The sequence below is a fragment of the Pseudomonas sp. GW821-FHT09C08 genome (assembly GCF_059418125.1).
The window spans coordinates 56,399-111,364 of record NZ_JBWKPG010000003.1; the positions used below are offsets into that span (position 1 = coordinate 56,399).

At 61.8% G+C, this 54,966-nt stretch carries 55 protein-coding genes (2 of these 55 only partly in view); 23 read left to right on the top strand and 32 right to left on the bottom strand.

Annotated elements, in window-relative coordinates:
• The 4 genes from AC07OJ_RS11290 to coxB form a co-directional block, all read right to left on the bottom strand.
• Nucleotides 1–190, bottom strand: the 5' portion of a protein-coding gene (locus AC07OJ_RS11290; protein WP_065902785.1) for a cytochrome c oxidase subunit 3. 698 nt of this gene lie to the left of the window's left edge; only the first 190 of its 888 coding nucleotides appear in the window; the start codon lies at nucleotides 188–190; its stop codon lies beyond the left edge, outside the window.
• A 35-nt stretch (nucleotides 191–225) separates the two neighbouring features.
• Complete coding sequence (locus AC07OJ_RS11295; protein WP_120447327.1) at nucleotides 226–777, bottom strand: cytochrome c oxidase assembly protein; 552 nt, start codon at nucleotides 775–777, stop codon at nucleotides 226–228.
• Nucleotides 778–921: 144 nt separating this feature from the next.
• Nucleotides 922–2,511, bottom strand: a complete 1,590-nt coding sequence (gene ctaD / locus AC07OJ_RS11300) for a cytochrome c oxidase subunit I (RefSeq protein WP_065902781.1) — start codon at nucleotides 2,509–2,511, stop codon at nucleotides 922–924.
• Between the two features lie 58 nt (nucleotides 2,512–2,569).
• Complete coding sequence (gene coxB / locus AC07OJ_RS11305; RefSeq protein ID WP_106805541.1) at nucleotides 2,570–3,697, bottom strand: cytochrome c oxidase subunit II; 1,128 nt, start codon at nucleotides 3,695–3,697, stop codon at nucleotides 2,570–2,572.
• Between the two features lie 367 nt (nucleotides 3,698–4,064).
• Between coxB and AC07OJ_RS11310 the strand changes: the two genes are divergently transcribed.
• Nucleotides 4,065–4,712, top strand: coding sequence for a hypothetical protein (locus tag AC07OJ_RS11310; protein ID WP_065902777.1), 648 nt, complete (start codon nucleotides 4,065–4,067; stop codon nucleotides 4,710–4,712).
• A gap of 130 nt (nucleotides 4,713–4,842) precedes the next feature.
• On the opposite strand, the gene AC07OJ_RS11315 is transcribed toward AC07OJ_RS11310, so the two are convergent.
• The 6 genes from AC07OJ_RS11315 to AC07OJ_RS11340 form a co-directional block, all read right to left on the bottom strand.
• A complete protein-coding gene (locus AC07OJ_RS11315; RefSeq protein WP_065902775.1) occupies nucleotides 4,843–6,390 on the bottom strand; it encodes a SulP family inorganic anion transporter in 1,548 nt (515 codons plus the stop codon).
• A gap of 85 nt (nucleotides 6,391–6,475) precedes the next feature.
• A complete protein-coding gene (locus AC07OJ_RS11320; RefSeq protein WP_065902773.1) occupies nucleotides 6,476–7,207 on the bottom strand; it encodes a carbonic anhydrase in 732 nt (243 codons plus the stop codon).
• Between the two features lie 227 nt (nucleotides 7,208–7,434).
• A complete protein-coding gene (locus AC07OJ_RS11325; protein ID WP_495094551.1) occupies nucleotides 7,435–8,493 on the bottom strand; it encodes a PA0069 family radical SAM protein in 1,059 nt (352 codons plus the stop codon).
• Between the two features lie 81 nt (nucleotides 8,494–8,574).
• Entirely contained in the window at nucleotides 8,575–9,873 is a 1,299-nt protein-coding gene (locus AC07OJ_RS11330; RefSeq protein ID WP_201146253.1) for a cytochrome c, read from the bottom strand.
• Nucleotides 9,874–9,885: 12 nt separating this feature from the next.
• Nucleotides 9,886–11,670 carry a GMC family oxidoreductase gene (locus tag AC07OJ_RS11335; protein ID WP_495094552.1) on the bottom strand — a complete coding sequence of 595 codons (1,785 nt, stop codon included), beginning with the start codon at nucleotides 11,668–11,670 and terminating at the stop codon, nucleotides 9,886–9,888.
• Nucleotides 11,671–11,672: 2 nt separating this feature from the next.
• On the bottom strand, nucleotides 11,673–12,425 hold the full coding sequence (locus tag AC07OJ_RS11340; protein ID WP_213551925.1) for a gluconate 2-dehydrogenase subunit 3 family protein: 753 nt from the start codon (nucleotides 12,423–12,425) through the stop codon (nucleotides 11,673–11,675).
• A gap of 272 nt (nucleotides 12,426–12,697) precedes the next feature.
• Here AC07OJ_RS11340 and AC07OJ_RS11345 point away from each other — a divergent pair, with 272 nt between their 5' ends.
• On the top strand, nucleotides 12,698–13,360 hold the full coding sequence (locus tag AC07OJ_RS11345) for a dual specificity protein phosphatase family protein (protein ID WP_495094553.1): 663 nt from the start codon (nucleotides 12,698–12,700) through the stop codon (nucleotides 13,358–13,360).
• 88 nt (nucleotides 13,361–13,448) lie between these two features.
• Here the strand turns inward: AC07OJ_RS11345 and AC07OJ_RS11350 are convergent, their stop codons facing one another.
• On the bottom strand, nucleotides 13,449–13,721 hold the full coding sequence (locus AC07OJ_RS11350) for a YheV family putative zinc ribbon protein (protein ID WP_065902760.1): 273 nt from the start codon (nucleotides 13,719–13,721) through the stop codon (nucleotides 13,449–13,451).
• Nucleotides 13,718–15,769 (bottom strand): oligopeptidase A, encoded by a 2,052-nt coding sequence (prlC, locus tag AC07OJ_RS11355; protein WP_495094554.1) that lies wholly within the window; start codon nucleotides 15,767–15,769, stop codon nucleotides 13,718–13,720. Before prlC ends, AC07OJ_RS11350 begins: the two co-directional genes overlap by 4 nt.
• Before the next feature lie 102 nt (nucleotides 15,770–15,871).
• Between prlC and AC07OJ_RS11360 the strand changes: the two genes are divergently transcribed.
• A complete protein-coding gene (locus tag AC07OJ_RS11360; protein ID WP_065902756.1) occupies nucleotides 15,872–16,414 on the top strand; it encodes a gamma carbonic anhydrase family protein in 543 nt (180 codons plus the stop codon).
• A complete protein-coding gene (locus tag AC07OJ_RS11365) occupies nucleotides 16,411–17,070 on the top strand; it encodes an HAD family hydrolase (protein ID WP_106805549.1) in 660 nt (219 codons plus the stop codon). Before AC07OJ_RS11360 ends, AC07OJ_RS11365 begins: the two co-directional genes overlap by 4 nt.
• 448 nt (nucleotides 17,071–17,518) lie before the next feature.
• On the opposite strand, the gene AC07OJ_RS11370 is transcribed toward AC07OJ_RS11365, so the two are convergent.
• Nucleotides 17,519–18,628 (bottom strand): aminopeptidase, encoded by a 1,110-nt coding sequence (locus AC07OJ_RS11370; protein WP_495094555.1) that lies wholly within the window; start codon nucleotides 18,626–18,628, stop codon nucleotides 17,519–17,521.
• A gap of 142 nt (nucleotides 18,629–18,770) precedes the next feature.
• On the opposite strand from AC07OJ_RS11370, the gene AC07OJ_RS11375 reads away from it, so the two are divergent.
• Nucleotides 18,771–19,193 (top strand): PA0061/PA0062 family lipoprotein, encoded by a 423-nt coding sequence (locus AC07OJ_RS11375; protein WP_065902750.1) that lies wholly within the window; start codon nucleotides 18,771–18,773, stop codon nucleotides 19,191–19,193.
• Here the strand turns inward: AC07OJ_RS11375 and AC07OJ_RS11380 are convergent, their stop codons facing one another.
• Nucleotides 19,194–19,433, bottom strand: coding sequence for a DUF1161 domain-containing protein (locus AC07OJ_RS11380; RefSeq protein WP_495094556.1), 240 nt, complete (start codon nucleotides 19,431–19,433; stop codon nucleotides 19,194–19,196). It abuts the gene before it with no gap.
• Between the two features lie 163 nt (nucleotides 19,434–19,596).
• A complete protein-coding gene (locus AC07OJ_RS11385) occupies nucleotides 19,597–20,028 on the bottom strand; it encodes an OsmC family protein (protein ID WP_010207768.1) in 432 nt (143 codons plus the stop codon).
• Between the two features lie 215 nt (nucleotides 20,029–20,243).
• On the opposite strand from AC07OJ_RS11385, the gene AC07OJ_RS11390 reads away from it, so the two are divergent.
• Complete coding sequence (locus tag AC07OJ_RS11390) at nucleotides 20,244–21,245, top strand: LLM class flavin-dependent oxidoreductase (protein WP_213551916.1); 1,002 nt, start codon at nucleotides 20,244–20,246, stop codon at nucleotides 21,243–21,245.
• A 151-nt stretch (nucleotides 21,246–21,396) separates the two neighbouring features.
• Here the strand turns inward: AC07OJ_RS11390 and AC07OJ_RS11395 are convergent, their stop codons facing one another.
• Together AC07OJ_RS11395 and AC07OJ_RS11400 are read right to left on the bottom strand one after the other, a co-directional pair.
• Nucleotides 21,397–21,624, bottom strand: a complete 228-nt coding sequence (locus AC07OJ_RS11395) for a DUF1161 domain-containing protein (protein WP_025854355.1) — start codon at nucleotides 21,622–21,624, stop codon at nucleotides 21,397–21,399.
• A 114-nt stretch (nucleotides 21,625–21,738) separates the two neighbouring features.
• Nucleotides 21,739–21,954 carry a dodecin gene (locus AC07OJ_RS11400; protein WP_003187305.1) on the bottom strand — a complete coding sequence of 72 codons (216 nt, stop codon included), beginning with the start codon at nucleotides 21,952–21,954 and terminating at the stop codon, nucleotides 21,739–21,741.
• Nucleotides 21,955–22,108: 154 nt separating this feature from the next.
• Between AC07OJ_RS11400 and AC07OJ_RS11405 the strand changes: the two genes are divergently transcribed.
• Nucleotides 22,109–22,435, top strand: coding sequence for an ElaB/YgaM/YqjD family protein (locus AC07OJ_RS11405; protein ID WP_003233664.1), 327 nt, complete (start codon nucleotides 22,109–22,111; stop codon nucleotides 22,433–22,435).
• On the opposite strand, the gene AC07OJ_RS11410 is transcribed toward AC07OJ_RS11405, so the two are convergent.
• Nucleotides 22,432–23,328, bottom strand: coding sequence for a LysR family transcriptional regulator (locus AC07OJ_RS11410; protein WP_495094557.1), 897 nt, complete (start codon nucleotides 23,326–23,328; stop codon nucleotides 22,432–22,434). The genes AC07OJ_RS11405 and AC07OJ_RS11410 overlap by 4 nt on opposite strands.
• A 110-nt stretch (nucleotides 23,329–23,438) precedes the next feature.
• Here AC07OJ_RS11410 and trpB point away from each other — a divergent pair, with 110 nt between their 5' ends.
• From trpB to AC07OJ_RS11425, 3 genes are all read left to right on the top strand, one after another.
• Complete coding sequence (trpB, locus tag AC07OJ_RS11415; RefSeq protein ID WP_495094558.1) at nucleotides 23,439–24,680, top strand: tryptophan synthase subunit beta; 1,242 nt, start codon at nucleotides 23,439–23,441, stop codon at nucleotides 24,678–24,680.
• Nucleotides 24,681–25,490: a tryptophan synthase subunit alpha gene (gene trpA / locus AC07OJ_RS11420; RefSeq protein WP_495094559.1), complete on the top strand. Its 810-nt coding sequence runs from the start codon at nucleotides 24,681–24,683 to the stop codon at nucleotides 25,488–25,490.
• 139 nt (nucleotides 25,491–25,629) lie between these two features.
• On the top strand, nucleotides 25,630–26,070 hold the full coding sequence (locus AC07OJ_RS11425) for an anti-virulence regulator CigR family protein (RefSeq protein WP_065902741.1): 441 nt from the start codon (nucleotides 25,630–25,632) through the stop codon (nucleotides 26,068–26,070).
• Between the two features lie 417 nt (nucleotides 26,071–26,487).
• Here AC07OJ_RS11425 and AC07OJ_RS11430 read toward each other — a convergent pair whose 3' ends face one another.
• From AC07OJ_RS11430 to AC07OJ_RS11455, 6 genes are all read right to left on the bottom strand, one after another.
• Nucleotides 26,488–27,798 carry an MFS transporter gene (locus AC07OJ_RS11430; RefSeq protein ID WP_065902739.1) on the bottom strand — a complete coding sequence of 437 codons (1,311 nt, stop codon included), beginning with the start codon at nucleotides 27,796–27,798 and terminating at the stop codon, nucleotides 26,488–26,490.
• A gap of 159 nt (nucleotides 27,799–27,957) precedes the next feature.
• Nucleotides 27,958–29,106, bottom strand: coding sequence for a galactonate dehydratase (gene dgoD, locus AC07OJ_RS11435; RefSeq protein ID WP_003170741.1), 1,149 nt, complete (start codon nucleotides 29,104–29,106; stop codon nucleotides 27,958–27,960).
• 48 nt (nucleotides 29,107–29,154) lie between these two features.
• Nucleotides 29,155–29,775 carry a 2-dehydro-3-deoxy-6-phosphogalactonate aldolase gene (locus AC07OJ_RS11440; RefSeq protein ID WP_120447315.1) on the bottom strand — a complete coding sequence of 207 codons (621 nt, stop codon included), beginning with the start codon at nucleotides 29,773–29,775 and terminating at the stop codon, nucleotides 29,155–29,157.
• A gap of 1 nt (nucleotide 29,776) precedes the next feature.
• Nucleotides 29,777–30,742: a 2-dehydro-3-deoxygalactonokinase gene (locus AC07OJ_RS11445; protein WP_282395601.1), complete on the bottom strand. Its 966-nt coding sequence runs from the start codon at nucleotides 30,740–30,742 to the stop codon at nucleotides 29,777–29,779.
• Nucleotides 30,743–30,918: 176 nt separating this feature from the next.
• The gene (locus AC07OJ_RS11450; protein WP_065902730.1) at nucleotides 30,919–31,245 is read right to left on the bottom strand and encodes a DOPA 4,5-dioxygenase family protein; all 327 of its coding nucleotides are present in this window, start codon (nucleotides 31,243–31,245) and stop codon (nucleotides 30,919–30,921) included.
• A gap of 31 nt (nucleotides 31,246–31,276) precedes the next feature.
• A complete protein-coding gene (locus AC07OJ_RS11455) occupies nucleotides 31,277–32,227 on the bottom strand; it encodes a choline sulfate utilization transcriptional regulator (RefSeq protein WP_120447313.1) in 951 nt (316 codons plus the stop codon).
• A 103-nt stretch (nucleotides 32,228–32,330) separates the two neighbouring features.
• Here AC07OJ_RS11455 and betC point away from each other — a divergent pair, with 103 nt between their 5' ends.
• The 3 genes from betC (at nucleotide 32,331) to AC07OJ_RS11470 (ending at nucleotide 36,478) form a co-directional block, all read left to right on the top strand.
• The gene (betC, locus tag AC07OJ_RS11460) at nucleotides 32,331–33,845 is read left to right on the top strand and encodes a choline-sulfatase (protein WP_495094560.1); all 1,515 of its coding nucleotides are present in this window, start codon (nucleotides 32,331–32,333) and stop codon (nucleotides 33,843–33,845) included.
• A gap of 16 nt (nucleotides 33,846–33,861) precedes the next feature.
• Nucleotides 33,862–34,776: a choline ABC transporter substrate-binding protein gene (gene choX, locus AC07OJ_RS11465; protein WP_495094561.1), complete on the top strand. Its 915-nt coding sequence runs from the start codon at nucleotides 33,862–33,864 to the stop codon at nucleotides 34,774–34,776.
• Between the two features lie 133 nt (nucleotides 34,777–34,909).
• Nucleotides 34,910–36,478, top strand: a complete 1,569-nt coding sequence (locus AC07OJ_RS11470; RefSeq protein WP_065902726.1) for a SulP family inorganic anion transporter — start codon at nucleotides 34,910–34,912, stop codon at nucleotides 36,476–36,478.
• A 125-nt stretch (nucleotides 36,479–36,603) separates the two neighbouring features.
• Here AC07OJ_RS11470 and aroE read toward each other — a convergent pair whose 3' ends face one another.
• Both aroE and hemF read right to left on the bottom strand, forming a co-directional pair.
• Nucleotides 36,604–37,422, bottom strand: coding sequence for a shikimate dehydrogenase (aroE, locus tag AC07OJ_RS11475; protein ID WP_106805561.1), 819 nt, complete (start codon nucleotides 37,420–37,422; stop codon nucleotides 36,604–36,606).
• Nucleotides 37,422–38,354, bottom strand: coding sequence for an oxygen-dependent coproporphyrinogen oxidase (hemF, locus tag AC07OJ_RS11480; RefSeq protein ID WP_495094562.1), 933 nt, complete (start codon nucleotides 38,352–38,354; stop codon nucleotides 37,422–37,424). Before hemF ends, aroE begins: the two co-directional genes overlap by 1 nt.
• 160 nt (nucleotides 38,355–38,514) lie before the next feature.
• Here hemF and AC07OJ_RS11485 point away from each other — a divergent pair, with 160 nt between their 5' ends.
• The gene (locus AC07OJ_RS11485; RefSeq protein WP_065902722.1) at nucleotides 38,515–39,492 is read left to right on the top strand and encodes an NADPH:quinone reductase; all 978 of its coding nucleotides are present in this window, start codon (nucleotides 38,515–38,517) and stop codon (nucleotides 39,490–39,492) included.
• Between the two features lie 67 nt (nucleotides 39,493–39,559).
• Here AC07OJ_RS11485 and tsaC read toward each other — a convergent pair whose 3' ends face one another.
• The 3 genes from tsaC to AC07OJ_RS11500 all read right to left on the bottom strand — a co-directional run bounded on the left by tsaC (nucleotide 39,560) and on the right by AC07OJ_RS11500 (nucleotide 42,106).
• Nucleotides 39,560–40,117, bottom strand: a complete 558-nt coding sequence (tsaC, locus tag AC07OJ_RS11490; protein ID WP_065902720.1) for an L-threonylcarbamoyladenylate synthase type 1 TsaC — start codon at nucleotides 40,115–40,117, stop codon at nucleotides 39,560–39,562.
• Between the two features lie 54 nt (nucleotides 40,118–40,171).
• Nucleotides 40,172–41,266 carry a DNA-processing protein DprA gene (dprA, locus tag AC07OJ_RS11495; RefSeq protein WP_065902719.1) on the bottom strand — a complete coding sequence of 365 codons (1,095 nt, stop codon included), beginning with the start codon at nucleotides 41,264–41,266 and terminating at the stop codon, nucleotides 40,172–40,174.
• A 63-nt stretch (nucleotides 41,267–41,329) separates the two neighbouring features.
• Entirely contained in the window at nucleotides 41,330–42,106 is a 777-nt protein-coding gene (locus tag AC07OJ_RS11500; RefSeq protein ID WP_201146230.1) for a peptidoglycan-binding protein, read from the bottom strand.
• A gap of 135 nt (nucleotides 42,107–42,241) precedes the next feature.
• On the opposite strand from AC07OJ_RS11500, the gene def reads away from it, so the two are divergent.
• The 5 genes from def (at nucleotide 42,242) to AC07OJ_RS11525 (ending at nucleotide 46,922) form a co-directional block, all read left to right on the top strand.
• Entirely contained in the window at nucleotides 42,242–42,748 is a 507-nt protein-coding gene (def, locus tag AC07OJ_RS11505) for a peptide deformylase (RefSeq protein WP_053127413.1), read from the top strand.
• A gap of 69 nt (nucleotides 42,749–42,817) precedes the next feature.
• Nucleotides 42,818–43,771, top strand: coding sequence for a methionyl-tRNA formyltransferase (gene fmt, locus AC07OJ_RS11510; protein ID WP_495094563.1), 954 nt, complete (start codon nucleotides 42,818–42,820; stop codon nucleotides 43,769–43,771).
• Nucleotides 43,768–45,078 carry a 16S rRNA (cytosine(967)-C(5))-methyltransferase RsmB gene (gene rsmB / locus AC07OJ_RS11515; RefSeq protein WP_201146228.1) on the top strand — a complete coding sequence of 437 codons (1,311 nt, stop codon included), beginning with the start codon at nucleotides 43,768–43,770 and terminating at the stop codon, nucleotides 45,076–45,078. Before fmt ends, rsmB begins: the two co-directional genes overlap by 4 nt.
• Before the next feature lie 22 nt (nucleotides 45,079–45,100).
• Nucleotides 45,101–46,474 carry a Trk system potassium transporter TrkA gene (gene trkA / locus AC07OJ_RS11520; RefSeq protein WP_065902713.1) on the top strand — a complete coding sequence of 458 codons (1,374 nt, stop codon included), beginning with the start codon at nucleotides 45,101–45,103 and terminating at the stop codon, nucleotides 46,472–46,474.
• 136 nt (nucleotides 46,475–46,610) lie between these two features.
• Nucleotides 46,611–46,922 carry a tetratricopeptide repeat protein gene (locus tag AC07OJ_RS11525; protein WP_495094564.1) on the top strand — a complete coding sequence of 104 codons (312 nt, stop codon included), beginning with the start codon at nucleotides 46,611–46,613 and terminating at the stop codon, nucleotides 46,920–46,922.
• 129 nt (nucleotides 46,923–47,051) lie between these two features.
• Here AC07OJ_RS11525 and AC07OJ_RS11530 read toward each other — a convergent pair whose 3' ends face one another.
• Both AC07OJ_RS11530 and AC07OJ_RS11535 read right to left on the bottom strand, forming a co-directional pair.
• On the bottom strand, nucleotides 47,052–47,939 hold the full coding sequence (locus AC07OJ_RS11530; protein ID WP_065902711.1) for a lysophospholipid acyltransferase: 888 nt from the start codon (nucleotides 47,937–47,939) through the stop codon (nucleotides 47,052–47,054).
• Between the two features lie 40 nt (nucleotides 47,940–47,979).
• A complete protein-coding gene (locus tag AC07OJ_RS11535) occupies nucleotides 47,980–48,537 on the bottom strand; it encodes a DNA-3-methyladenine glycosylase I (RefSeq protein WP_065902709.1) in 558 nt (185 codons plus the stop codon).
• 81 nt (nucleotides 48,538–48,618) lie between these two features.
• On the opposite strand from AC07OJ_RS11535, the gene glyQ reads away from it, so the two are divergent.
• The 4 genes from glyQ (at nucleotide 48,619) to AC07OJ_RS11555 (ending at nucleotide 53,015) form a co-directional block, all read left to right on the top strand.
• Nucleotides 48,619–49,572: a glycine--tRNA ligase subunit alpha gene (gene glyQ, locus AC07OJ_RS11540; RefSeq protein WP_003187265.1), complete on the top strand. Its 954-nt coding sequence runs from the start codon at nucleotides 48,619–48,621 to the stop codon at nucleotides 49,570–49,572.
• Nucleotides 49,569–51,623 (top strand): glycine--tRNA ligase subunit beta, encoded by a 2,055-nt coding sequence (gene glyS, locus AC07OJ_RS11545; RefSeq protein WP_065902707.1) that lies wholly within the window; start codon nucleotides 49,569–49,571, stop codon nucleotides 51,621–51,623. The genes glyQ and glyS overlap by 4 nt, the downstream gene beginning before the upstream one ends.
• Complete coding sequence (gene gmhB / locus AC07OJ_RS11550) at nucleotides 51,623–52,162, top strand: D-glycero-beta-D-manno-heptose 1,7-bisphosphate 7-phosphatase (protein ID WP_174245652.1); 540 nt, start codon at nucleotides 51,623–51,625, stop codon at nucleotides 52,160–52,162. Before glyS ends, gmhB begins: the two co-directional genes overlap by 1 nt.
• Nucleotides 52,163–52,244: 82 nt before the next feature.
• Nucleotides 52,245–53,015 (top strand): lysophospholipid acyltransferase family protein, encoded by a 771-nt coding sequence (locus AC07OJ_RS11555; protein ID WP_495094565.1) that lies wholly within the window; start codon nucleotides 52,245–52,247, stop codon nucleotides 53,013–53,015.
• A 182-nt stretch (nucleotides 53,016–53,197) separates the two neighbouring features.
• Here the strand turns inward: AC07OJ_RS11555 and AC07OJ_RS11560 are convergent, their stop codons facing one another.
• Nucleotides 53,198–54,966, bottom strand: the 3' portion of a protein-coding gene (locus AC07OJ_RS11560) for a CHASE2 domain-containing protein (RefSeq protein ID WP_495094566.1). 511 nt of this gene lie beyond the right edge of the window; the window shows 1,769 of its 2,280 coding nt (coding positions 512–2,280); its start codon lies beyond the right edge, outside the window; it ends in the stop codon at nucleotides 53,198–53,200.

The following is a 54,966-nucleotide window of genomic DNA, read 5'->3' on the forward strand; positions in this document are numbered from 1 at the left end:
AGCCGAACAACATGTAGGCCAGCAGCAGGCCACCGACAAAGAAGATCCACGGGCCGTGGGACTCCGGGCGCGCCGCCTTCAGGTCGTTGAACCACACAGCCAGGCCGTACACCGTGATGAGCATGCCCAGGGTAGCAATTATTGGCCATTTGCTTTGCGCTGGTACGTAGTACGTATCATGAGTCGACATGTATTCGCTCTCCTGATTGAGCGGGCAAACAGTAGCTAGCCGCCGCTATGGACAGCCACCGGCGGTTGGCGCGCAGTGATATCAAACAGCGTGTACGCCAGGGTCAAATGCTTCACATCCTTGGGCATGTCGCGGTCGACAATGAAACGCACCGGCATTTCGATGCGCTGGCCTGGCTGCAGCACTTGCTGGGTGAAGCAAAAGCATTCGGTCTTGTGGAAGTACATCGCCGCTTCGGCCGGGGAAATGCTCGGTACAGCCTGGGCGGTCATGGCTTTGTCGGTAGGGTTGTAGGCCACGAACAGCATTTCGGTGACGGCACCCGGATTGACCACCACCTCATCGGCCTTGGAATGAAATTCCCAGACCATGTCGATGGCATTGGTCGACAGGAACTGCACCCGCACCTGCCGCGTGGCGTCGACGACCTGCTCGCCCTCGTACTGCCCGGCGGTCTTGCCGTTGATACCGAATGCCTTGCACATCACGTCGTAGATCGGCACCAGCGCAAAGCCGAAGCCGAACATCGCCACCACCAAGATCAGCAGGCGGGTGACCAGGCGCTTGGTGGGGATCGACTCAAGCATGACGATCACCCGCTCTTGGCTTTTCTGTAGGGGCTGACTTGCCTGCGATAGCGATGTACCAGTCGCCCAATCCATCAACTGTCAGGCCCTCATCGCAGGCAAGCCAGCTCCCACAGGAGACCCTGGCAGCCTGCGCCAAGCTGTTCACTTGACCTCCGGCGGAGTAGTAAAGGTGTGGTAGGGCGCTGGCGAGGGGATGCTCCACTCCAGGCCTTCCGCGCCATCCCAGGGCTTGGCCGGCGCGGGCGGGCCACCACGGATGCACTTGATCACGATGAACAGGAAGAAGATCTGCGTCGCGCCAAACATGAAGGCGCCGATCGAGGAGACCATGTTGAAGTCGGCGAACTGCAGGTTGTAGTCCGGCACACGGCGCGGCATGCCAGCCAGCCCGACGAAGTGCATCGGGAAAAACGCCATGTTCATGCCGATGAAGGACAGCCAGAAGTGCAGCTTGCCGAGGGTTTCGTCGTACATGTGGCCGGTCCATTTCGGCAGCCAGTAGTAGGCCGAGGCGAAGATGCCGAAGATCGCACCGGGCACCAGCACGTAATGGAAGTGCGCCACCACGAAATAGGTGTCGTGGTATTGGAAGTCCGCCGGGGCAATCGCCAGCATCAGCCCGGAAAAGCCGCCGATGGTGAACAGGATCACGAAGGCCACGGCAAACAGCATCGGCGTCTCGAAGGTCAGCGAGCCTTGCCACATGGTGCTGACCCAGTTGAATACCTTCACCCCCGTCGGCACCGCAATCAGCAGCGTGGCGTACATGAAGAACAACTCGCCCACCAGCGGAATGCCGACCACGAACATGTGGTGCGCCCACACGATGAACGACAGGAACGCGATGCTCGCCGTGGCGTACACCATCGACGTATAGCCGAACAGCGGCTTGCGCGAGAACGTCGGGATGATCGAACTGACGGCACCAAAGGCCGGCAGGATCATGATGTACACCTCGGGGTGGCCGAAGAACCAGAACACATGCTGGAACAGCACGGGGTCGCCACCGCCGGCGGCACTGAAGAAGCTGGTGCCGAAGTGGATGTCCATCAGCATCATGGTCACGCAACCGGCCAGCACCGGCATCACCGCGATCAGCAGGAACGCAGTGATCAGCCACGTCCAGACGAACAACGGCATCTTCATCAGGGTCATGCCGGGGGCGCGCAGGTTGAGGATGGTGGCGACCACGTTGATCGCGCCCATGATCGAACTGATACCCATCAAGTGAATCGCGAAGATGAAGAAGGTCACGCTTTCCGGCGCGTAGGTGGTGGAGAGGGGCGCGTAGAAGGTCCAGCCGAAGTTCGGCCCGCCACCCGGAGTGAACAGGGTCGACACGAGCAACAGGAACGCCGCCGGCAACAGCCAGAAACTGAAGTTGTTCATGCGCGGCAGGGCCATGTCCGGCGCGCCGATCATCAGCGGAATCATCCAGTTGGCCAGGCCGACGAACGCTGGCATCACCGCGCCGAACACCATGATCAGGCCGTGCATGGTGGTCATCTGGTTGAAGAACGCCGGCTCGACGATCTGCAGGCCGGGCTGGAACAACTCGGCGCGGATCACCATGGCGAACGAACCGCCGAGCAGGAACATGGTGAAGGCGAACCACAGGTACATCGTGCCGATGTCCTTGTGGTTGGTCGTCAGCACCCAGCGCATCAAACCCTTGGCGGGGCCGTGGGCATGGTCACTGGCGTGGCCATGGTCATCGATCACAGTGCTCATGGCCGTTCTCCTGCAAGCGAGTGGGCGGGGCGGTTCGGGGCATACGCAATGAAGGAGGTCATTTGCTTTCCGCCTGCTTGATGGCCAGCACGTCTTTAGGCGTGACCATGTCGCCTTTGTTGTTGCCCCAGGCATTGCGCTCGTAGGTCACCACCGCGGCGATATCCACTTCCGAGAGCTGCTTGCCGAACGCCGCCATGGCGGTGCCGGGCTTGCCGAAGTAAACGCGGTGCAGGTGATCTTCCTTGGGCCCGGTGGCAATCGGCGAGCCCTTGAGCGCCGGGAACATCGGTGGCAGGCCCTGGCCTTCGGCCTGGTGACAGGCCACGCAGGTGGTGTGGTAGACCTTGTCGCCGCGCGCCACCAGCTCTTCCAGCGTCCACTCCTTGGAAGTCAGTTCCTTGAGCTTGGCCGCCTCTTCCTTGCGCTCGCCGAGCCAGGTGTCGTAGTCCGCCTTGGACTTGACCTCGACCACGATGGGCATGAAGCCGTGATCCTTGCCGCACAACTCGGCGCACTGGCCGCGGTAGATGCCGGGCTTCTCGATACGGGTCCAGGCCTCGTTGACGAAACCGGGGATGGCGTCACGCTTGACCGCAAAGGCCGGCACCCACCAGGAGTGGATCACGTCGGCGGCGGTCACCAGGAAACGCACCTTGGCGCCCACCGGCAGCACCAGTGGCTGGTCGACCTCCAACAGGTAATGCTCGCCCTTGACCGCCTGGTTATGGATCTGCTCGGCGGGCGTGGCCAGGTTGCTGAAGAACTCCACGTCCTGGCCCAGGTATTTGTAATGCCACTTCCACTGATAGCCGGTGACCTGGATATCGATGTCCGATTCACTGCTGTCGTAGATATTGATCAGGGTCTTGGTCGCCGGAATGGCCATCGCGATCAGAATCAGCAAGGGCACCACGGTCCAGAGAATTTCCACGGTGGTGCTCTCGTGGAATTTGGCCGCGACCTGGCCCGTGGACCGGCGGTGAACGATCATCGACCAGAACATCGCGCCAAACACAACAATGCCGATCACCACACAGATCCAGAAAATGGTCATGTGCAGGTCAAACACAGCGTGACTGACTTCAGTCGCCCCTGGCGCCATATTCGTTGTCCAGGCGGCGTGCGCCTGGCCGAATACCGACCACAACAGGAGGCCCATCCAAACGTGTGGATGTCGCATCATTGCGGGTTCCCCTTATCGTTCTTGTTATCCCGCCGGTTTGCACCTGCGTCGAAGGGAGCGGCTTCCATACTGCTTACAACCGCTTAGCCTTGCCTGCTCATGCAGTCTGGCGTCATCAGCTAATCGCGTACAAATCCGAGTATAGACAGGCTCTGCAACCCCGCAATGTGTAGGGGCAAATGAGCAAAAATGACTGGTCGAAGCCAATAAAACCGGGGGCGGAATCGTTTATCCGACGAACGATGGCAATTCGATATAACGCACGCGCATAACCATGAAATAATTATGACAAATGCGTCTTAGGCGCTCGTATAAACGAGCTACCTTATCCTCTCCCTTTTCCTACGCCTGTTTCACTGGAGCTTTCATGAACACCGCCGCATTGCGCGAGCAGATTTCCCGTGCCCATCAACACGAAGCCAGCACTGGCCAGCTTGCCCAGCAACTGGAAAAACAATTGCCGCACCTGCATTCGGCCATTTCCCTGGCTGACGGTGATCGCAAGATTGTCATGACCCGCTTTGTCACCGCCTACATTGAGCTGGTCCCGGACCTGCTGGAAGCCGCCAACGACGTGGCCCGCGAAGCCGGTATCGAAAGCCAGATCAAGCCGGTGCTGAAAATCGCCGAGCATTTCTTCCTGCAACCGCCGGCGATCCTGGCCGGTCACGAAGGCCTGGACGGCTTGCTCGACGAGGCCTACCTGGCCCATCGCCTGGTGGAAGAAGTCAACGATCTGTATATCAAGCATTTCGGCCAGCCGTTGATTCCGGCCGACACCACCGTAGCCAACCTGATTGCCCACCAGCTGATCGGCGAAGAATTCGCCAACCAGCTGGATGAGGCCGTGCACCTGGCGGTAGATGAAATGCTCAACGAGGAGAGCTTTGCGCTGGAGTCAGTCGAGGCCTATCGCGAAACCCTCAAGAGCCCCAACACAGAAGCTGCATGGAAGCGCTGGCCGTGCCTGTCGCGCCAGTTGGGGGTTGAGTTGGCGCTGGAGCAGCCGGCGTAACGCTTTAGCCTGACGCAGAACAAATGTGGCAGCGGGCTTGCTTGCGAATGCGGCGTGCCAGTCACTGAATATTTGACTGATCCGCCGCCTTCGCGAGCAAGCCCGCTGCCACTTTTTTGATCCGGTTTCGTCAGCCAGCAGAAGGCGCCGAACCGATTCCCACCGTCGTACGCACCCGGCCTTCCAGCCTGCGCTTCAACCCACGAGCCTCGATCACCAGCGTCGAGCCCTTGGCGGCATTCGCCCGGCCCCATTCTTCCAGCAGCTCCAGACAGGAATGGTCGATGTAACTCAAGTTACTCAGCGGCACATGCACCGTGGTTCCCGCAGGTACCGTCGACAGCACCTGGGTCAGCATCGGCACTTTCAGGAAGGTCGCCGCACCGGTCAAGCGCAACTCCATTTCACCTGCCTGAGGCAGGTCGACCAGGCTGACTTTCAAGCGCGACGCCTTCAAGGCCAGCTTCACCAGTGTCAGCCCGAAACCCACCAGTACGCCGGTCAGCAGGTCGGTAAAGATGATCGCCAGCGCCGTCGCCGCATAGGTGAACATCGGCATCCGCCCATAGCGTCCCAACGCCCGGAACGCCTTGACGTCGACCAGCTTGATGCCGGTGTACACCAGCACACCCGCAAGGCTCGCCACCGGAATGCTTTGCAGCACACTCGAGAGCAACAGCACGAACGCAAGCAGCCACAGCCCGTGGAACATCGCCGACAAGCGCGTGGTGGCGCCCGCCTGTACGTTGGCCGAACTGCGCACGATCACACCGGTCATCGGCAGGGCGCCGACCAGGCCACATAGCATGTTGCCTACACCTTGAGCGGACAATTCCTTGTCAAAATCAGAACGCTGCCCACTGTGCATGCGGTCGACCGCCGCCGCAGACAGCAAGGTTTCGGCGCTGGCGATAAACGCCACGGCGAACGCGGCGATCAACAGTTGTGGATCGGCCAGGTTCAGCAGGTCGCTGGGACGCAACCAGTCGATGGCATCGGCGAGGTTTTCCGGGACCTCCACGCGCTTGACCTGTAACGCCAGCAACAAGCTGGCACCCGTTGCCAGGCCTACGCCCAACAGCGCGCCTGGTACAAAGCGCAGGGTTTGCGGGCGGAACTTGTCCCACAGGTACATCACCAGCATCGTCGAAAGCCCCAGCAAACCGGCCTGCCAACCCAGGCCGCCGCCAACAGTCGGAATGGCCTCGACCAGCGCAGCCGGGAAGCCGGCCAGGTTATCCAGTCCCGATGGCTTGGGGGCACCGTCGAGCATCACATGCACCTGCGACAGCACAATCAGCACCCCGATCCCCGCAAGCATCCCGTACACCACCGCCGGCGCCGTGACACGAAACCAGCAGCCCAGGCGCAAACGTCCAGCCACTAATTGCAGGAAGCCAGCCAGTAACAGGATCGGCCCGAGCATCAGCATGCCGTGCTGGCGCACCAGTTCGAACACCAATACCGCCAGGCCCGCCGCCGGGCCGCTGACCTGCAGCGGCGAACCTGCCAGCCAACCCACCACCAGGCCACCGATGATCCCGGTGATCAGGCCCTTGGCCGGCGGCATGCCCGAAGCAATCGCAATGCCCATGCACAACGGCAGGGCGACCAGAAACACAACCACGGACGCAAGCAGCTCCCGTGGCAGTACAGCTTTCAATTGAGCAGCACGCATGATGACTCTCCCGAGGCATTCGCCGGGCGCGGCAAAGCCTGGCTGCGTCCATGGCAGCCACCGCTTTACCCGGCAGGGAAGTGTGTTAGAAGCGCGCTTTAGGCGTCGCGGAAGGAATCGGGCCTTCGCCGCCCAATGGTCGGAACGTCGATTGATCCGCGTCGTAAGCCCGGATTTCGCTGGTCTCGATGTTGTAGATCCAACCGTGGATGAACAGGTGACCATTGGCCATGCGCGATGCCACGGAAGGGTGGGTGCGCAAATGCTGCAACTGGGCGATGACGTTTTCTTCGGTCAGCACCTTCATGCTCTCGCCTTCATTGGCGCAGTCGCAGTTGTCGTGGACCATGGTCTTGGCGACCTCGGCATGCCGCAGCCAGGCCTTGACCGTGGGCATCTTCTCGAGGCTCTCAGGGTTGAGTACCGCGCGCATGGCGCCGCAATCGGAGTGCCCGCACACAATGATGTGCTGCACGCCCAGGGCGAGCACGGCGTACTCGATGGCGGTGGAAACACCCCCGTTCATCTGACCATAGGGCGGCACTACGTTGCCGACGTTACGCGTCACGAACAGGTCGCCAGGCGAGCTCTGGGTAATCAGCTCCGGCACGATGCGCGAGTCGGCGCAGGTAATGAACATCGCCCGTGGGCTCTGGGCCGTGGCGAGTTTCTTGAAGAGTTCTTCCTGCTGGGGGAAGACGTCGTGATGGAAATGCAAAAAGCCGTCGACGATGTGCTTTAGCGCTGCATCGGCGGATTCCGCCACCTGAGGGGCAGAAGCCGACGCAGCCAACGGCTGTTTATCCTTGTCACTCATGATTCATCCTCTTGATTAATGCAGGGGGAGCTTGCAGGCAAGTTCGACGCCGGGCCATTGGAATAGTTGTAAACATCCAGAAACCCGGCTGGCGACTCATCAGTCACTCGCTGAACAAGGTAACCGCCGAAACTTAACTCAAACTGAATGAACCGCTCTAGACCGCGGGTTTCAGTGATGTCAAAACGCGACTATTTCTACTGGAAAGCAGGATACGCCCCTACAGTTTACAACAATGCCATCTGCCTGCCCGGTGGGCAAAACGCGGTGCAATCCAGATTAAACCCTTCCCGTCGGTTAAGCCCCAGACGCTTGATCGCCTTGCTGAAACGCTGGGCGAGCAAATCGGCAAACGGCCCCTCGCCGCGCATGCGCACGCCAAAACGGCTGTCATACACCTCGCCGCCGCGCACCTGGCGCACCAGGCTCATCACATGGGCCGCGCGCTGCGGGTAATGCGCCGCCAGCCACTCCTCAAATAACGGCGCCACCTCCAGCGGCAGGCGCAACATCATGTAGGCCGCACTCTGGGCCCCCGCGGCGTGGGCTTCGGTGAGCAGGCTTTCCAACTCGCTGTCGTTGATCATCGGGATCATCGGCGAGCACAGCACACCCACCGGGATGCCGGCGTCGCGCATCACCCGAATCGCTCGCAACCGCGCCTTGGGCGCCGCCGTACGCGGCTCCAGGATGCGCTTGAGCTCGTCGTCCAGGCTGGTGAGGCTGATCATCACGGCAACCAGGCGCTGCCGGGCCAGCTCGGTGAGCAGGTCGAGATCCCGCAGGATCAACGAACCCTTGGTGATGATGGTCACCGGGTGCCGATAACGCAGCAACACTTCGAGGGTTTGCCGGGTGATCCTGTACTCGCGCTCGATGGGCTGGTACGGGTCGGTATTGGAGCCCAGGTTGATCGGCGCACACACGTAGCCGGGCTTCGACAGCTGCTGTTCCAGCACGTCGGCGGCATTGGTCTTGGCGATCAGTCTGGTTTCGAAATCCAGCCCTGGCGACATATCCCAGTAAGCATGGCTGGGCCGCGCATAGCAGTAGATACAACCATGCTCGCAACCCCGATACGGGTTGATGGAGCGATCGAACGGCAGGTCCGGCGAGTTGTTGCGGGTGATGATGCTCTTGGCCGTTTCGATGCGCACTTCAGTGCCCTGGGTCGGCGGCACTTCCTGGAACCAGCCGTCGTCCTCGACCACGCTGACGGTCGGCGCAAAGCGGTTGTGCAGGTTGGTGGCCGTGCCCCGACCCCGGGGCGGCAGCGGAGTAGACATGAAAGCGCCTCGATACTGTTTTTATATACAGTATCGAGGCGCGAGGTTCCTGACCAGTGCCGTCTGGCGGTCAGGGCAGGATCAGTGCTTTTGCGTCACTTGGCCCAGGTCATCGCCCGAGGTCGTGCGCATATCACTCTTGCGCAAGTCCGCCACGTCGCTGGCCTTGACCGGCGCGCCCTTGTTGCCCCAGCTGCCGCGAACGAAACTGACCACATCCGCCACTTCCTGGTCCGACAAACGCCAGGCGAAGGCCGGCATGGTGAAGGTCGACGGTGCCGTGTGCGTCGCCGGCAAGGTGCCACCGTTCAACACGATGTTGATCAAGGACGTGGCATCCGCCGTCTGCACCACCGGGTTGCCGGCCAGCGCCGGGAAAACCCGCGTGTAGCCATGGCCGTCGGTCCGGTGGCAGGCCGCGCAGTTGTCGATATACACCGACGCGCCCGGCTTGCTGTCATCACCCTTCCACAAGGCCTCGGCCACCTGCTTGTCGTAGGCGTGCGGCTGATCCTTGGGGTCCACCGCCGGCAGGCTCTTGAGGTAGCGAGCGATAGCGGTCAGGTCGTCCTGCGACATGTATTGCATGCTGTGCACGACCACGTCGCTCATGCCGCCAAACACCGCGCTGCGATCACTGCGACCGGTCTTGAGAAATTGCACCAGTTGCTCCTCGCTCCAACTGCCGAGGCCGTCCTTGTGGTCGCCGCGCAGGCTCTTGGCGATCCAGCCTTCCAGCGGCGCGCTGCCGGACAGGAATGCATTGCCGTCAGTCGCACTCAGGGCTTTTTCCTGCATGGTCAGCGCCCGTGGCGTATGGCACGCGCCGCAGTGGCCGAGGCCTTCAACCAAGTAGGCACCGCGGCTGATCACCGGGTCGGCACCCGCCGCTGCCTGGTAGTCCGCCACCTCGGGGGCGAACATCCAGCGCCACGCCGCCAACGGCCAGCGCATGCTCAGGGGCCACGGAATATCGCTGTCCTTGTTCTCCTGCGCGACCGGCTCGACGCCCTTCATGAAGTACGCATACAACGCCTGCATATCGCTTTCGCTGACGCGCGCATAGGACGGATATGGCATTGCCGGGTAAAGCGTACTACCGCTCTTGGCGACGCCATGGCGCACGGCCTTGTCGAAGTCCTCAAAGCTGTAGTCACCCAGGCCGGTCTTGTCCGGGGTGATGTTGGTGGAATAGATCACCCCGATCGGGGTCTCCATCGGCAGGCCGCCAGCGAATGGCTTGCCGCCTTTGGCGGTATGGCAGGCCACGCAGTCACCGGCGCGGGCCAGGTATTCGCCCTGCTTGACCAGGTCGGTTTCAGCGGCGCTGATCGAACAACTGCTGAACAGCGCCAGGGAGGCGATAACGAGTGCTTTCATGGTCATCGCTCCTTATGCCTGAACCAGTGGGCCGGGGTTTTTCAGGTACTGCTCGCGGATCGCCCGTGCCGACCAATAGGTCAGGGCAGCGACCAGGCCGGTAGGGTTGTAGCCCAACCCTTGTGGGAAGGCGGACGCGCCTGGGACAAACACGTTGTGTACATCCCAGGACTGCAGGTAGCGGTTCAACGCACTGGTCTTCGGATCGGTGCCCATGATCGCGCCACCATTGAGGTGGGTGGTCTGGTAAGAGGCAGTGTTGAAGTGCTCACCGACCTTTTTGCCGAGCACGGCAATCGCCTTGGGGTTCATTGCCTGAGCGACCTTGCCCATCTTTTCCATCATGAAGCGGTTCATCTTGATGTCGTTTTCCTGCCAGTCGAACGTCATCCGCAGCAATGGCAAGCCGTAGGCATCGCGGTACACCGGGTCCAGATCCAGGTAGTTGCCCCGGTAGGATTGATGCGCGCCGTGGGAGTCCATCGACACCTGGTGGGTGTAGTAATCGGCGGTAGCGCGTTTCCAGGCACTGCCCCAGGCCGGGGTGCCCGGCGGGTTGGACGTACCGGCAATCGGCCGGCTGCCAGCCTGGTTGACCCACATCGGCGAGCCGCCCACAAAGCCGTGGGGCCCGTGGTCGAAGTTATCGGCGTTGAAGTCATCGATGGCCACGCCATTGCCGCCCGCGCCGATGAAGTTGTTGGTGTGGGTGTCCTTGTCGAAGAACGCCTTGATCGTGCCCATGTTCTGGTAGGCAAAGTTCCTGCCCACCACGCCCTCGTTGGTAATCGGGTCGTAAGGCTTGCCGATACCCGAAAGCAACATGAGGCGCACATTGTTGAACTGGAAGGAGCCGATGATCACCAGGTCCGCCGGTTGCTCGCATTCGCGACCCTGGCCGTCGATGTAGCTCACGCCCGTGGCCTTGCTCTTGGTGCTGTCGAGATTGACCTTGAGCACGTGGGAATTGGGCCGCAGCTCAAAGTTCGGCACCTGGCGCAGCGCCGGCAGGATGTTCACGTTCGGCGAGGCCTTGGAATACATGTAGCAGACATAGCCGCTGCAGAAACCGCAGAAGTTGCACGGGCCCATCTGCGCGCCGTAGGGGTTGGTGTACGGCCCCGAGGTATTGGCCGACGGCAGGTTGTAGGGTTTGTAGCCGACTTCGGCCGCCGCTTTCTGAAACAGCTGTGCGGAGACGGTGTTTTTCTGCGCTTCCAACGGGAACGGGTTGGAGCGATCCGGCGCATACGGGTTGCCGCCACGGCCTTCGCCTACGAGCTGACCTTTCACGGTCCAGGCCTGGCCTGAGGTGCCGAAGACTTTCTCCGCATAGTCGAAAAACGGCTCCAGCTCTTCGTAACTGACGCCGAAGTCCTGGATAGTCATGTCCTTGGGAATGAAGTTCTTGCCGTAGCGCTCTTCATAGTGACTGCGCATGCGCAACTCGATCGGGTCGACGCGAAAGTGCACCCCCGACCAGTGCAGGCCCGCGCCGCCCACGCCGTTGCCGGGCAAGAACGCGCCCAATTGGCGGTTGGGCAGGGCGACATCATTCACGCTATGGCGAATGGTCACGGTCTCCTTGGAGATGTCCTGGAAGAGTTTTTTACGCACGCTGTAGGTCAATTCGTCGATGACCTGCGGATAGTTGCCGTCCGGGTAAGTGTCCTGCATCGGGCCGCGCTCCAGCGCTACCACGTTGAGGCCGGCTTCCGTCAGCTCCTTGGCCATGATCGCGCCGGTCCAGCCGAAACCCACGATCACTGCATCCACTTTCTTCATGATGGTCGCCACGTTTATGCCCTCTCGCCGCGGATGGAAACAGCCGGGAAGGGGTATTGCTCGTTGCGTTCCACCCAATCCATGAAATCGGCGCGGGCGCCGGGGAAGCCGATCATGGTCCAGCCGACCATGCCTTTGTTGCCGCCGTGAATCGGGTCGCAGAAGAACCCTTCCTTGGTGTTTTGCAGCAGCAAATTGAAAAACATCTTCGCCGGCACTGTGTCGAAATGCGCGCTGACTTCACTGCCACCGGCTTCCAGGCGCCGCAACATATCGTCCTGGGTAGCGCTGTCTTGCGCAGCAAAAGCCTTACCGTTGAACGCCTTCGACCAGGCATCCGTGGCAGCAATGCCCAGGCGATAAATCTCCTTGGGCACCAACTTGCTCTGCCAGCCCATCTCGGGCGCGGCATCGGCATTGAATGGACCTTGCATGAACCACAGTGCGCCGCTGGCGTAGGGCGTGTTCATCTGGCGGTCGATGTACTCCGGCGCGCCGGCTTCCAGCGCACCGGGCCCTTGGGCGTCGGCAGGGATCAGGCGAGCGACGGCAGCGTTGAGAAACGCCCACTCTTCGGCGCTGAAATAGCTCGGTTCATAGGCCTTGTCGCTGGCCGCAGGCTTAGCCGGCGCAGCCTGGGCAGGCTCGGGCGTGGCCATCAGCATCGAACCGCCAAGGCCGGTACTGGCAACCGTGACCACCGGGATCAAGGTCAAGGATTTGCGCAGAAAGTCACGCCGGGGGTTGTCTTGATCTTGATCAGACATGGGTGCACCTCATCATGTGGTCACGGGTTTTATCAGCCGCTTCTGGGAGCAGCGTGAAGGCTTGCCAGGAAATGGGATCCAAAGGGATAGAACATATTGGCAATCAATAGTTACAAATGATAGCAGGCTAAGGATTTGAAGAATCGATTCAGCGAGAAAAACAGCCGATCCGGCGCCTCAATCACGATTCTTTGACGAGCCCCTCACGCGCCGTTGACCGCCGACAAACGACGCTAAGGCTCATCAATCAACGCCTGCTCGGTCACTCACCCATGTTCAAGATTCGATTGCTGCCAGCGCTCGGCCTGGCCTGTGTGGCGCTGCTCGCCCTCGCCCAAGCCCAAGCCCAAGCCGACGAGACTACGTCGCTGCGCTCCCCGGAGTGGGCCCAACCCGTGGGCAATCAATTCAACCTGCACCAGATGACGCCCACGCTCTATCGCAGTGCGCTGCCGGACAGCAGTGCGTTGCCGGTCTTGAAAAACCTGAAGATCGGTACGGTGATCAACTTTCTGCCGGAATCCGATTCGGCCTGGCTGAAGAACGCTGATATCAAGCAGGTGCAACTGACCTACCGCACCAACCATGTCGATGACGCCGACGTTCTCACTGCGCTGAGGGCCATTCAGGCTGCCGAGGCCAACGGCCCGGTGCTGATGCATTGCAAGCATGGCTCAGACCGCACCGGCCTGATGGCGGCGATGTATCGCGTGGTGATCCAGGGATGGAGCAAGGAAGACGCGCTGAACGAGATGACCTTAGGGGGGTTCGGCGGCAGCAGTGGCTTCAAGGACGGTGTTCGCTACATGATCCAGGCGGATGTCGACAAGTTGCGCACGGCCTTGGCGAATGGTGATTGCAGCACCAGTGCGTTTGCACTGTGCTCGATGAAGGATTGGATTTCGACAACGAACAAGACTGAAGAGCAACTGTAGGAGCCTGCCTGCGAAGCAAGTACGCGGTGTTTCAGTCACACCGCGTTGGGGCTATCGCAGGCTAGCCAGCGCCGCCAGGAAGGAGGCTTCAGTCTTTTTTCAGCTTGGGATTGGGAAAGAACTGCACCGCCTGCACCTTTGGATCCGGCGCTTTCAACGCCGAGGTGTTGACCCGCGTACCCAACTCCTTGGGCACCGACAACCCTTGGTCATTCAGCGTATCGGTATACCCGCAGGCCACACACTCGCGGTGCGGCACGTTGTCTTCAGTCCACATCTTGAGCTTGTCCGGCTCGCTGCACGCCGGGCAGACCGCCCCGGCGATAAATTGCTTTTTGGTAATCACAGGCCCTTCACTCATGCTGCCGCGTCCTCACTCAGGCCGCTGTGGCGCAAGAGTGCGTCAATCGACGGCGCCCGTCCGCGGAAGTCGACGAACAGCACCATCGGCGCCTGCGAGCCGCCACGGGCGAGGATCGCCTCGCGGAATGCGCGGCCGGTCTCGGCATTGAGCACGCCGTCTTCCTCGAACTTGGAGAAGGCATCCGCCGACAGTACTTCGGCCCATTTATAGCTGTAGTAACCCGCCGCATAACCGCCGGCGAAGATGTGCGCAAAGCTGTTCGGGAAGCGGTTGTAGGCGGGCGGACGCATCACCGAGACCTCGTCACGCACGCCTTCGAGCACTTGCGCCACGCTGCGGCCATCGCCGTGAGTGGCATGCAGTTCGAAGTCGAACAGCGAGAACTCCAGCTGGCGCACCATCATCAGGCCCGACTGGAAGTTTTTTGCCGCGAGCATTTTTTCCAGCAGGTCCTGGGGCAGCGGCTCGCCGGTTTCATAGTGGCCGGAGATCAGTGCGAGGCCTTCCGGCTCCCAGCACCAGTTCTCCATGAATTGGCTCGGCAATTCCACCGCATCCCAAGCCACGCCGTTGATACCGGACACGCCGGCATGTTCGACGCGGGTCAGCAGGTGGTGCAGGCCGTGGCCGAATTCGTGGAACAGGGTGGTCACTTCATCGTGGGTCAACAGGGCAGGCTTGCCGCTGTCGGCCGGGGTGAAATTGCACACCAGGTTGGCGACCGGGCTTTGCAGCACGCCGTCGAGGGTGCGACGACGATCGCGCGCACCGTCCATCCAGGCACCGCCACGCTTGTTGGCGCGGGCGTACAGGTCGAAGAAGAAGCGGCCGACATGCTGGCCGTTTTCCTTGATTTCAAACAGGCGGACATCCGGGTGCCAGGTGTCGAAGCCTTTTTGCTCGGCAATCTCGATGCCGTACAGACGCTGCACGATGGCAAACAGGCCGCCGAGTACTTTGTCGATCGGGAAATAGGCGCGCAGGGCTTCTTGCGACACGCTGTAGCGCTGCTCGCGAAGTTTTTCGCCGTAGAAACCGCTGTCCCAGCTTTGCAGGTCGGCGCAGCCTTGTTCGGCGGCGTAGGCCCGCAGTTGCTGCAGATCCTGGGCGGCAAACGGCTTGCTGCGCTTGGCCAGGTCACGCAGGAAGGTCAACACCTGGTCGCTGGACTCAGCCATTTTGGTCGCCAGGCTCAGCTCGGAGAACGAGGCGTAGCCGAGCAGCTTGGCCAGTTCCTGACGCAGGTCGAGGATCTGTTCCATCACCGGGCCGTTATCATTATGACCGGCGTTCGGGCCTTGGTCCGACGCACGGGTGCAGTACGCCGCGTAGACTTCTTCACGCAGGGCGCGCTCCTGGGCGTAGGTCATCACCGCGTAGTAGCTCGGGAACTCCAGGGTGATCAGCCAGCCATCCAGGCCTTTGGCCTGGGCGGCGGCAGCCATCTGCGCCTTGGCCGAATCGGTCAGGCCGGCGAGGGTGGCTTCATCGGTAACGTGTTTGGTCCAGGCCTGGGTGGCGTCCAGCAGCTGATTGGAAAACTTGCTGCCCAACTCGGACAGCTTGCTCTGCACTTCGGCGTAGCGCTTTTGCTGCTCAGGCGGCAGATCGATACCCGACAGGCGGAAGTCGCGCAGGGAATGTTCCAGGATGGTTTTTTGCGCCACGTCGAAACCGGCAGCCTCCGGGCTGTTGGCCAGGGCTTCGAAGGCCTGGAACAGTTCGCGGTTCTGGCCCATCTCGGTGGAATAGGCGCTCAACGCCGGCAGGCAAGCCTCGTAGGCTTCGCGCAGCTCGGCGCTGTTGCACACGGCGTTGAGGTGGCTGACCGGGCTCCAGGCGGCGCCCAGGCGGTCGTTCAGTTCGTCCATGGCCAGCACCAGGCCTGCCCATGTCGGATTTTTACCCTGGCTTTGCAGGATGCCTTCGATGGCGACACGGTTGTCGGCGAGGATCTGTTCGATGGCCGGCTGCACGTGCTCGGCACGGATCGCAGAGAACGGCGGCAGGTCGTAAGACTGCAGAAGAGGGTTGTTCGCGCTCACGGTTGGCACCTTGGCTGAAGAAACATGTAAGAACAAAGATGGGGCCATCTTAATTACAATCAACGCCCACCGCAGCTATCAGCACATAAGAGAGAGGCTATCGTGACCCTTCGCACCTATCAGAACCACACGCCAACCCTGGGCGCCGGGGCTTTTGTCGATATTTCGGCGGTGGTGATCGGCGATGTCGAAATCGGCACCGACAGCTCGGTCTGGCCGCTGACCGTGATTCGCGGCGACATGCACCGCATCCGTATCGGCGCGCGCACCAGCGTGCAGGATGGCTGCGTGCTGCACATTACCCACGCCGGGCCCTTCAATCCTGACGGCTTCCCGCTGCTGATCGGCGATGACGTGACCGTCGCCCACAAAGTCATGCTGCATGGTTGCAGCGTCGGCAACCGGGTGTTGATCGGCATGGGCAGCATCGTGATGGACGGCGCCGTGGTGGAGGACGACGTGATCATCGGCGCCGGCAGCCTGGTGCCGCCTGGCAAGAAACTCGACAGCGGCTTTTTGTACGTGGGTAGCCCGGTTAAACAAATCCGCGCGCTGACTGACAAGGAGCGTGCCTTTTTCACCTACAGCGCCGCGAACTACGTGAAGCTCAAAGACCTGCACCTGGCGGAAGGATTCGATCAATGACCCTCAACTACTCAACCGTCCTGTTCGACCTGGATGGCACCCTCACCGATCCGCGCGAGGGCATCACCCGTTCGATCCAGTACGCCCTCGGCAAGCTGGGGATCGATGAGCCGGACCTGACCAAGCTCGAACACTTCATCGGCCCGCCGCTGTTGCAGGCGTTCATGCAGTTTTATGGCTTCGACGAGGCCAAGGCGTGGGAGGCGGTGAATTTCTACCGTGAGCGCTTCAAGGTCACCGGCCTGTATGAAAACCGCGTGTTCGACGGCGTGATGCCACTGCTGGAAGACTTGGGCAACCAGGGTCGCCAGCTCTATGTAGCAACGTCCAAGCCTTGGGTGTTTGCCCGCGAGATCGCTCGGCATTTCGACTTCGCCAAGCACTTCAAGGTGATCTACGGCAGCGAGCTGGATGGGACGCGGACCAACAAGGTTGAGCTGATTGCGCACTTGATCAGCGAGGAAGGCCTTGATCCTTCGACCACCCTGATGATTGGCGACCGCAAGCATGACCTGATCGGCGCCCGCAGCAATGGCCTGGATTCGGCGGCGGTCGGCTATGGATTTGGCAGTTTTGCAGAGTTGAATGCCGAGGCGCCGACCTGGCATTTCGAAACGCTGGCCGAGATGCACCAGGCATTTTTGCCGCGCGCTTGAGACCGCCTTCGCAGGCAAGCCAGCTCCCACATTTGATCTTCTTACACCCGAGGCCCCGAGTCATACCAGGAGCCCCCTGTGGGAGCGGGCTTGCTCGCGAATGCGGGCTGGCAGTTGATGCCGTGCATGCCTGACCCACCGCCTTCGCAGGCAGGCCAGCTCCCACATTGGGTCTTCTTACACCCGAGGCCCCGAGTCATACCCGGAGCCCCCTGTGGGAGCGGGCTTGCTCGCGAAGGCGGGCTGGCAGTTGATGCATTCGAAGCTGACCCACCGCCTTCGCAGGCAAGCCAGCTCCCACACTCGATCTTCATACCCCCAAGACCCCGAGTCATACCTGGAGCCCCCTGTGGGAGCGGGCTTGCTCGCGAAGGCGGGCTGGCAGTTGATGCCGTGCATGCCTGACCCACCGCCTTCGCAGGCAAGCCAGCTTCCACATTGGATCTTCTTACACCCGAGGCCCCGAGCCATACCCGGATCCCTCTGTGGGAGCTGGCTTGCCTGCGAGAGGCCCTGATGGCCCCGTACCCTCCAACTGCCTCAACGCCGCCTTGCGCTGCGCCTGCGGCAACCGCCCCAGTTGCTCGACCGCCGCATAAAACTTCAGCCAATCCCCGCCCTGCTGCGCATACAACGCCGCAAACGCCGGCACCCATTGGTCATACAGCCCAAACGGCAGCAACCGCGCATTGTTCATCGGCTGGTTGATCCACACGTCATAACGCTTGTCTCCGCCCCACTGGCTATCACGCAGTTGCCGATAATCACTGCGCAAACGCTCGAATTCCGCCGCCTTGGCCTGGCGCATCACCTCGCCAGACAGGGGCTGCGCATAGAGTTTTTCCAGGCGTTGACGGGTCTCGAGGATCAGCCGGGTGAATTGGTCACGCTGCGCCACCGCCGAGTCGCTGAGGGGCGCCAGGCCCCGTGCCGCGCGCCATTGGCGGGTGCCTTCCTGTTCGACGAAATTGGCGAATGACTCGTTGAACTCAGTGTCATCCTTCACATAGAAACGCTGGTGCGCCAACTCGTGGAAGATCAGCGTGGCCAGGCGCTCGTCACCCCAGTTCGTCATCGAATTCATGATCGGGTCGTTGAACCAGCCCAGGGTGGAATAGGCCTCGACGCCACCGATCGAGACATCCATGCCCTGTTGCTTCAACAGCGCCGCCTCTCCGCGCGCCGCGCCTTGGTTGTAGTAGCCGCGATAGGCCACGCAACCGGCAATGGGGAAACAGTGGGTTTCAGGCGACAGGGAAAATTCCTGCGTGGCAAACACATTCCAGACCACGTAAGGCCGGCCAATATCGGCGTACAACCGGTAACTCTGGTTGTCAGGAAGGTGCAGGTGCTCGCTGGCGAATGTCCGCGCTTTTTGCGATTGCACCAGGTGCTCACGCAGTGGCTGTGGGCGGGAGGGGTCGGCGATGACCTCGGCCACCGGCTCGCGGGCGCGCAACAATTGCCATTGCCCGCTGGCCAACTGGCTGTAATAACTGAGGCTGGAACAGCCACTGAGCAACACAACCACTGCCCCTGCAAGAAAACGCCTGACCATGCCCCGACCACTCCTGGCTGATTTGCTCGCCAGACTATCCTGCCTATACGGAATTTTTCCATGACGTGACGTGTTTATACTCATAACGAGTCTGTTGCCGTGCGCGCCAGGCTCAATTCTTTCCCTGCGATGAGTGCCTGCCATGCGTCAGCTCTTGCTCCCCGTCACCGCGCTGTTCCTGAGTGCGTGTGCTTACACCCCGATCCCGCCGGTTGACCCGCACCAGGCCTGGATCGATTTCGCCACCCCGACACCGGGTGCCAAACTGGTGATGGCCCAGCGCCTGGACGGCAAGAACCTCCCCGACGGGCGCTACTTCCAGGTCCCGCCCGGCAGTCATGAGTTGATGGTGCGCTTTGATTTCGAGGTGCCGACTGGCGGCAGTTTCAGCGGGTTTGGGCAAACGACGGATCGGACCTGCTTCATTACCTTGCAGTACGACCATTTCGAAGCCGGCCAACGTTATAGCCTGGAAGGGCGCTCATTGGCCTACACGCCGAATATCCGCCTGTACAACGCTGCCCGCCAATTGCTGGCCGAAGAGCGCAGCGTCAACTGCCTCTGATCAGTCGTTGTTCTTCTGGTAGACGATGGCTTTGGTGCCGTTCTCACAGCTGCCGACGACCATGGCGGAGTCGTGCTTGTCGGCTTCTTCCTTGCTGACAATTTCCAGGGTGTAGGACGGAACGGCGTTCGCCTGGATCTTGACCTCAATCTCTTTCCTGAGCTCTTCGCAGTCTTTTGGCGCGGCCATGGCCGAAGTGGCCAAAACACCGCAGATGATCGCCAAGGCAAAACGTTTCATGTGTGAAGCTCCCTGAATGCATTGCGCACGGGTGTGCGTCTAAGGCTGCATAGGCTATAGGACCACATCGGTGAAACACGAGTTCTGATTTAACGCAGATGTTTTGGCGCCGCCTAGAAACAACTGCAGGCGCCGGCTTGCCGGCGACCTACAGGTAGCGGTGTCAGTTTACGAGGGTGGCATCCAGGCTGATTTTCGCATTCAGCACTTTCGATACCGGGCACCCTTCCTTGGCTTTCTTGCTCAGTTCATCGAACTGCGCCTGGCTCGCGCCTGGAATCTTGGCCTTGAGGATCAAATGCACAGCAGTGATCGCAAAGCCGCCATCGACCTGGTCCAGGGTCACTTCAGCCTGAGTGTCGATGCTGTCAGCCTTGAGGCCGGCATCACCGAGAATCATCGAAAACGCCATGGAGAAACAGCCGGCATGCGCCGCACCGATCAGTTCTTCAGGGTTGGTGCCCTTGCCGCCTTCGAAACGCGCCTTGAAGCCGTAGGGGGCTTCGCGCAGCACGCCGGTCTCGGTGGAAATGGAACCCAGGCCAGTCTTCAGATCACCTTCCCAATGCGCGGATGCCTTTTTAACAATACTCATAGCTTTCTCCTCGAACGGTGGTTTTGCGTCAGTAAGGTTCTGAGGATAGAAGCTTTGGCAAAGTTCACTTGTAAGAGAAACCTAGCGATTAAGTAGGAAATTTCGGGCTAGCTATTGAATCTCGGGTATATGCCCTCATTGCATAGGACATGCACATGAAGCGGCAGGTTTTGGTTCGTCTATGAAGCCTGCGCCCCCATTGGAGAAGCAGGCTTATGAAATCGCTGTCCGACGTAAAGTTCTCGACCCTCGACCTCGTGCCCGTGCGGGCCAACGGCAGTCCGGCGCAGTCGTTACGCAATTCCCTGGACCTGGCCCAGCACGTGGAAAGGTTCGGCTACAACCGTTTCTGGGTGGCGGAACACCACAATATGGACGGTATCGCCAGCTCGGCCACTTCGGTCTTGCTGGGCTATCTGGCTGGCGGCACCTCGACAATTCGCGTCGGCTCCGGCGGCGTCATGCTGCCCAACCATGCACCGCTGGTGATCGCCGAGCAGTTCGGCACCCTGGAAAGTCTCTACCCGGGCCGTATTGACCTGGGCCTGGGCCGCGCGCCCGGTTCCGACCAAATGACGGCCCGCGCCCTGCGCCGTGAGCGCTCGGGCAGCGCGGATGACTTCCCCGAAGACGTCGCTGAGCTGATGGCCTACCTGGGCCCACGCACGCCCGACCAACGGGTGATCGCCGTACCGGGCACCGGCACCAATGTGCCAGTGTGGCTGCTGGGTTCCAGTCTGTTCAGCGCCCAGCTGGCGGGGGAGCGCGGTTTGCCCTACGCCTTCGCCTCCCATTTCGCACCGCGCCTGATGCATGAAGCGATTCGCGTGTACCGCAATCACTTCAAGCCATCGGCCGTGCTCGACAAACCCTACGTGATGCTCGGCATTCCACTGGTCGCGGCGGACACCGATGAGCAGGCGGACTACCTGGCCACCTCTGTATACCAGCGCATCCTTGCGCTGATGCGCGGGCAAAGCCTGGTGCAGCGCCCGCCGGTGAAAACCATGGACGGCCTGTGGCTACCGCATGAAAAAGATGCGGTAGGCAGCTTCCTGGGCCTGGCCATGGTCGGCAGCCCGGCGAAGATCCGCGCCAAACTGGAGGTGCTAGTCGAACAGACCGGCGCTGACGAGCTGATCTTTACCTGCGACCTGTACGAGCATGCCGACCGGATTCATTCCTACGAGCTGCTGGCACAGTTGATGAAGGGCTAAAACTTCAGGCGAAAAAAAACGACGCACCTGTGGCCAGGGAGCTTGCTCCCGCTGGGCTGCGTAGCGCCGCCGAAAAAGGCGGTGCTGCGCACTCCAGCGGGAGCAAGCTCCCTCGCCACAAGTGCGTCGAATTTATATGTGAAGCACGGGATCACCCGCGCTTGTAGGCGATTTCCTTGGTACCGGCTTCGCAGCTGCCGACCACTGTGTGATCGCTCGGCGCTGCGCCCTTGTCCACGACTTCCAACGAATAACCCGAAGCGCCCTTGGCGTCGATTTTCGCTGCAATTTCGCTTTTCAGCTCTTCACAAGGCTTGCCCGCCGCCAGGGCAGTGCCCGCAATGCTCAACAAACCTACCGCTAACAGGAACTTCTTCATCCGTTACTTTCCTTGCGCTGATCGAAAAGAGCGTGCCGACGCTTTCGCCTCGGCACCCATTGGTTGTAGCGCAGGTTATGGCAATCGGCCAGTCGGCAAGTTCAACCGACGTGATCAACTACTGGCAATTCGGAACCCGACTTTGAGGGTGACCTGGAAGTGCGCGGCCTTGCCGTCCTTGATGTGGCCACGGGTTTCGGTCACCTCGAACCATTCCAAGTGCTTGATGCTCTTGTTGGCTTCGGCCAGGGCGTTGTTGATCGCATCTTCAATGCTGGTCGCCGACGAGCCAACCAGTTCGACTTTCTTGTACGTGTGATGATCAGACATAGCGTTTCTCCTGAGGTCTCTAGTGAGCGTAGCAGTCAATGTTCGTACTGCTTCTGGCGACCGTTCCTACGTGAAAGTTCAGATTTACTGCACTTTCTGAAACGGGCGCAGTCGGTATCTACACCTGCCACTCAATCATTTCAGGAGAGTCCACATGGCCAACACTTCTTTACGCAAAGCGTCGCTGGAAAGCATGGAAGCCGAGATTTCGAGCCTGCTCAAGTCCCTTGAGAGCCTCAAGGACGATGCGTCCGATGAGTCGCGCAAAACGCTGAAGGCCCTGAAAAGCAATGCCGAGAATGCCCTCAAGCACTCCCGCCACCTGATCAGCGACGCGTACGAAGAAAGCAAAGTCAAACTCCGCGAAACCGGTGTTGCGACCCGGGACTACGCACAAGAGCACCCATGGACTACCGCCGGCGTCGCCGTTGGCGCACTGGGCCTGCTGGCGGCTTACCTGCTGTGCAAACGCGGCGACTAAACATCCTGGTGCGCCAGCTCAACCTTGAGCCACTGCGCCAGTTGCCCGGCGCGCCCATCTGCGGCGCGCTTGGGTAGCCACAACGCCAGGTGCGCCGGGGTTTCACTGAAGCCCCACGGCGCCACCAGGCGACCCGCGCGCAGATCCTCTGCGACCAGCGGTTCCGGCGCAATCGCTACCCCCAGACCTGCCACCGCCGCCTCCAGCAAATAATACAAATGCTCGAACCCCTGGCCGTGTTTCAACGTGCCGGGCGCGATGCCGTGTTGCTGCGCCCAACTGGGCCAGGCCTGCGGGCGGGAAGTGGTGTGCAACAAGGCTTCTGCGCACAGCGCTTGCGGCGGCGCCTGGCGCAGGCGCTCGTAACCGGCAAAACGCGGGCTCATCACCGGGCCGATACGCTCGCTGGCCAGTTCATACACTTGCATGTCCGCCGGCCATGGCGGCTCGGCAAACACCAGCAAAGCGTCCAGGCCGGGGCGCCTGGGGTCGAGGTCGCCGTCACCCGCCGACAGGTGCAGGCGCAAGTCCGGCAAGTCGGCATTCAAACGACCCAGGCGCGGAATCAACCAGCGCGCCAGCAAACTGCCCGAGCAGCCCAGCACGAAGGGTGCGTCGGCGCTGGCCTGGGTGAGTTCGGCGCAGACATCTCTCAGACGCTCGAACGCTTCAGCGCTGGCATCACGCAGCCGGGCGCCGGCATCTGTGAGTTTAAGGCCGCGTCCATCCTTGGCGAACAGGCTGACACCCAAGTGCTCTTCCAGCACCTTCAACTGGCGGCTGACGGCACCATGGGTCACATGCAATTGCTCGGCCGCCTGGCTGACACTGTTGAGCCGGGCGGTGGCTTCGAACGCACGCAAGGCATTCAGGGGCGGAAGGTCTCGACTCATCTGTGAGTTTTCCTGACAGGTTAATGCGATCTTATCGGTTTTCAGTGCAGGATGTGAGGGGTAGAGTGGCCGTCATTGCTGGTTACCCAAATTCCTACCTGGAGCGTCCCATGACTCAGTCCCAGACCGATCTGCGCAACGGCCCTGACGCCAACGGCCTGTTTGGCGCGTTCGGCGGCCGCTACGTCGCCGAAACCCTGATGCCGTTGATCCTCGACCTGGCCCGCGAATACGAAGCGGCCAAGATCGATCCGGCGTTCAACGAGGAATTGGCCTACTTCCAGCGCGACTACGTCGGCCGCCCGAGCCCACTGTACTTCGCCGAACGCCTGACCGAATTCTGCGGCGGCGCCAAGATCTACCTCAAGCGCGAAGAGCTGAACCACACCGGCGCGCACAAGATCAACAACTGCATCGGCCAGATCCTGCTGGCGCGGCGCATGGGCAAGAAACGCATCATCGCTGAAACCGGCGCGGGCATGCACGGCGTGGCCACTGCCACCGTTGCCGCACGGTTTGGCCTGCAGTGCGTGATCTACATGGGCACCACCGACATCGAACGCCAGCAGGCCAACGTGTTCCGCATGAAGCTGCTGGGCGCTGAAGTGATTCCAGTCGTCGCCGGCACCGGCACCCTGAAGGACGCGATGAACGAAGCCCTGCGCGACTGGGTCACCAATGTCGACAGCACCTTCTACCTGATCGGCACCGTGGCCGGCCCGCACCCGTACCCCGCCATGGTGCGCGACTTCCAGGCCGTCATCGGCAAGGAAACCCGCACCCAGCTGCAAGCCCAGGAAGGCCGCCTGCCGGACAGCCTGGTCGCGTGCATCGGCGGTGGTTCCAACGCCATGGGCCTGTTCCACCCGTTCCTGGATGACACCAGCGTCGAGATCATCGGCGTTGAAGCCGCCGGCCACGGCATCGAAACCGGCAAGCACGCCGCCAGCCTCAACGGCGGCGTACCCGGCGTACTGCACGGCAACCGCACCTTCCTGCTGCAGGACGACGACGGCCAGATCATCGACGCCCACTCGATTTCCGCTGGCCTGGACTACCCCGGCATCGGCCCGGAACACGCCTGGTTGCATGATATCGGCCGCGTCCAGTACACCTCGGTGACCGACGACGAAGCCCTCGACGCGTTCCACAAATGCTGCCGCCTGGAAGGGATTATTCCTGCACTGGAAAGCGCCCACGCCCTGGCTGAAGTGTTCAAGCGCGCTCCGACCTTGCCCAAGGATCACCTGATGGTGGTGAACCTGTCCGGCCGTGGCGACAAAGATATGCAAACCGTGATGCACCACATGGAACACGCTTCACAAGAGCCATCTCAGCAGGAGAAACACTAAATGAGCCGCCTGCAAACACGTTTTGCGCAACTGAAAGAACAAAACCGCGCGGCCCTGGTGACCTTCGTTACCGCCGGCGACCCGGGTTATGACACCTCGCTGGCGATCCTCAAGGGCTTGCCGGCAGCCGGCGCCGATGTGATCGAGTTGGGCATGCCCTTCACCGATCCGATGGCGGACGGCCCGGCCATCCAACTGGCCAACATCCGCGCACTGACCGCCAAGCAGAACCTGGCGAAAACCCTGCAGATGGTCCGTGAGTTCCGTAAGGACAACACCGAGACGCCGCTGGTGCTGATGGGTTACTTCAACCCGATCCACAAATATGGTGTGCCGCAGTTCATCGCCGATGCCAAGCAAGCCGGTGTAGACGGCCTGATCGTGGTCGACATGCCGCCCGAGCATAACGGCGAGCTGTGCGACCCGGCCCAGGCTGCGGGTATCGACTTTATCCGCCTGACCACGCCGACCACCGATGATGTGCGCCTGCCCACCGTGCTCAACGGCAGCTCCGGGTTTGTGTACTACGTGTCGGTGGCCGGTGTGACCGGCGCCGGCGCGGCGACCCTCGAGCATGTCGAGGAAGCCGTGACCCGCCTGCGCCGGCATACCGACCTGCCGATCAGCATCGGTTTTGGTATCCGCACGCCGGAACAAGCCGCCGCCATCGCGCGCCTGGCAGACGGTGTCGTGGTGGGGTCGGCCTTGATCGATCACATTGCGAATGCCAAAACTGATCAGCAAGCGATTGAGGGCGTGTTGGGCCTCTGCGCGGCACTGTCGGAAGGTGTCCGCAACGCCCGTAAGTAAGCGGCTCGTAAGCGGTAGGTAAAGTTCCTGATACAGAGGAATCATACCGTCGATTCAGTACCTAAACTGACAAGACCAAGGGATTTCGAACCTCGTTCGAGGTCCCTTTTTTGTTCGTGCAGTACTGAGGAAACACCCCATGAAAATGCCTAAACGCTTGATAGCTGGTCTCGGCGTGCTGATGCTCGGCGCAAGTGCCCTGGCGCAGGCCGCGCCTTACGACCAAGGCGGCCCAGACCGTGGCGGCCCGCAAGGCCAGCACGAGCAACATGGCGACGACCACCGCGGCCCACAGGACAACCGTCGCGGCGGCCCGCCCCAGGACTTTGGCCCGGTGCGGCAGATCATCCACGACAACCATGGTCAGTTCGCGCGCGGCGCCCCACCGCCACCGAATGTGCGCCTGGTACGCGGCCAACCACTGCCCCGTGGCTACTACGGCGAACGCCTGGACAACCGAGCGCTGGCGCGCCTGCCGGTGTACCCAGGCTACGAATGGCGCCGCTCCGGCCCGGACGTGGTGTTGATTGCGGTGGGTACCGGCATCGTCTACGAGATCCTCGACGGCGTCCTCAACTGAAACCGAGGGACAGGGGGAGCTTGCAAGGCAAGCAGGCTGTCTGTCTGTGGCAAGCCTGCCTCCTGTGACAAGAAGACTCCCTGTGACAAGCCCGCACCCTGTGGAAAGAAGACCCCCTGTGTGGCAAGCCCGCCTCTTGTGACAAGCCTGGCCCCTGTGGCGAGCGGGCTTGCCCCGCGTTGGGCTGCGCAGCACCCCCAATAGAAGCTACTGCGGTATTTCAGGAATAACGCATCGCCAGGTTTTGGGGGTGCTTCGCACCCCAACGCGGGGCAAGCCCGCTCGCCACAGGATGCGGGTTTGCCACAGGATGCGGTCTTGCCACAGGGTGCGGGCTTGCCACAGGGAGCCTGTCTGCTACAAAGGCTCACCTGGTAGAGAAGCCCCCATCAGCGACAAACACCCATCCGCCACAGGCTATTCATTCAGTTCAATTCGCTCGACCTTACCCACCAACAGCACGTAGGACAGCGCACCGAGCAACGCCAGCACCGCGATATAGGTGATCGCCGGCGCAAACGAATCGCCGCTGGCCAAAAAGCCAATCACGATCGGCGTGGCAATCGCCGACAGGTTGCCGATGAAATTGAACACCCCTCCCGTCAGCCCGAGCAGACGCGCAGGCGCCAGGGTCGAGACCAGCGACCAGGTGATCGACGCCAGGCCATTGCCGAAAAACGCCAGCGCCAGGAACGCAATCACCCAAGCCGTCGAGTCCACGTAGTTGGCGCCGATGATCGCCGTGGAAATCAGCAATCCACCGATGATCGGCAATTTGCGTGCGAAACCCACCGACGCCCCCCGGCGAATCAGCCAGTCGGAAAATATCCCCGAGCAAAGCACCCCAACAAACGCCGCCAGAAACGGCAGCGACGCCAGCAGGCCGGACTTGATGAAGTCCATGCCGCGATATTTCACCAAGTACGTCGGAAACCACGTAAGGAAGAACCACAGCGTCGAGTTCAGGCAGAACTGCCCGAGGTAGATGCCCCAGAGCTTGCGCTTGCTCAGCACGATGCCCAGGTCGACCCAACTGAACGGCGCCTTGGTGGCTTGCGCCTGCATGTCCACCAGCCCGCCACCTTCGCGGATCAGGTCGATTTCAGCGGCGTTGGCGCCTTTGAAATCCTTCGGCTCGCGGTACACCGCGTACCAGATCACGGCCCACAGGATGCCGACGCCACCGGTGGCGACAAACACCATGTGCCAGCCGAACGCGTGCTGCAGCCACGCCAGGACCGGCGTGAGAAAGGCCAGCCCGACAAACTGCCCGGAGGTATAGACGCCAATCGCAGTGGCGCGCTCGCGTTCGGGAAACCAGGTGGTGACCACACGGCTGTTGATCGGGTAGGCCGGCGCCTCCAGGGCGCCGACGGCCATGCGCAGCACGAACAGCGCGATGAAACTGGCGGCGAACCCGAGCATCACGGTGGCGATCGACCACAGCAGCAGGGCAGCGGTGTAGAGAATGCGGGGCGGCACCCGGTCGACCAGCCAGCCGCCAGGGATCTGCATGGCGGCATAGGTCCAGCCAAATGCGGAAAAGATCAGCCCGACGTGCACCGGGTCGATCCCCAGTTCACTGGTCAGTGCCGGGGCGGCAATCGACAGGTTGCTGCGGTCGAGGTAGTTGATCACCACGGTGATAAACAGCAGCACCATGATGAAGAAGCGCTTTCGGGTAGGCGTGACTAAAGATGCCTGCCCGGTGAAAGATTCAGGGTGCATGGGGGTTGCCTCTTGTTATGTTTATTGAGGACGGGTCGACGCGGTCAATGTGGGAGCTGGCTTGCCTGCGATGGCGGTGCGACCGCTGACTCAGCTGGCACAGGCAGACCGCTATCGCAGGCCAGCTCCCACATTCGAACAGGTCCCTTCAGTTCAATATCACCACTCGGCAAAACTGCCGTCGGCATGCCGCCAGATCGGGTTGCGCCAGCGGTGGCCGATGGCCGCGCGTTCGATCACATATTCCTCGTTGATCTCGATGCCCAGGCCAGGCCCATTGGGGATCTTCACGAAGCCCTGGTCATAGTCGAACACGCCCGGGTCGCGCACGTAGTCGAGCAGGTCGTTGCTCTCGTTGTAGTGAATGCCCAGGCTTTGCTCCTGGATAAACGCGTTGTAGCAAACCGCATCCAGTTGCAGGCAGGCCGCCAAGGCAATCGGTCCCAACGGGCAGTGCAGGGCCAGGGCCACGTCGTAGGCTTCGGCCATGTTGGCGATCTTGCGGGTCTCGGTGATGCCGCCGGCATGGGAAGCATCCGGCTGGATGATGTCGACGTAGCCTTCGCTGAGCACGCGCTTGAAGTCCCAACGCGAAAACAGGCGCTCGCCCAAGGCAATGGGCGTGCTGGTCAACGGTGCCAGTTCCTTGAGGGCTTCGTAGTTTTCACTGAGCACCGGCTCTTCGATAAACATCAGTTTGTACGGGTCCAGCTCTTTCATCAGCACCTTGGCCATAGGCTTGTGCACCCGGCCATGGAAGTCGACGCCGATGCCGACGTTAGGGCCGACTGCATCGCGCACGGCCGCGACGTTGGCCAGGGCCAGGTCGACTTTCTCGAAGCTGTCGACGAACTGCAATTCTTCGGTGCCATTCATTTTCACCGCAGTAAAACCACGGGCCACGGCCTCTTTGGCAGCGCGCGCGGTATCGGCGGGGCGGTCGCCGCCGATCCACGAATACACGCGGATCTTGTCACGCACCTGGCCACCGAGCAGGTCGCTGACCGACACACCGAGGGCCTTGCCCTTGATGTCCCACAGCGCCTGGTCGATACCGGCGAGGGCACTCATGTGTACGGCGCCGCCTCGGTAGAAGCCACCGCGATAGAGCACGGTCCAGATGTCCTCGATATTGCGTGGGTCTTTGCCGATCAGGTAGTCGGACAGTTCCTCGACCGCAGCAGCCACGGTGTGGGCGCGGCCTTCGACCACGGGCTCACCCCAGCCGGTGACGCCCTGGTCGGTCTCGACCTTGAGGAAGCACCAGCGCGGCGGGACGATGAAGGTCGTCAGTTTGGTGATTTTCATCTGTTATCTCTCTTATAGATGCGGCGCCTGCAGGCGCGGAACTTGATATCAGCTCAGGGCTTTCCAGGCGGCGACATAAGCCTGGGCGCGGCTCGCTACCTGATCCACTGTCATACCCGGTTTGAACAATCCCGACCCCAACCCGAAGCCCTTGGCGCCGGCGTCGATGAACACCTGCATGTTGTCCGGGGTGATACCGCCCACCGGCAGCAGCAACGTGCCTGCCGGCAGTACCGCCAGCCACGCCTTGATCACCGAAGGGCCCATTTGCTCGGCCGGGAACAGCTTCAACACGTCGGCACCTTCGGCCAAGGCGGCGAAGGCCTCGGTAGGCGTGGCCACGCCGGGCGACAGGTACAGGCCGGCGGCTTTCGCCGCGCGCAACACCTTGGCATCGCTGTGGGGCATGACGATCACCTGGCCTCCGGCGGCCTGCACCTGCTCGACCTGCTCGGGCGTCAACACCGTGCCGGCACCGATCAGGCAATCGGCGGGCAGGCTGTCGCGCAAGGTGCGGATACTGGTGTACGGGTCGGGCGAGTTCAGCGGGACTTCGATCACCCGAAAGCCCGCCTGATACAGCACTTGGCCGATGGCTTGGGCTTCGTCCGGGCGTACCCCGCGCAGAATCGCGATCAAACCGTTTTGTGCGAGTGCTTGCTTGAGCATGTCAGGCCTCCGTTGCAGGTTGAGTGAGCCCGGCCGCCACGGCCAATTGCCACAGGCCACGCTCGGTCGCTTCCTGCGCCAGGCTGACGTGGGCGAAACCGCACAAGGCGAGGGCACGTTGGTAGCGGGCGCAAAGGGCGCCAGCACCGACCAGGATGATCGGCGTTTGCTTGGCGTGGCCAGGCAAGCCGGCGAGTTCATGGCCGATCAGCAGGCCAGACAAGTAATCGGGTTGTTGCTCCGGGGCGAGTTCGGCGGTGAGGCCCAGCGCGCGTGCGCTGAACAGCGTCGACAGCACGCCACGCTGGCCGTCCCGGGAGAGTGCCACCTGCACGCCGCGATCAAACGCGTCGGCCTGAAACTGCTCGGCGACCTTTTGCGTACGCCCGAGAATGCTGTGCTTGCTCAGTACCGCGAACAGCTCGCCGGTCATGAAGGTGTCGAAGTGAGTGATGCAACCGTCGACCACCTCGACCCATTTGGAATGGCTGCCGGGCAGGCCGATCAACACTTCAGCGGTGCTCGGTAGGCTTTGCAGCACGCCCAGCACCTGGGTTTCTTCGCCGCGCATCACGTTGGGCAAGCCGACCTGCTCGATCACTCCCGGCACGATGTGCACCGCCACGCCGCGCAGGCTGCGCACGGTGTGCAAGGCCTTGCCGAGGCTCGCGACGTCCACGGGGGTATTGCGATAAGCCGCTTCGCTCCAGCCCTGGGCGCTGCCGACCATGCCGCAGGCGATCACCGGCAAGCCTGGCTCGGCGTCGAGCCAATCGCCGCACGCCGCATCGAACGCCAACTCGAAGCCATCGCTGCAGCGCACGCCGGCAATATCCCGGGGCTCGCTGGGCAAGTGCATGATGCCGGACGCCAGCGCGCGCTGTTCCAGCACCACACCCGCCGGGCCGAGTTTGTAAGCACGAAGGGAGCTGGTCCCCCAATCGAGCGCGATCAATTGCGCCTGCATCGCTTCACCTGAGTTCTGAGCGGATGCAGCGAATATAAACCCAGGCGTACGCAAGTCTCAATATATAAATACACATCCCATATATAGGGAGATCGCGTACAAAGGAACCGGCCTGCCGGCGATAGCGCTCTTGAGGCGCCATCGCAGGCAAGGCGGATCCTGCATCAGGGCGCAGGTCAGAAAATAGACAGGTCCAATTCGCGCATCGCCCCCATCCAGATCGCGTAGTCGGTGTGATCTTTCAGGTCATCGCCGGTATCGGGGTGCAGGAACACCACCAGGCCATTGCGGTTGAGCGCCAGCCACGGCAACACCACGCCGATGTATTCGGCGTCGAACGCCAGTTGGCAACTCCAGTCCGGGTGCGGGCCGACGGGCCGTTCATGCACGCGGCCCATGCGCAGCGGAAACAGCCTGGCACCGTCCTCGCACAAGGCCCGCGCCTGGTCGATGGTGCTGGCGTCAAAGTAGATGTGGGCGTGGTAGCCCTTGATACGTTGCATGTCGGACTCCGGATCCACTGTGCGCCAAATCCTAGACCGCAATCGATGGCAGGGCCAGCCCGGTCAGCGACTGCGCGCTGCTTGCCTGTTCCGCCACCAGCCAGTCGACAAAACGCTCGACCAGTTGCCCACGCCGCTTGCGCTGGGGTTGCACCACGTAATAGCCGAAGCGCGAGATCACGGTGTCGCCGATTGGCCGGCACAGCCAGTTCTGTTCCAGCAGGTTATCCACCAGGTGGCGCCAGCCGATGGCCACGCCCTGGCCGGCAATCGCCGCCTGGATCAGCAGGGTGTAGTTGTCGAAGCGCAGTTGCCCCGGGGTGGGCGCGGTGCTGATGCCCAGTTCGCGAAACACACCACTCCAGTCGAACCATTGGCTGTTGTTTTCCTGGCGCAGGTGCAGCAAGGGGAAATCCTGCAAATTCTGAACGGTCAGCGGCACGGCCTGGTCCTTGAGCCACTGCGGGCTGCAGACCGGGAATACTTCCTCGTTGAACAGCCACAGGCTGTCGCCCTGTTTGAACCGGCCATCACCGAAGAGCACTGCGACGTCGATATCGCTGCGCAGGGTCGCGTGGTTGCGCTCGCTGGTCACCAGGCTCACGTCGACCTGAGGGTTGGCCTGGTGGAAGCGATGCAGGCGCGGCATCAGCCAATAGGCGGCGAAGGCGAAGTCGGTGGCCACTTGCAGCACTTCATGCTGGTCCTGCTGGGTAATCGCGCTGAGGCCGTGATTAATGCTTTGCAGGCCACCTTGCACATGCTCGAACAGCAGCGCACCGGCGTCGGTCAGCTCGATGCCACGGTAGATGCGATCGAACAGGCGGATCGCCAGCTGCTCTTCCAGGCGCTTGATCTGCTGGCTGATCGCGGGCTGGGTGGTGCCCAGCTCCATCGCGGCAGCGGTAAAGCTGCGGTGGCGCGCAGCGGCTTCGAAGGCGCGCAACAGGTCGAGGGACAGGTCACCGAGGGCTTCATACATAAGCTGTGCTTATCCTAGACATTGCTTTTCATGGGCTTTACCCCATTTTCCATGGGCTGCATGCTCATTCGCATAAACACCGCCTATGGAATGCCGAAGACCCATGAAGCGCAAGAACATTCTTTTCATCATGGCCGATCAAATGGCCGCGCCACTGCTTCCGTTCTACGGACCTTCCCCGATCAAGTTGCCCAACCTGAGCCGCCTCGCCGCGCAGGGTGTGGTGTTCGACGCCGCTTATTGCAACAGCCCGCTGTGCGCGCCGTCGCGATTTACCCTGGTCAGCGGCCAGTTGCCGAGCAAGATCGGCGCCTACGACAACGCAGCAGATTTTCCCGCCGATGTCCCGACCTATGCCCACTACCTGCGTCGTCTCGGTTACCGCACGGCGCTGTCGGGCAAGATGCATTTCTGTGGCCCCGATCAGTTGCATGGCTATGAAGAACGCCTGACCAGCGATATCTACCCGGCCGACTACGGTTGGGCAGTCAATTGGGATGAGCCGGACGTACGCCCCAGCTGGTACCACAACATGTCCTCGGTGCTGCAAGCCGGCCCTTGTGTGCGCACCAATCAGCTGGATTTCGACGAAGAGGTAGTGTTCAAGGCCCAGCAATACCTGTTCGACCATATCCGCGAAGACGGCGACCAGCCGTTCTGCCTGACCGTGTCGATGACCCACCCGCACGACCCGTACACCATTCCCAAGCCGTTCTGGGAACTGTACGACGATGCCGACATTCCTTTGCCTGCAACACCCGCGCAAGGCGACCTCGACCCGCATTCGCAACGCCTGCTCAAGGTCTACGACCTGTGGGACAAGCCGTTGCCGCTGGACAAGATCCGCGATGCCCGCCGCGCCTACTTCGGCGCCTGCAGCTATATCGACAGCAATGTCGGCAAGCTCCTGCAAACCCTGGAAGACACCGGCCTGGCCGATGACACAATCATCATCTTCTCCGGCGACCACGGCGACATGCTTGGCGAGCGCGGCCTCTGGTACAAAATGCACTGGTTTGAAATGGCTGCGCGCGTGCCGCTGCTGGTCAGTGCGCCGGGGCAGTTTGCCGCGGGCCGCGTGACCCACGCCGTTTCCACTGCCGACCTGTTGCCGACCCTGGTGGAGCTGGCCGGCGGCGAGCTGGACCCACGCCTGCCGCTGGATGGCCGCTCCCTGCTCCCACACTTGCTGGGGCAGGGCGGGCATGACGAAGTGTTCGGCGAATACATGGCCGAGGGCACCATCAGCCCGCTGATGATGATCCGCCGTGGCGCCTACAAGTTCATCTACAGTGAGGACGATCCTTGCCTGTTGTTTGATGTACATAACGACCCGCACGAGCGGGAGGACCTCAGCCAGTCACCGGAACACCGGCCACGGTTCGAGGCGTTTTTGCGTGAAGCGCGGGCCAAATGGGACATCCCGGCGATCCACCAGCAGGTGCTCGCCAGCCAACGCCGTCGTCGCCTGGTGTTTGAGGCGCTGACCCGAGGCAAGCTGAAGAGCTGGGATCACCAGCCACTGGTCGACGCCAGTCAGCAATACATGCGCAACCATATCGACCTCGACGACCTGGAGCGCAAGGCACGTTATCCACAACCCTGCCAAAACCAATAAATACAGAGGGAAGGCCATGCAAAAATTGACTGTGGTGCTGGGCATGCTGGCGTTGAGCTGCGCCAACGTGTACGCCGACACCGGTTGTGAGACGGTGAAGATGGCCGATCCAGGCTGGAGCGACATTGCCGCGACCAATGCCATCACCGGTTTCCTGTTGAGCGGCATGGGCTACAAGGCCAAGGTCGATACCCTGGCGGTGCCGATCACCTTTGGCGGGCTCAAGGATGGCCAGGTGGATGTGTTCCTGGGCAACTGGATGCCGGCGCAACAGGGCTTCTACGACAAGTTCGTGGCCAATGGCGATGTGGTGCAACTGGCGAAAAACCTCGACGGCACCGAGTTCACCCTCGCCGTACCGGACTATGTGTGGGACGCCGGGGTACATGACTTCGCCGACCTGAACAAATTTGCCGACAAGTTCGACAAGAAGATCTACGGCATCGGCTCCGGCGCGCCGGCGAATATCTCGCTGCAGGAGATCATCAAGAAAAATGACTTCGACCTTGGCCAGTGGAAACTGGTGGAGTCCAGCGAACAGGCGATGCTTGCCGAGGTGTCGCGGGCAGTGAAGAAACAGAAGTTCGTGACCTTCCTCGGCTGGACGCCGCACCCGATGAACGTGCAGCTGAAAATGCATTACCTCAAGGGTGGCGAAAAGTACTTCGGTGACACCGGCAGCGTGTACACCTTGACCCGCAAGGGTTATGCACAAGCCTGCCCGAATGTCGGAAAACTGCTGACCAACCTGAGTTTCACCCAGGACATGGAGAACGCGATCATGGCGCAGGTGGCCAACAACAAGGCCAGCAATGCCGATGCGGCGAAGGCGTGGATCAAGGCTAACCCGGCGGTCTTGGACAAGTGGCTGGACGGCGTGAAAACCGTGGATGGCCAGGATGCGCTGGCCGCCGTAAAAGCCAAACTCTGAAGGCAACACCACCCCCTGTAGGAGCCGGCTTGCCGGCGAAGCACTCGAAAACGCCGCGTTTTTTCAGACAACCCGCGTTATCGTTACCCACCTTCGCTGGCCCGCCAGCTCCTACAGTATTTCGAGCAGCCCGATGCCCCGGCCTACCCGCCAATCACTCTTCCCCTTCCTCGCCTGGCTCCCGCGCCAGACCCGCGCCAGTGTCGGCCGCGACGCGATGGTCGGCCTCAGCGGTGCCGTGCTCGCCTTGCCGCAGTCGATTGCCTACGCGCTGATTGCCGGTCTCCCACCCGAATACGGCCTGTACGCCGCCATCATCCCGGTGCTGATCGCCTGCCTCTGGGGCTCGTCCTGGCACCTGATCTGCGGCCCCACGGCGGCGATTTCCATCGTGCTCTACGCCAGCGTCAGCCCGTTGGCCGTGCCCGGATCACAGGACTACATCACCTTGATCCTGCTGCTGACCTTCCTCGCCGGGGTGTTCCAGTGGCTGCTGGGCATGCTGCGTTTCGGCGCGCTGGTGAATTTCGTCTCGCATTCGGTGGTGCTGGGTTTCACCCTCGGCGCCGCCGTGGTGATCGCACTGGGGCAATTGCCTAATCTGCTCGGGCTGGATTTGCCCAGCCAGGCCACAGCGATCAACAGCCTGCTGGCGTTGATCGACCATGGCGGCGAGTGGGACCACGCTTCCTTGGGCCTCGGTTTAGGCACGTTGCTGGTGGGGGCGTTGCTCAAAGTGCTGGTGCCGCGCTGGCCGACACTGCTGATCGCGCTGGCCCTTGGCAGCCTGGCCGCCTGGGTATGGCCGGCGATGTTCGGGCATGTGGCGCTGGTCAGTTCGTTTATCGGCAAGCTGCCACCGTTCAGCCCGTTGCCGATGGACCTGGACATGATCCTGCGCCTGCTGCCCAGCGCTGTTGCGGTGGGCATGCTGGGGCTGGTGACCAGCCTGTCGATTGCCCGCTCGCTGTCGGCGCGCTCGCAACAATTGCTCGATGCGAACCAGGAAGTTCGCGCGCAGGGTTTATCCAATATTGTTGGCGGATTTTTTTCCGGCTATCTGTCAGCCGGTTCCTTCACCCGCTCCGGCCTCAGCTACGAGGCCGGTGCCTGCTCACCCTTGGCCGGGGTGTTTTCTGCCCTCTGGGTGGCGCTCTTCGCACTGTTTGGTGCGGCGCTGATCGCGCATATTCCGATCCCGAGCATGGCTGCCAGCATCTTGCTGATTTGCTGGGGCCTGGTTGACCAACGCGGCATTCGCGCGTTGTTCCGGGTCAGCCGCGCCGAGTTTGTGGTGATGAGCCTGACCTGCGTCGCCACGTTGCTGCTGGAGCTGCAAACGGCGATTTACGCGGGGGTGCTGGCTTCGCTGTTTTTCTACCTCAAGCGCACGTCACAACCGAGGGTCCAGCAGTGGCGCGACGGAGATGAAGATGTGTTGCGCGTGGGCGGCTCGATCTTTTTCGGCGCCAGCCATTACCTGCAAGTGCGCCTGCAAAGCCTTTCGGGCGAGCGGGTGGTGATCGAGGCGCAGCAGATCAACTTTATCGACTATTCCGGCGTCGAGATGCTGCACCAGGAAGCGCGGCGGTTGCGGGGGTTGGGGCGTAGCCTGACGTTGCGCCGGGCCAGGCCACAAGTAGTGGAAGAGTTGAAAAAGCTGGAAGGGGCGGATAAATGCCCCATCCATTTCGAAGACTGAACGCGGTTAAACCTGTGGGAGCTGGCTTGCCTGCGATGCGGTGTATCAGTGCCAGGTGTGTGGCTGACCTGCCGCTATCGCAGGCAAGCCAGCTCGCACATTGGCCATGCCCACATCAGATAGCTTCAGGCCAGTTGCCGCCGCAGTTCAGCTAAAACCGGGGCCGACTCCGGGCGCACGCCGCGCCACAGGAAGAACGCTTCCGCGGCCTGTTCCACCAGCATGCCCAGGCCATCCATCGCCACGGCGGCACCTTGCTCGGTAGCCCAGCGACAGAACGCGGTCGGTTCCTTGGCGTACATCATGTCGTAGCAGAACGTCTTGCCCGGTTCGATCAGGCTGCCGGCAATCGGCGGTACATCGCCTGACAGGCTGGCGGACGTGGCGTTGATGATCACGTCCACCGGCTCACGCAGCCAATCGAAACCACTGGCGGAGACCGGGCCCAGATCGTCGAACAGCTCGGCGAGCAATTCGGCTTTTTCCACCGTGCGGTTGGCGATGATCAATGAGGCGGGCCGCTCGGCCAGCAACGGCTCCAGCGCGCCGCGCACCGCACCACCGGCACCCAGCAACAGAATGCGTTTGCCCTGCAGGCTTAACCCGGCGTTGACCGTCAGGTCGCGCACCAGGCCGGCGCCGTCGGTGTTATCGCCGAGCACGGTGCCGTCGGCCAGTTTGCTCAGGGTGTTCACAGCACCGGCGCGTTGGGCGCGTTCGGTCAAGGTATTGGCCAGGCGGTAGGCGTCTTCCTTGAACGGCACGGTGACGTTGGCACCACGGCCCTGCTGAAAAAACTCACGGGCGCAGCCGGTGAAATCCTCCAGCGGCGCCAGCAGGGTGCTGTAGTCCAGGTGCTCGCCGGTCTGCTCGGCGAACATCCGGTGAATCAGCGGTGACTTGCTGTGGCCGATAGGGTTGCCGAATACGACGTAACGATCCATCAGACGGCCGCCTTGGGCGCAGCCACGCCAAGCCAGTCGCGGTCTTGCAGGAAGTAGTCAGTGAGGCGTGCTTCTTCGCTGCCGGCTTTGGCTTTCCAGTCATAGCTCCAGCGCACTTGCGGCGGCAGCGACATCAGGATCGACTCGGTACGCCCGCCCGACTGCAGTCCGAACAGGGTGCCGCGGTCGTAGACCAGGTTGAACTCAACGTAGCGGCCGCGGCGAAACTCCTGGAATTCGCGCTGCTGCTCGGTGTAGGCCATGGCTTTGCGGCGCTGCACGATGGGCAGGTAAGCGTCGATGTAGGCGTCGCCGATCGCGCGGATGAAGGCGAAGCAGGTATCGAAGTCCCACTCGTTCAGGTCATCGAAGAACAGCCCGCCGATACCCCGGGGCTCGTTGCGATGCTTGATGTGGAAGTAGCTGTCGCACCAGGCCTTATAACGCGAGTAGACCTCTGCACCGAACGGCGCACAGGCCTGCTCGGCCACACGGTGCCAGTGGATGCAGTCTTCTTCGTTGCCGTAGTAGGGCGTGAGGTCGAAACCGCCACCGAACCACCACACCGGCTCTTCGCCGTCTTTTTCGGCGATGAAAAAACGCACGTTGGCGTGGGAAGTCGGCACATGCGGGTTGTGCGGGTGGATCACCAGCGACACGCCCAGGGCTTCAAACCCGCGACCGGCCAGCTCGGGGCGATGCGCACTGGCGGACGGTGGGAGGCCGCTACCGAACACGTGGGAAAAGTTAACGCCGCCTTTTTCGATCACCGACCCGTTTTCGATCACACGGGTGCGACCCCCGCCGCCGGCAGGCCGGGTCCAGGCGTCTTCGATGAAGCGAGTGTCCGTCTCGAAGGTTTCCAGGGCGCTGCAAATGCGGTCTTGCAGGTCAAGCAGGTAGGCCTTTACAGCCTCGGTGCGGGTAGTCATGGCATCACCTTGAATCGGGCAAAGCTACGCGAGGCCATTGGGCGTCGGCGGCAAATGGGCGCACAGGATACCACTGCACCCTGTGTCGCCGCAGTTGACGAAGGTCAAGCTTAGGAGTGGGATAGTGGGCTACGCGAAATAGACCTCAGGAGAAGTGCAGATGGCCAAACGTATCCAGTTCAGCGCCCATGGCGGCCCCGAAGTGCTTGAGTATGTGGACTACACGCCGGCAGAGCCGGGCCCGCAGCAGGTTCGCGTGCGTAACGAGGCCATCGGCCTGAACTTCATCGACACCTATTTTCGCAGTGGGCTCTACGCGCCGCCGGCCCTGCCATCGGGGCTCGGCGCGGAAGGCGCTGGCGTGGTCGATGCGGTCGGCAGTGAGGTCAGCCAGTTCAAGGTCGGCGACCGCGTAGCCTATGGCAGCGGCCCGCTGGGCGCCTACAGCGAATTGCACGTGCTGCCCGCCGCCAATCTGGTGCACCTGCCGGACGACATCAGCTTCGAACAAGCCGCCGGCGCCATGCTCAAGGGCCTGACCGTGCAGTACCTGCTGCGCCAGACCTATGAGCTCAAGGGTGGCGAGACCATCCTGTTCCACGCCGCTGCCGGTGGCGTGGGCTCCCTGGCCTGCCAATGGGCCAAGGCGCTGGGCGTCAAGCTGATCGGTACGGTCAGCTCGCCGGAAAAAGCCGCGCTGGCCAAATCGCTCGGTGCCTGGGAAACCATCGACTACAGCAAGGAAAACGTCGCACAGCGCGTCCTGGAATTGACCGACGGCAAAAAGGTCCCGGTGGTGTACGACGGCGTCGGCAAGGACACTTGGCTGACCTCTTTGGACAGCGTGGCACCACGCGGCCTGGTGGTGAGCTTCGGTAACGCGTCAGGCGCGGTGGACGGGGTGAACCTGGGGATTCTGGCAGCCAAGGGCTCGCTGTACGTGACCCGCCCGACCCTGGCGACCTACGCCAGCAACCCGAAAGACTTGCAGGCCATGGCTGACGACCTGTTTTCGATGATCAAGAGCGGCAAGGTGCGCATTGATATCAATCAGCGGTTTGCGCTGGCGGATGCGGCCAAGGCGCAGACGGAGCTGTCGGGGCGTCGCACCACCGGGTCGACCATTCTGCTGCCGTAAGGCTTGAGGGTGCCATCGCCAGCAAGCCGGCTAAAGCGGGCCTGCCGGCGATGGGCACGATGCGCCCTCAGGACGGCCGCACCACCTCACCGGTTGCCAGGTTTCGAATCAGGCTCGGGTTCTTGCGCCCACCCAGGGCGCCGCCCAATACCAGGTCCACCTGGCCGCGGAAGTACTGCTCCACGCGAATTCGCGTGCGCGCGGCAGGACGGCCTTGAGGATTGGCCGACGTCGAAATCAACGGCCCGACCAGCGAACACAGGTCCCGCACCAGCGGGTGGTCGGTGACGCGCAACGCGACGGTGTCGTGCATCCCGGTCACCCATTCCGGCAACAGATCCTGGTGGGGCACCAGCCAGGTGTTCGGCCCCGGCCAGGTGCTGGCCATGCGGTCGATCCAGTCCTGCGGGAAGTCTTCGAAGAGAAAATCGAACTGGCGAATGTTGTCCGCCACCAGGATCAGGCCCTTGTCTACCGAGCGGTTCTTGATCGCGAGCAGACGGTCGACTGCCTCTTCATTCCACGGATCGCAGCCCAAGCCCCACACCGCCTCGGTTGGGTAGGCGATCACCGCGCCTGCGCGAATTTCTCGTGCGGTTTCCAGCACACGCCACCTGTTGACCATTGCTCACTCTCCGGACTAAAGCTCTGCGCAGTTTACCGATCTTCGTTACAAAACCTAGCAGCGCGCAAGCCAGCGCCCGCTTTCGCAGATCACCTGGCCTTCCAGCTCCAGTTCCGTGAGGGTCGCCAACACCTGGGACAACGGACGCCCGCTGGCAATCGCCAACCCCTCACTGGTGTGAGGCGCCGCGTGCAGCAGCGCCACCAGCGGATGCACCACCGGTATCGGCACCGGGCGAGACAACGCCTGCCAGCCGCGCAACCCTTCCAGAATGTGCTCGATGGTTTCCACCAGTACCGCGCCGTCGCGGATCAACTGGTGGCAGCCCTTGGCGCCGGGATGATGGATAGAGCCCGGAATCGCATACACCTCACGCCCCTGTTCAGCCGCCAGTTTCGCCGTAATCAACGAGCCGCTGGCGATGCTGGCTTCCACCACCAGTACGCCCAGGGACAGGCCGCTGATGATTCGGTTGCGTCGTGGAAAGTTGGCCGCATGGGGCGCGGCATCCAGCGCAAACTCGGAAACCACTGCGCTGCCATGGGCAATCATCGCTTCTGCCAGGCGTTTGTGGCGCTGTGGATAAAAATTTTCCAGCCCCGTGCCGAGCACGCCGATGGTCTGGCCGCCGACGTCCAATGCCGCTTGATGAGCCGCACCGTCGATGCCCAACGCCAGGCCACTGGTGATGACAAAACCGGCGCTTGCCAGGCTGCGGGAAAAGGCAGCGGCGGTGTCCATGCCTGGGCGTGATGCACGGCGACTGCCGACCATCGCCAACTGCGGTTTTTCCAGGATCCCGGGGTCGCCTGCGACGAATAAAAGCGGCGGCGCATCGTCGATCTGGGCAAGCAAGGCGGGGTAGTCCGGCTGGTCCCACATCAGCAAATGCTGGGCCGGGTGCTCGAGCCAGCCCAATGCCCGGCTGGCACCGTCGCGGATCTCGTGACTGCGCCGAGCCTCGGCGCTGATGGCTGGCAAACCCAGGGAACGCCAGGCACTGGCCGGCGCGCTGATAGCCTTTGAGGCCGAGCCGAATGCCTCGATCAATAAGCGAAAACGCTTCGGGCCCACTTCCGGCAGCCTGTGCAAGCGTAGTCGGGCTTCCAGTTCTGAAGGGGATATTTCACTGCTGTTTATCGGATACATCTGATCATCCTTGACCGGAACAAGCTGTGGATAACTCTGTTGGTAACTTATTTAGCAGGCTATTTATTGCGTTTGATCAGCACTCTCGAAACGATCCATTACGGCCAGGGGTCGGGAAGCGCTGAGCACCAGGCCATAGCTGAGCTTTTCATAGGTGCGAAACACCAACAGCGTGCCGGCGCGTTCGTCCGGTAGCGTGACCGGTGCGCCAGTCAGGGTGTCGCGCACGGTCGCGCCGGCCTTGATCAATGTCAGCAGTTGGCCTTCGACCACACCGTCACGGCGGCCTTTGTTCAGGGTGACGGCATCCAGCACGCCGATCTGGGTCACGCCCCTGGGAATATCGATGATCTGTCCCGCAATGAACGGCGCCGACCGGGATGCGCCAAAGTTGGCCGGATCGATGGCAGGTTGGACGCGCAGCAAGCGATCGCCAGGCCGGACCTCCTGGGTGACCCGATGCACGGCGAGGGTGGTGAGATCACCTGCGGTTACAAATTGTGCGGTGCCGATGTCATCGGCGTTGATACCCAGCAGCTCCTGGGTGTGCGGATCGGTGTAAGCCTTGCCGCGTCGCACGATTGCATAACCCGGCTGGGCAGGATCCAGGTCGCCCCGGGCATGCACGTGCTCGTCATGGGCGCCCAATACCCGGCCGTTGCCGGCGGCGACAATGTAGGGCGCGGTGTCCAGGTCGGTGGGCGAATCAAGAATGCGGTTGTGCAACAAAAAGCGCTGGATAGCCTGATAGGCCGGCGGATCCAGGCGCTGGACGGGTGCAGGAAGCAGGGCCATGGCAAGCGGGGCCCACAGCAGCAAGACGAGTAGCGATTTCCTCATGGGGTGAATCTCCTTTATTATGTGCGTTCGCGTGAAATGCCATAGCCTTCGCGGCTTGCGAGCCTTTCACACCGGCTGTCTGGGTCCATCCCAACGCCGATTTGCCTCTACCTCACATGTGCAGCAATTACGCTTATGGCTATTTTGAACATCCTCGAATTCCCCGACTCGCGCCTGCGCACGATCGCCAAACCGGTGGCCGTAGTGGACGACAAGGTTCGTCAGTTGGTCGATGACATGTTTGAAACAATGTATGAAGCCCCGGGCATCGGCCTCGCCGCGACCCAGGTCAACGTGCATCAGCGCGTCGTGGTCATGGACCTGTCGGAAGACCGCAGCGAACCGAGGGTTTACATCAATCCCGAGTTCGAACCGCTGACCGACGAGATGGGCGAATACCAGGAAGGCTGCCTGTCGGTGCCGGAGTTCTACGAGAACGTCGAACGCCCGCTGCGCGTGAAGATCAAGGCCCTGGACCGCGACGGCAAGCCGTTCGAGCTGATTGCCGAAGGCCTGCTGGCAGTCTGCATCCAGCACGAATGCGACCACCTCAACGGCAAGCTGTTTGTCGATTACCTGTCCACGCTCAAACGTGACCGGATCAAGAAGAAGCTGGAAAAAAAGCATCGCCAGCAAGCTTGATGCCCTTCTTCCAAAGGCTTGCTGCGGCAAGCCTTTTTCTTTTGTGACTGCTTTTAACCGAGACCTCCCATGACCGAGCCAATGCGCATTGTTTTTGCCGGCACCCCCGAATTCGCCGCCGAACACCTCAAGGCGCTGCTTGCCAGCCCCTATGACATCGTCGCGGTGTACACCCAGCCGGATCGCCCGGCCGGTCGCGGGCAAAAACTGATGCCGAGCCCGGTCAAGCAACTGGCGCTCGAGCACAACATTCCTGTGCTGCAACCGCCGACCCTGCGCAATGCCGAGGCCCAGGCCGAACTGGCCGCGCTGCAGCCGGATTTGCTGGTCGTGGTCGCTTATGGCCTGATCCTGCCGCAAGCGGTGCTGGATATCCCACGCCTGGGTTGCATCAACAGCCATGCGTCGCTGCTGCCACGCTGGCGCGGTGCGGCGCCGATCCAACGCGCCGTGGAAGCCGGTGACCGTGAAAGCGGCGTCACCGTGATGCGCATGGAGGCTGGCCTTGACACCGGCCCGATGCTGCTCAAAGTCACCACCCCAATCACCGCCGAAGACACTGGCGGCAGCCTGCACGACCGCCTGGCCGAACTGGGCCCGCCTGCCGTGATCCAGGCCATCGCCGGGCTCGCCGCCGGTACCCTGGAAGGCGAAGTGCAGGACGACAGCCTGGCCACCTACGCCCACAAGCTGAACAAGGACGAGGCGCGCATCGACTGGAACCGCCCGGCCGTGGAGCTGGAGCGCCTGGTGCGCGCGTTCAACCCGTGGCCGATCTGCCACAGCAGCCTCAATGGCGAAGCCCTGAAGGTATTGGCCGCCACCCTGGCCGACGGTAATGGCGCTCCTGGTGAAATCATCGGCGCCAGCAAGGACGGCCTGCTGGTTGCCTGTGGTGAGCAGGCGCTGTGCCTGACTCGTCTGCAATTGCCCGGGGGCAAGGCGCTGAATTTCAGCGATTTGTTCAACAGCCGTCGTGAGAAATTTGCCCTGGGCACGCTTCTCGGGGTGGTCGCGCAATGAATCCGCGTCTGGCCGCCGCCAAGGCTCTCGCCGCCGTCCTCAACGGCAAGGCTTCGCTGAACAGTTCGTTGCCCACGCAGCTGGATAAGGTCGACGACCGCGACCGTGGCTTCACCCAGGACCTCGCCTTCGGCACTGCCCGCTGGCAGCCGCGCTTGTCGGCGCTGGCGGCCAAGCTGCTGCAAAAGCCCTTCAAGGCGGCGGATGCCGATGTCGAAGCGTTGCTGCTGGTGGGCCTCTACCAGTTGCTCTACACCCGCGTGCCGGCCCACGCGGCCATCGGCGAAACCGTCGGTTGCGCCGATAAACTGAAAAAGCCCTGGGCCAAGGCACTGCTCAATGCCGTACTGCGCCGCGCCCAGCGTGAAAGCGAAGCACTGCTGGCCGAGCTGGAGCATGACCCGGTGGTGCGCACCGCCCACCCGCGCTGGCTGCAAAAGTCCCTGAAAGCCTTCTGGCCCGAGCAATGGGAAGCCATTTGCGCGGCCAACAATGCACACCCGCCGATGATCCTGCGGGTCAACCGTCGCCATCACCACCGGGACAGCTACCTGCAACTGCTGGCGGACGCGGGCATTGGCGCTACTGCCTGCGTGTACAGCGTCGACGGCATTGTGCTCGACGCCGCCACCGATGTGCGCAGCCTGCCGGGCTTTGCCGAAGGCTGGATCAGCGTGCAGGACGAAGCCGCGCAATTGGCCGCCGACCTGCTCGACCTGGCCCCCGGCCAGCGCGTGCTGGACGCCTGCTGCGCGCCTGGCGGTAAGACTTGTCACATTCTTGAGGTCGAAAAAGACCTCGCCGGTGTGGTCGCCGTCGACCTGGAAGCCAAGCGCCTGGTGCGCGTGCGGGAAAACCTCGCACGCCTGGGCCTGAGTGCCGAGCTGATCGCCGCCGACGGCCGCGACACCGCCACCTGGTGGGATGGCAAGCCGTTCCAGCGCATTCTGCTCGACGCCCCCTGTTCCGCCACCGGTGTGATCCGTCGCCACCCGGACATCAAGCTGACCCGCCAACCCGACGACATCGCCGCCCTGGCCGTGCTGCAAGGCGAGTTGCTCGACGCACTGTGGCCGACCCTTGAAGTCGGCGGCATCCTGCTCTACGCCACCTGCTCGACCTTGCCCACCGAAAACACCGAGGTGATCCAAGCCTTCCTCGCCCGTACCAGCGGTGCGCGTGAGCTCGATCTCGCCACGGCCGCCGGCATCAAGCAGCCCCATGGTCGCCAATTGCTTGCACAGGAAGGCGGACACGACGGCTTCTATTACGCCAAACTGATCAAGATTGCCGCCGCACGCGGCTGAATGGGTTTAAGGGAGTGACCGGATGAAAATCATCATCCTTGGGGCAGGGCAGGTCGGTGGCACGCTGGCCGAGCATTTGGCCAGTGAAGCCAACGACATCACTGTGGTCGACACCGATGCCGAACGCCTGCGCAACCTTGGCGACCGCCTGGACATCCGCACCGTGCAGGGCCGCGCGTCATTTCCGACAGTGCTGCGCCAGGCCGGTGCCGACGACGCCGACATGCTGGTTGCGGTGACCAACAGCGACGAGACCAATATGGTCGCCTGCCAGGTCGCCCACACCCTGTTCCACACCCCGACCAAAATCGCCCGCGTGCGTGAGGCGGCTTACCTGACCCGTGCCGGGCTTTTCGACAACGACGCGATTCCAGTGGACGTGCTGATCAGCCCGGAACAGGTGGTGACCCACTACATCAAGCGCCTGATCGAAATTCCCGGGGCCTTGCAGGTGATCGACTTCGCCGAGGGGAAGGCCCAACTGGTGGCGGTGAAGGCCTACTACGGCGGTCCGTTGGTGGGCCAGCAATTGCGCCAGCTGCGTGAACACATGCCGAATGTGGAAACCCGCGTGGCGGCGATCTTCCGCCGCGACCGACCGATCCTGCCCCAGGGCGACACCGTGATCGAGGCCGACGACGAAGTATTTTTCATCGCTGCCAAAGCCAATATTCGTGCGGTGATGAGCGAAATGCGCCGGCTGGACGAGACCTACAAACGCATCGTCATCGCCGGTGGCGGACAGATTGGCGAGCGCCTGGCCGAAGCCATCGAGAGCCGCTATCAGGTCAAGATCATCGAGATGAATCCTGCACGCTGCCGGCACTTGTCCGACACCCTCGACAGCACCGTCGTCCTCCAAGGCAGCGCCTCGGACCGTGACCTGCTGATGGAGGAGAACATCGCCGACGCCGATATTTTCCTGGCGCTGACCAACGATGACGAGGCCAACATCATGTCGTCCTTGCTGGCCAAGCGATTGGGCGCCAAGAAGGTGATGACCATCATCAACAACCCGGCCTATGTCGACCTGATCCAGGGCGGCGATATCGACATCGCCATCAGCCCGCAGCTGGCGACCATCGGCACCTTGCTTGCCCACGTGCGCCGGGGCGATATCGTCAGCGTGCACTCCCTGCGCCGTGGCGCGGCGGAAGCCATCGAGGCGATTGCCCACGGCGATGCGAAATCGAGCAAGGTGATCGGCAAGGCCATCCGCGATATCGGCCTGCCGCCGGGTACCACCATTGGTGCGATCATTCGCGACGAAGAAGTGATCATTGCCCACGACGACACGGTGATCGCCACGGGTGACCATGTGATCCTGTTCCTGGTGGACAAGAAACATATCCGTGATGTGGAGAAGTTGTTCCACGTGGGGCTGAGCTTTTTCTGATCAGCATATTCAGCTGATCCTGCCGCCCTCATCGCGGGCAAGCCCGCTCCCACAGGAGATCCTGTTCCTGTTATGGAAGCGGGTTTGCCCGCGAGGGCGTTATTGAAAACCCGACCTAGCTAAAGGATGCACAGCCATGCTCGAATCCCTGGAAAAAATGCTCGCCAAGGGTGTGGATAACTCATTGCTACGCTTTGGCTTGGGCAAGGGGTATCTGGACTTGAAGGACAACGCCAAGGCGGCGGAGCATCTGCATAAGTGCGTCGAGTTTGACCCGAAGTATTCGGCGGCGTGGAAGTTGTTGGGCAAGGCCCATCAGGCCAACGGTGACAGTGCCGCAGCGCGGCTGGCGTGGGAGAAGGGGATCGAAGCGGCCCAGGCCCATGACGACAAGCAGGCCGAGAAAGAGATGACGGTGTTCCTGAAGAAACTCGACCGCCAAGCCTGAAGAGATTCCTGTGGGAGCTGGCTTGCCTGCGATGGCATCACCTCGGTGTAACTGAAGGACCGAGTTGCCTGCATCGCAGGCAAGCCAGCTCCCACACTGGATCTGCATGGGTCTACAGATCGAGGTACATCAATACCACCGCGCCTCGCCCGGCGGGCGTTTCTTGAAGCGCTTCATGCTCCACATGTACTGGCTCGGGTAGGCGCCGACATAACGCTCCACCACCTTGCTCATCGCCGCGCAGGAGGTGGCAGTGTCGGTGCTGTACATGTCTTCCGGCGCCGCTTCCAAGATCACCTTGTAACCCGAGCCGTCCGGCAGCCGCAGGGCATGCAGGAACACGCCGACGGCCTTGTGGCCCGCGAGCATGTTTGGCACGAACTTGCTGGTCAGGGCCTGGGTGGCGAAAAACGGTACGAAGATACCGGCCGACTCCGCCGGCTCCGGGTCGGCAGGGATGCCCACCTGGCCGCCTTTGCGCACTTCCTTGATCACACTGAGGATGCCTTCCTTGGTGGAGGCCGCCACGCGGTTACCCAATTGCACGCGCTGTTTGCGCAGCAATTCGTCCACGGCCTTGAGCTTGGGCGGACGGTAAAAGATGATCGGTTTGCACTGGCTGCAATAGAAGTGGTTCAACACCTCCCAGTTGCCCAGGTGGCTGGTGATACCGACCACGCCCTTGCCCGAGGCCAGGGCTTCATGCAGCACTTCCAGGCCTTCGACTTCGCGCACCAGGTCGATGGAGCGCTGTGCCGGCCAGATCCAGGCGCAGGCGCTTTCGGTCAGCGACTTGCCGATGTCCATCAAGCTGCGACCGACCAGGCGTTCGCGCTCGACCGGGTCCATCTCGGGGAAGCATTTGGAGAGGTTGATCCGCACCGTGTCGCGAGAGCGGTTGGGGGTCTTCCACATGATCCAGCCAATCGCCGTGCCGACCGCTTGAACCGCGCGCCAGGGCAATAGAGCAAACAACCGAAGAGCGCCTACCAGCAAGGCGCCTTTAAACTTTTCCACAGGTCACTCCTGATCGTGTGTGGTGCGCAAAGCGGCCATTCTAACCGGCGTTGGCCAAGTCCGCGTAACGGTCGCAATCCTGAGTGTGGTCCATGACCATGCCCGAGGCCTGCATGAACGCGTAACAGATAGTCGGGCCGACGAAGGTGAACCCGGCTTTTTTCAGGGCGCGGCTCATGGCCTCAGCCTCCGGCGTAATGGCCGGGACCTGGCTGCGGTCCTTGAAATGATTGACCTTGGGCACGCCGCCCACAAACGACCACAGAAACTCCACGGGGTCCTCCAGCGCCAGCCAGGCAGCGGCATTGCGTCGGGTGGCGTTGAGCTTGAGGCGATTGCGCACGATGCCCGGGTCGAGCATCAGCGCTTCGATTTCTGCATCGGTCAGCTGTGCCAGGCGCTGGGCATCAAAGCCGAACAAGACCTTTCGATAATGCTCGCGTTTGCGTAAAACGGTGATCCAGGACAGGCCCGCCTGGAACCCTTCGAGCAAAAGCAACTCGAACAAACCCTGCGCATCGCGCAGCGGCGTTCCCCACTCTTGATCGTGATAAGCCATGTACAGCGGATCTTCAGAACACCAAAAGCAGCGTGGCATAAGGCTCCAGGGAGTGGTGGCAGGGCCGAATCGGGTATACTCCCGCTCTTTAAATCGCAGCCCAAGTAACAGGTGAATTTCGTGAGCCAGCCTACGCCAGCCGTGCGTACCTTCCAAGACTTGATCCTCGCCCTCCAGCAATACTGGGCCGAGCAAGGTTGTGTGGTACTTCAGCCCTACGATATGGAAGTAGGCGCCGGCACTTTCCACACCGCTACCTTCCTGCGGGCCATCGGCCCGGAAACCTGGAACGCCGCTTATGTGCAGCCCAGTCGTCGCCCGACTGACGGCCGCTACGGCGAAAACCCGAACCGTCTGCAGCACTACTACCAGTTCCAGGTAGTCCTGAAGCCGAACCCGGACAACTTCCAGGAACTGTACCTGGGCTCGTTGAAACATGTCGGCCTGGACCCGCTGGTCCACGACATCCGTTTCGTCGAAGACAACTGGGAATCGCCAACCCTCGGCGCCTGGGGCCTGGGTTGGGAAGTCTGGCTCAACGGCATGGAAGTGACCCAGTTCACCTACTTCCAGCAAGCGGGCGGCATCGAGTGCTACCCGGTGACCGGCGAGATCACCTACGGTCTCGAGCGCCTGGCCATGTACCTGCAAGGCGTGGATTCGGTCTACGACCTGGTGTGGGCTGATGGCCCGTTCGGCAAAGTCACCTACGGCGACGTGTTCCACCAGAACGAAGTGGAGCAGTCCACCTACAACTTCGAACACGCCAACGTCGACAAGCTGTTCGAACTGTTCGACTTCTATGAAAGCGAAGCCAAGCGCCTGATCGAACTCGACCAGCCGCTGCCGTTGCCGAGCTATGAAATGGTGTTGAAGGCGTCCCATACCTTCAACCTGCTGGATGCTCGCCGTGCCATCTCGGTAACCGCGCGCCAGCAATACATCCTGCGTGTGCGCACCCTGGCGCGTTCCGTCGCTCAAGCCTACCTGCTGGCTCGCGCCAAGCTGGGCTTCCCGATGGCTACCCCGGATTTGCGTGATGAAGTGTTGGCTAAGCTGGAGGCTGCACAATGAGTGCTCAAGATTTCCTGGTTGAACTGGGCACCGAAGAGCTGCCACCCAAGGCACTCAATACCCTGGCCGACGCATTCCTGGCCGGTATCGAAAAAGGCCTGCACAGCGCTGGCCTGAAGTTTGAAGCGAAAAAAGTCTACGCCGCGCCACGTCGCCTGGCCGTTTTGCTGACCGCGCTGGAAACCCAGCAGCCCGACCGTAACATCAACCTGGACGGCCCGCCGCGCCAGGCCGCTTTCGATGCTGACGGCAACCCGACCCAAGCGGCCCTGGGTTTTGCCAAGAAGTGTGGCGTCGAGCTGAGCGAAATCGATCAAAGCGGCCCGAAACTGCGTTTCAGCCAGGTCATCAAGGGCAAGCCAACGGCCAGCCTGTTGCCGACCATCGTGGAAGATTCCCTGAACGACCTGCCGATCCCCAAGCGCATGCGCTGGGGCGCGCGAAAGGAAGAGTTCGTGCGTCCGACCCAATGGCTGGTGATGCTGCTCGGTGACCAGGTCATCGACTGCACGCTCCTTGCCCAGAAGGCCGGCCGTGATTCCCGTGGTCACCGCTTCCACCATCCGCAGAGCGTGCGCATCACCTCGCCGGCCAACTACCTCGACGACTTGCGTGCAGCCTACGTGCTGGCCGATGCCAACGAGCGTCGCGAGCTGATCAGCAAGCGCACCGAAGAGCTGGCCCGCCTGCAGGAAGGCACCGCCATCGTGCCGCCAAGCCTGCTCGACGAAGTGACCGCGCTGGTTGAATGGCCAGTGCCGCTGGTGTGCTCGTTCGAAGAGCGTTTCCTCGACGTGCCGCAAGAAGCGTTGATCACCACCATGCAGGACAACCAGAAGTACTTCTGCCTGCTGGACGTGGATGGCAAGTTGCTGCCGCGCTTTATCACCGTGGCCAACATCGAGAGCAAGGACCCACAACAGATCATCGCCGGTAACGAGAAAGTCGTGCGCCCGCGCCTGACCGACGCCGAGTTCTTCTTCAAGCAAGACAAAAAGCAGAAGCTCGAAGACTTCAACCTGCGCCTGCAAAACGTGGTGTTCCAGGAAAAACTCGGCAGCGTCTACGACAAAGCCGTGCGCGTTTCCAAGCTGGCCGCCTACATCGCGCCACGCATTGGTGGGGATGCTGCCTGGGCTGCGCGTGCAGGCTTGCTGTCCAAGTGCGACCTGGCCACCGAGATGGTCGGCGAGTTCCCGGAGATGCAAGGTGTTGCCGGCTACTACTACGCCCTCAACGACGGCGAGCCGGACGATGTCGCCCTGGCATTGAACGAGCAGTACATGCCGCGCGGTGCCGGCGCTGAACTGCCGACCACCCTGACCGGTGCAGCCGTGGCGATCGCCGACAAGCTGGACACCCTCGTGGGTATCTTCGGTATCGGCATGTTGCCTACCGGCAGCAAAGACCCGTATGCCCTGCGCCGTGCGGCCCTGGGCGTGCTGCGTATCCTGATCGACAAGAAGCTGGACCTCGACCTGACCCAGGCCGTGGTGTTCGCGGTCGGCCAGTTCGGCGGCAAGGTCAAGCAGGCCGGCCTGGCCGAGCAAGTGCTGGAGTTCGTGTTCGACCGCCTGCGTGCGCGTTACGAAGACGAAGGCGTGGATGTCTCGGTGTACCTGTCGGTACGTGCCCTGCAGCCGGGTTCGGCACTGGACTTCGACCAACGCGTACAAGCCGTGCAGGCCTTCCGCAAACTGCCTGAGGCCGATGCCCTGGCCGCCGTGAACAAGCGCGTGTCGAACCTGCTGAGCAAGGCCGAAGGCCTGGGCAACGCCGATGTCGACCCTGGCCTGTTTGCCGATGCCAAGGAGTTCTCGCTGAACTCGGCCATTGCCAAGGCAGAAAACGCGGTGAAGCCGCTGATCGCCGAACGCAACTACGCCGAAGCCCTGGCGCGCCTGGCCACCTTGCGTGAGCCGGTGGATGCGTTCTTTGAAGCGGTGATGATCAATGCCGAAGACGCGGGTGTACGCAAAAACCGCTACGCCATGCTGGCGCGTCTGCGTGGCCTGTTCATCAATATCGCCGACATTTCCGTACTGGGCTGATCATGTTGAAACTGCTGATTCTCGATCGGGACGGGGTGATCAATTACGACTCCGACGCTTACATCAAGTCGGTGGCGGAGTGGATTCCACTGCCCGGCTCGATCGAGGCCATCGCGCAGTTGAGCAAAGCCGGCTGGACGGTGGCCATCGCCACCAACCAGTCCGGCATCGCCCGCGGTTACTACGACATCGCCACCCTGGACGCCATGCACGCGCGCTTGCGCACGTTGGTGGCCGAGCAGGGCGGTGAGGTGGGACTGGTGGTGTACTGCCCCCACGGGCCGGATGAGGGCTGCGATTGCCGCAAACCCAAGCCTGGCATGTTGAAAACCATTGCAGAACATTACAAGGTGCCCTTGGCTGGGCTATGGTTCGTCGGGGACAGCCTCGGTGACCTGGAGGCGGCCAAAGCCGTCGACTCTCAGCCAGTTTTGGTTAAGACCGGGAAAGGCGAAAAGACCCAGGCGAAAAACCTGCCGGTAGGCACCTTGATTTTTGACGATCTGGCGGCGGTTGCCGCAGAACTTATCAACAACTAGCCGCCCTCGACTTCCTGACCAAGGACCGTTCGGGAGTGCGCTTTTAACAGGCGGGCGTTGTCCCGCAACGGTAAATGCCGCCATGTCGATTTTGCAGGCCATCAGAACCTTTTTCTTTTACCTGCTGTTGGGCACCAGTTCTTTCCTCTGGTGCACCCTGAGCTTTTTTATCGCGCCTTTCCTGCCGTTCAAGGCGCGCTATCGTTTTATCAACGTCTATTGGTGCCGCTGCGCGTTGTGGCTGACCAAGGTGTTCCTCAATATCCGTTTCGAGGTGAAGGGCGCCGAAAACGTGCCGGACCAGCCGTGCGTGATTCTGTCGAACCACCAGAGCACCTGGGAGACGTTCTTTCTCTCGGCGTACTTCTCGCCCCTGAGCCAGGTGCTCAAGCGTGAGCTGCTGTACGTGCCGTTCTTCGGCTGGGCCATGGCCATGTTGCGTCCCATCGCGATTGACCGTGACAACCCCAAGGCGGCGCTCAAGCACGTGGCCAAGAAGGGCGACGAGCTGCTCAAGGACGGCGTGTGGGTGTTGATCTTCCCCGAGGGTACCCGCGTGCCCTACGGCAGCGTAGGCAAGTTCTCACGCGGTGGTACCGCGTTGGCAGTCAACGCCCATTTGCCGGTCTTGCCGATTGCGCATAACGCCGGCAAGTACTGGCCAAAAACCGGCTGGGCCAAGCGTGAGGGCACCATCACCGTAGTGATTGGCGAACCGATGTATGCAGAAGGTGAAGGCCCGCGCGCCATTGCCGCGCTGAATGACCGTGCTGCGGCCTGGAATGAAGCGCAGCAGCGGGCCATGGGTTCGCTGCCGCCAGAGCCGGTTGTGGTCGACACACCGGTGGTATGAGCATCTGTGGATAACCTGTGTACGGTTTGTTGGCGAATGGGTCTTTTTGACTTATAAGAAGCTGATTTACTTACATATTTCCCAAGCTCATAAAATAGCGGAAAAGGTGCATAAGTTTTTCTCGCAGAAAAAAACCGGTCCCTGGGACCGGTTTTTTATGCACAGCAGGAAAGTGGGTTTTCTCACTCTTCCCACAGCGGCAGCTGCAGGCTGAACGTGGTGCCTTTACCGACCACGCTTTCGCAACTGATCCGCCCTCCATGACGCTCGAGAACGGCTTTGACCATGGTCAGGCCCAGCCCCAGGCCTTCACTGCCCTGCGCGGAATCGAAGCGTCGGTACTGGCTGAACAACTCCGGTAAATCTTGCGCAGCGATCCCCGGCCCCTGGTCGCTGATGCGGCATTCCAACCAACCTTGCACAGTGGCGTGACTCAGCCGGACGGTGGTACCGGACGGGGAGTACTTGATCGCGTTCTCCAGCACGTTGAACAACGCGCGCGTGAGCAACGATTGATCGGCCCACACCATGCCCTCATCGGCTTCATCCAGGTCGTGCACCAAGTGAATGCCCTTGAGCTGGGCGATCAACGCGACTTGGTCGAAGGCATCCATTACCAGCATCGCGAACAGGGTCGGCTGGAATTGATAGCCATCAGCCTCGGCTTTCGCCAGCTGTACGTACGACTCGGTAAGGCTCAAGGCGCGTCGTACCTGCTGCTCGATCTGGGCGAATACCGGTGACTCGCCGTTGTGCACATCCAGCAACGCGAGGATCGCCGAGTGCGGCGCGCGCAGGTCATGGGACAGGAAGCGCAGCATGGTCTCGCGATGCTGCTGGGCATCGCGTTCCTTGCTCAGGTCCGTCAGGCTCAGCAGCCAACCCAATGCGACGTCACCTTCAGCCGGCAACAAGGGGGCCAGCTCCATGCGCAGGCTACGCTGGCGGATATCTCGGAACTCGATGAGTTCGAGTGCGGACAGGGCAGGGCGCACACCATTGTGCAGCGGTGGATAACCGAGGTCGGCGAGTTGTTCGATGAGGTTTTCGTTGACCAGGTCATTGCCAAACACCTCACGGGCAATGCGATTTGCCAGCAAAATATTGCCGCCGGGGTCGGTAATCAGAGTGGCTACCGGTAAGCACTCCAGGCCATCGGCCATAAAGCGCCGCGTATCTCGCGTGCGGCTCACGGCTTGCTCCAGCGCGAAGATACGCCCCTGCAACACATCGCCATGGCTGGCGGGCGCGCGCCGGCGCTCGGGCAGCACTTTGGGCTCGTTATCCAGCCGCGCCAGCTCCCAGCCGAAATAGGCGAGGATCGCGCTCAGGCGCCGCCAGTTCCAGATCAGGTAGCTCAGTAACAAACCAATCAAGCAGGCCGCCGGCGACCACCAGTGGCCCAGGCGCAGCAGCGCCCAGGCACCGAACAACGCCGTGACCATGCAGCCCAGGGTCATCCATAGCGCATAGCGCGGGCGGTACAGCAGCAATCCCAGCAACAATGCGACCAACGACGTCGCCAGGGTTGCCGCCAGCCATGCGGGCACGTCAACGATGCTTCGCCCTTGCAGCAATCCATTGAGCACATTGGCCTGGATCTCTACGCCGGCCGTGGTGCCAACGGTGGAGGAGAGGGGCGTGACGAATCGATCGCCCATTCCGGAGGCCGTGGCGCCAACGAGAATCAGACGGTCGCGCAGTTGCTCGGGAGGCACCTCACCGTTTAATACACTGACGTAGGACACACTAGGGAAATGCGTGTGCGGCGCAATGAACGGGATGCGAATGGCATGCTCCCGGTGCCAGTGTTGATCGATCGGCTCGCGTGCCTCTCCCGGCATCGGCGACTTCTCACCGCTCATCTCATAGGCCAGCCATGCCAACTGCGCAACGGCAGCATCCGGTGGGCCCTCGCGCATATACAAGCTGCGCACCACGCCGTCGTTGT

Excerpts from the sequence above, each read along its gene's own strand:
- AC07OJ_RS11295 (WP_120447327.1), bottom strand. The coding sequence starts at position 777 with ATGCTTGAGTCGATCCCCACCAAGCGCCTGGTCACCCGCCTGCTGATC.
- ctaD (WP_065902781.1), bottom strand. The coding sequence starts at position 2,511 with ATGAGCACTGTGATCGATGACCATGGCCACGCCAGTGACCATGCCCAC.
- coxB (WP_106805541.1), bottom strand. The coding sequence starts at position 3,697 with ATGATGCGACATCCACACGTTTGGATGGGCCTCCTGTTGTGGTCGGTA.
- AC07OJ_RS11310 (WP_065902777.1), top strand. The coding sequence starts at position 4,065 with ATGAACACCGCCGCATTGCGCGAGCAGATTTCCCGTGCCCATCAACAC.
- AC07OJ_RS11315 (WP_065902775.1), bottom strand. The coding sequence starts at position 6,390 with ATGCGTGCTGCTCAATTGAAAGCTGTACTGCCACGGGAGCTGCTTGCG.
- AC07OJ_RS11320 (WP_065902773.1), bottom strand. The coding sequence starts at position 7,207 with ATGAGTGACAAGGATAAACAGCCGTTGGCTGCGTCGGCTTCTGCCCCT.
- AC07OJ_RS11325 (WP_495094551.1), bottom strand. The coding sequence starts at position 8,493 with ATGTCTACTCCGCTGCCGCCCCGGGGTCGGGGCACGGCCACCAACCTG.
- AC07OJ_RS11330 (WP_201146253.1), bottom strand. The coding sequence starts at position 9,873 with ATGAAAGCACTCGTTATCGCCTCCCTGGCGCTGTTCAGCAGTTGTTCG.
- AC07OJ_RS11340 (WP_213551925.1), bottom strand. The coding sequence starts at position 12,425 with ATGTCTGATCAAGATCAAGACAACCCCCGGCGTGACTTTCTGCGCAAA.
- AC07OJ_RS11345 (WP_495094553.1), top strand. The coding sequence starts at position 12,698 with ATGTTCAAGATTCGATTGCTGCCAGCGCTCGGCCTGGCCTGTGTGGCG.
- AC07OJ_RS11350 (WP_065902760.1), bottom strand. The coding sequence starts at position 13,721 with ATGAGTGAAGGGCCTGTGATTACCAAAAAGCAATTTATCGCCGGGGCG.
- AC07OJ_RS11365 (WP_106805549.1), top strand. The coding sequence starts at position 16,411 with ATGACCCTCAACTACTCAACCGTCCTGTTCGACCTGGATGGCACCCTC.
- AC07OJ_RS11370 (WP_495094555.1), bottom strand. The coding sequence starts at position 18,628 with ATGGTCAGGCGTTTTCTTGCAGGGGCAGTGGTTGTGTTGCTCAGTGGC.
- AC07OJ_RS11375 (WP_065902750.1), top strand. The coding sequence starts at position 18,771 with ATGCGTCAGCTCTTGCTCCCCGTCACCGCGCTGTTCCTGAGTGCGTGT.
- AC07OJ_RS11380 (WP_495094556.1), bottom strand. The coding sequence starts at position 19,433 with ATGAAACGTTTTGCCTTGGCGATCATCTGCGGTGTTTTGGCCACTTCG.
- AC07OJ_RS11385 (WP_010207768.1), bottom strand. The coding sequence starts at position 20,028 with ATGAGTATTGTTAAAAAGGCATCCGCGCATTGGGAAGGTGATCTGAAG.
- AC07OJ_RS11390 (WP_213551916.1), top strand. The coding sequence starts at position 20,244 with ATGAAATCGCTGTCCGACGTAAAGTTCTCGACCCTCGACCTCGTGCCC.
- AC07OJ_RS11395 (WP_025854355.1), bottom strand. The coding sequence starts at position 21,624 with ATGAAGAAGTTCCTGTTAGCGGTAGGTTTGTTGAGCATTGCGGGCACT.
- AC07OJ_RS11400 (WP_003187305.1), bottom strand. The coding sequence starts at position 21,954 with ATGTCTGATCATCACACGTACAAGAAAGTCGAACTGGTTGGCTCGTCG.
- AC07OJ_RS11405 (WP_003233664.1), top strand. The coding sequence starts at position 22,109 with ATGGCCAACACTTCTTTACGCAAAGCGTCGCTGGAAAGCATGGAAGCC.
- AC07OJ_RS11410 (WP_495094557.1), bottom strand. The coding sequence starts at position 23,328 with ATGAGTCGAGACCTTCCGCCCCTGAATGCCTTGCGTGCGTTCGAAGCC.
- trpB (WP_495094558.1), top strand. The coding sequence starts at position 23,439 with ATGACTCAGTCCCAGACCGATCTGCGCAACGGCCCTGACGCCAACGGC.
- trpA (WP_495094559.1), top strand. The coding sequence starts at position 24,681 with ATGAGCCGCCTGCAAACACGTTTTGCGCAACTGAAAGAACAAAACCGC.
- AC07OJ_RS11425 (WP_065902741.1), top strand. The coding sequence starts at position 25,630 with ATGAAAATGCCTAAACGCTTGATAGCTGGTCTCGGCGTGCTGATGCTC.
- AC07OJ_RS11430 (WP_065902739.1), bottom strand. The coding sequence starts at position 27,798 with ATGCACCCTGAATCTTTCACCGGGCAGGCATCTTTAGTCACGCCTACC.
- dgoD (WP_003170741.1), bottom strand. The coding sequence starts at position 29,106 with ATGAAAATCACCAAACTGACGACCTTCATCGTCCCGCCGCGCTGGTGC.
- AC07OJ_RS11440 (WP_120447315.1), bottom strand. The coding sequence starts at position 29,775 with ATGCTCAAGCAAGCACTCGCACAAAACGGTTTGATCGCGATTCTGCGC.
- AC07OJ_RS11445 (WP_282395601.1), bottom strand. The coding sequence starts at position 30,742 with ATGCAGGCGCAATTGATCGCGCTCGATTGGGGGACCAGCTCCCTTCGT.
- AC07OJ_RS11450 (WP_065902730.1), bottom strand. The coding sequence starts at position 31,245 with ATGCAACGTATCAAGGGCTACCACGCCCACATCTACTTTGACGCCAGC.
- AC07OJ_RS11455 (WP_120447313.1), bottom strand. The coding sequence starts at position 32,227 with ATGTATGAAGCCCTCGGTGACCTGTCCCTCGACCTGTTGCGCGCCTTC.
- betC (WP_495094560.1), top strand. The coding sequence starts at position 32,331 with ATGAAGCGCAAGAACATTCTTTTCATCATGGCCGATCAAATGGCCGCG.
- choX (WP_495094561.1), top strand. The coding sequence starts at position 33,862 with ATGCAAAAATTGACTGTGGTGCTGGGCATGCTGGCGTTGAGCTGCGCC.
- AC07OJ_RS11470 (WP_065902726.1), top strand. The coding sequence starts at position 34,910 with ATGCCCCGGCCTACCCGCCAATCACTCTTCCCCTTCCTCGCCTGGCTC.
- aroE (WP_106805561.1), bottom strand. The coding sequence starts at position 37,422 with ATGGATCGTTACGTCGTATTCGGCAACCCTATCGGCCACAGCAAGTCA.
- hemF (WP_495094562.1), bottom strand. The coding sequence starts at position 38,354 with ATGACTACCCGCACCGAGGCTGTAAAGGCCTACCTGCTTGACCTGCAA.
- AC07OJ_RS11485 (WP_065902722.1), top strand. The coding sequence starts at position 38,515 with ATGGCCAAACGTATCCAGTTCAGCGCCCATGGCGGCCCCGAAGTGCTT.
- tsaC (WP_065902720.1), bottom strand. The coding sequence starts at position 40,117 with ATGGTCAACAGGTGGCGTGTGCTGGAAACCGCACGAGAAATTCGCGCA.
- dprA (WP_065902719.1), bottom strand. The coding sequence starts at position 41,266 with ATGTATCCGATAAACAGCAGTGAAATATCCCCTTCAGAACTGGAAGCC.
- AC07OJ_RS11500 (WP_201146230.1), bottom strand. The coding sequence starts at position 42,106 with ATGAGGAAATCGCTACTCGTCTTGCTGCTGTGGGCCCCGCTTGCCATG.
- def (WP_053127413.1), top strand. The coding sequence starts at position 42,242 with ATGGCTATTTTGAACATCCTCGAATTCCCCGACTCGCGCCTGCGCACG.
- fmt (WP_495094563.1), top strand. The coding sequence starts at position 42,818 with ATGACCGAGCCAATGCGCATTGTTTTTGCCGGCACCCCCGAATTCGCC.
- rsmB (WP_201146228.1), top strand. The coding sequence starts at position 43,768 with ATGAATCCGCGTCTGGCCGCCGCCAAGGCTCTCGCCGCCGTCCTCAAC.
- trkA (WP_065902713.1), top strand. The coding sequence starts at position 45,101 with ATGAAAATCATCATCCTTGGGGCAGGGCAGGTCGGTGGCACGCTGGCC.
- AC07OJ_RS11525 (WP_495094564.1), top strand. The coding sequence starts at position 46,611 with ATGCTCGAATCCCTGGAAAAAATGCTCGCCAAGGGTGTGGATAACTCA.
- AC07OJ_RS11535 (WP_065902709.1), bottom strand. The coding sequence starts at position 48,537 with ATGCCACGCTGCTTTTGGTGTTCTGAAGATCCGCTGTACATGGCTTAT.
- glyS (WP_065902707.1), top strand. The coding sequence starts at position 49,569 with ATGAGTGCTCAAGATTTCCTGGTTGAACTGGGCACCGAAGAGCTGCCA.
- AC07OJ_RS11555 (WP_495094565.1), top strand. The coding sequence starts at position 52,245 with ATGTCGATTTTGCAGGCCATCAGAACCTTTTTCTTTTACCTGCTGTTG.